This window comes from Streptomyces sp. 4F14 (assembly GCF_048159485.1).
Classification (GTDB): Bacteria; Actinomycetota; Actinomycetes; order Streptomycetales; family Streptomycetaceae; genus Streptomyces.
On sequence record NZ_JBLRVY010000020.1, the window covers coordinates 113966 to 170108 of the forward strand.

At 68.1% G+C, this 56143-nt stretch carries 56 protein-coding genes and 3 pseudogenes (2 of these 59 cut by a window edge); 5 read left to right on the forward strand and 54 right to left on the reverse strand.

The window, feature by feature from the left end; translation table 11 throughout:
• From truA to infA, 7 genes are all read right to left on the reverse strand, one after another.
• On the reverse strand, positions 1–239 hold the start of the coding sequence (gene truA, locus ACLZOT_RS30610; RefSeq protein WP_416972367.1) for a tRNA pseudouridine(38-40) synthase TruA. Its footprint begins 628 nt before the window's first position; the window shows 239 of its 867 coding nt (coding positions 1–239); its start codon is at positions 237–239; the stop codon falls past the left edge of the window.
• A gap of 162 nt (positions 240–401) precedes the next feature.
• Positions 402–905, reverse strand: coding sequence for a 50S ribosomal protein L17 (rplQ, locus tag ACLZOT_RS30615; RefSeq protein ID WP_416972368.1), 504 nt, complete (start codon positions 903–905; stop codon positions 402–404).
• Between the two features lie 175 nt (positions 906–1080).
• Positions 1081–2103: a DNA-directed RNA polymerase subunit alpha gene (locus ACLZOT_RS30620; RefSeq protein WP_003966937.1), complete on the reverse strand. Its 1023-nt coding sequence runs from the start codon at positions 2101–2103 to the stop codon at positions 1081–1083.
• Positions 2104–2279: 176 nt separating this feature from the next.
• Entirely contained in the window at positions 2280–2684 is a 405-nt protein-coding gene (gene rpsK / locus ACLZOT_RS30625; protein WP_055718826.1) for a 30S ribosomal protein S11, read from the reverse strand.
• 70 nt (positions 2685–2754) lie between these two features.
• On the reverse strand, positions 2755–3135 hold the full coding sequence (gene rpsM / locus ACLZOT_RS30630) for a 30S ribosomal protein S13 (RefSeq protein WP_416972369.1): 381 nt from the start codon (positions 3133–3135) through the stop codon (positions 2755–2757).
• A gap of 198 nt (positions 3136–3333) precedes the next feature.
• Entirely contained in the window at positions 3334–3447 is a 114-nt protein-coding gene (gene rpmJ, locus ACLZOT_RS30635) for a 50S ribosomal protein L36 (protein ID WP_004984509.1), read from the reverse strand.
• A 59-nt stretch (positions 3448–3506) separates the two neighbouring features.
• On the reverse strand, positions 3507–3728 hold the full coding sequence (gene infA, locus ACLZOT_RS30640; RefSeq protein ID WP_003948620.1) for a translation initiation factor IF-1: 222 nt from the start codon (positions 3726–3728) through the stop codon (positions 3507–3509).
• A 274-nt stretch (positions 3729–4002) separates the two neighbouring features.
• On the opposite strand from infA, the gene ACLZOT_RS30645 reads away from it, so the two are divergent.
• Positions 4003–7722: a hypothetical protein gene (locus ACLZOT_RS30645; protein ID WP_416972370.1), complete on the forward strand. Its 3720-nt coding sequence runs from the start codon at positions 4003–4005 to the stop codon at positions 7720–7722.
• A 61-nt stretch (positions 7723–7783) separates the two neighbouring features.
• Here ACLZOT_RS30645 and ACLZOT_RS30650 read toward each other — a convergent pair whose 3' ends face one another.
• From ACLZOT_RS30650 to rpsJ, 26 genes are all read right to left on the reverse strand, one after another.
• The gene (locus ACLZOT_RS30650; RefSeq protein ID WP_416972371.1) at positions 7784–8443 is read right to left on the reverse strand and encodes a hypothetical protein; all 660 of its coding nucleotides are present in this window, start codon (positions 8441–8443) and stop codon (positions 7784–7786) included.
• A gap of 162 nt (positions 8444–8605) precedes the next feature.
• A complete protein-coding gene (gene map / locus ACLZOT_RS30655; RefSeq protein ID WP_416972372.1) occupies positions 8606–9442 on the reverse strand; it encodes a type I methionyl aminopeptidase in 837 nt (278 codons plus the stop codon).
• A 126-nt stretch (positions 9443–9568) separates the two neighbouring features.
• On the reverse strand, positions 9569–9943 hold the full coding sequence (locus ACLZOT_RS30660; RefSeq protein ID WP_416972373.1) for a hypothetical protein: 375 nt from the start codon (positions 9941–9943) through the stop codon (positions 9569–9571).
• Positions 9944–10153: 210 nt separating this feature from the next.
• Positions 10154–10804, reverse strand: coding sequence for an adenylate kinase (locus ACLZOT_RS30665; RefSeq protein WP_416972374.1), 651 nt, complete (start codon positions 10802–10804; stop codon positions 10154–10156).
• A complete protein-coding gene (secY, locus tag ACLZOT_RS30670) occupies positions 10804–12117 on the reverse strand; it encodes a preprotein translocase subunit SecY (RefSeq protein WP_416972375.1) in 1314 nt (437 codons plus the stop codon). The genes ACLZOT_RS30665 and secY overlap by 1 nt, the downstream gene beginning before the upstream one ends.
• A 202-nt stretch (positions 12118–12319) precedes the next feature.
• Positions 12320–12775 carry a 50S ribosomal protein L15 gene (rplO, locus tag ACLZOT_RS30675; protein ID WP_416972376.1) on the reverse strand — a complete coding sequence of 152 codons (456 nt, stop codon included), beginning with the start codon at positions 12773–12775 and terminating at the stop codon, positions 12320–12322.
• 2 nt (positions 12776–12777) lie between these two features.
• Complete coding sequence (gene rpmD, locus ACLZOT_RS30680; RefSeq protein WP_005313525.1) at positions 12778–12960, reverse strand: 50S ribosomal protein L30; 183 nt, start codon at positions 12958–12960, stop codon at positions 12778–12780.
• The gene (gene rpsE, locus ACLZOT_RS30685; protein ID WP_010354225.1) at positions 12960–13568 is read right to left on the reverse strand and encodes a 30S ribosomal protein S5; all 609 of its coding nucleotides are present in this window, start codon (positions 13566–13568) and stop codon (positions 12960–12962) included. The genes rpmD and rpsE overlap by 1 nt, the downstream gene beginning before the upstream one ends.
• 36 nt (positions 13569–13604) lie before the next feature.
• Positions 13605–13988 (reverse strand): 50S ribosomal protein L18, encoded by a 384-nt coding sequence (gene rplR / locus ACLZOT_RS30690; protein ID WP_010354226.1) that lies wholly within the window; start codon positions 13986–13988, stop codon positions 13605–13607.
• 3 nt (positions 13989–13991) lie between these two features.
• Positions 13992–14531: a 50S ribosomal protein L6 gene (gene rplF, locus ACLZOT_RS30695; RefSeq protein ID WP_055718834.1), complete on the reverse strand. Its 540-nt coding sequence runs from the start codon at positions 14529–14531 to the stop codon at positions 13992–13994.
• A gap of 24 nt (positions 14532–14555) precedes the next feature.
• Positions 14556–14954: a 30S ribosomal protein S8 gene (gene rpsH / locus ACLZOT_RS30700; RefSeq protein WP_030788259.1), complete on the reverse strand. Its 399-nt coding sequence runs from the start codon at positions 14952–14954 to the stop codon at positions 14556–14558.
• Positions 14955–15168: 214 nt separating this feature from the next.
• Entirely contained in the window at positions 15169–15354 is a 186-nt protein-coding gene (locus ACLZOT_RS30705; RefSeq protein ID WP_003956452.1) for a type Z 30S ribosomal protein S14, read from the reverse strand.
• Between the two features lie 5 nt (positions 15355–15359).
• Positions 15360–15917, reverse strand: a complete 558-nt coding sequence (gene rplE, locus ACLZOT_RS30710; RefSeq protein WP_416972377.1) for a 50S ribosomal protein L5 — start codon at positions 15915–15917, stop codon at positions 15360–15362.
• Positions 15917–16240, reverse strand: a complete 324-nt coding sequence (rplX, locus tag ACLZOT_RS30715; protein WP_045559456.1) for a 50S ribosomal protein L24 — start codon at positions 16238–16240, stop codon at positions 15917–15919. Before rplX ends, rplE begins: the two co-directional genes overlap by 1 nt.
• A gap of 2 nt (positions 16241–16242) precedes the next feature.
• A complete protein-coding gene (gene rplN, locus ACLZOT_RS30720) occupies positions 16243–16611 on the reverse strand; it encodes a 50S ribosomal protein L14 (protein ID WP_055718836.1) in 369 nt (122 codons plus the stop codon).
• A gap of 97 nt (positions 16612–16708) precedes the next feature.
• Complete coding sequence (gene rpsQ / locus ACLZOT_RS30725) at positions 16709–16996, reverse strand: 30S ribosomal protein S17 (protein ID WP_009327090.1); 288 nt, start codon at positions 16994–16996, stop codon at positions 16709–16711.
• Positions 16996–17220 carry a 50S ribosomal protein L29 gene (rpmC, locus tag ACLZOT_RS30730; RefSeq protein ID WP_003974259.1) on the reverse strand — a complete coding sequence of 75 codons (225 nt, stop codon included), beginning with the start codon at positions 17218–17220 and terminating at the stop codon, positions 16996–16998. The genes rpsQ and rpmC overlap by 1 nt, the downstream gene beginning before the upstream one ends.
• Positions 17220–17639 carry a 50S ribosomal protein L16 gene (gene rplP / locus ACLZOT_RS30735; protein ID WP_055718837.1) on the reverse strand — a complete coding sequence of 140 codons (420 nt, stop codon included), beginning with the start codon at positions 17637–17639 and terminating at the stop codon, positions 17220–17222. Before rplP ends, rpmC begins: the two co-directional genes overlap by 1 nt.
• 5 nt (positions 17640–17644) lie before the next feature.
• Positions 17645–18475, reverse strand: coding sequence for a 30S ribosomal protein S3 (gene rpsC, locus ACLZOT_RS30740; RefSeq protein ID WP_416972378.1), 831 nt, complete (start codon positions 18473–18475; stop codon positions 17645–17647).
• Complete coding sequence (gene rplV, locus ACLZOT_RS30745; protein ID WP_055718839.1) at positions 18475–18822, reverse strand: 50S ribosomal protein L22; 348 nt, start codon at positions 18820–18822, stop codon at positions 18475–18477. Before rplV ends, rpsC begins: the two co-directional genes overlap by 1 nt.
• Positions 18823–18865: 43 nt before the next feature.
• Positions 18866–19147, reverse strand: coding sequence for a 30S ribosomal protein S19 (gene rpsS / locus ACLZOT_RS30750; RefSeq protein ID WP_416972379.1), 282 nt, complete (start codon positions 19145–19147; stop codon positions 18866–18868).
• Positions 19148–19159: 12 nt separating this feature from the next.
• The gene (gene rplB, locus ACLZOT_RS30755; protein ID WP_355869329.1) at positions 19160–19996 is read right to left on the reverse strand and encodes a 50S ribosomal protein L2; all 837 of its coding nucleotides are present in this window, start codon (positions 19994–19996) and stop codon (positions 19160–19162) included.
• A 38-nt stretch (positions 19997–20034) separates the two neighbouring features.
• The gene (gene rplW / locus ACLZOT_RS30760) at positions 20035–20454 is read right to left on the reverse strand and encodes a 50S ribosomal protein L23 (protein WP_416972380.1); all 420 of its coding nucleotides are present in this window, start codon (positions 20452–20454) and stop codon (positions 20035–20037) included.
• Positions 20454–21110, reverse strand: coding sequence for a 50S ribosomal protein L4 (rplD, locus tag ACLZOT_RS30765; protein WP_416972381.1), 657 nt, complete (start codon positions 21108–21110; stop codon positions 20454–20456). Before rplD ends, rplW begins: the two co-directional genes overlap by 1 nt.
• Before the next feature lie 7 nt (positions 21111–21117).
• Positions 21118–21762, reverse strand: coding sequence for a 50S ribosomal protein L3 (gene rplC, locus ACLZOT_RS30770; RefSeq protein ID WP_005481233.1), 645 nt, complete (start codon positions 21760–21762; stop codon positions 21118–21120).
• An 18-nt stretch (positions 21763–21780) separates the two neighbouring features.
• A complete protein-coding gene (rpsJ, locus tag ACLZOT_RS30775; protein WP_003948644.1) occupies positions 21781–22089 on the reverse strand; it encodes a 30S ribosomal protein S10 in 309 nt (102 codons plus the stop codon).
• A 384-nt stretch (positions 22090–22473) separates the two neighbouring features.
• On the opposite strand from rpsJ, the gene ACLZOT_RS30780 reads away from it, so the two are divergent.
• The gene (locus ACLZOT_RS30780) at positions 22474–23091 is read left to right on the forward strand and encodes a hypothetical protein (RefSeq protein ID WP_416972382.1); all 618 of its coding nucleotides are present in this window, start codon (positions 22474–22476) and stop codon (positions 23089–23091) included.
• Here the strand turns inward: ACLZOT_RS30780 and ACLZOT_RS30785 are convergent.
• The 10 genes from ACLZOT_RS30785 to ACLZOT_RS30830 all read right to left on the reverse strand — a co-directional run bounded on the left by ACLZOT_RS30785 (position 23088) and on the right by ACLZOT_RS30830 (position 35865).
• Positions 23088–24425, reverse strand: coding sequence for an extracellular solute-binding protein (locus tag ACLZOT_RS30785; protein ID WP_416972383.1), 1338 nt, complete (start codon positions 24423–24425; stop codon positions 23088–23090). The genes ACLZOT_RS30780 and ACLZOT_RS30785 overlap by 4 nt on opposite strands.
• Before the next feature lie 20 nt (positions 24426–24445).
• Positions 24446–26902, reverse strand: a complete 2457-nt coding sequence (locus tag ACLZOT_RS30790; protein ID WP_416972384.1) for a caspase family protein — start codon at positions 26900–26902, stop codon at positions 24446–24448.
• 3 nt (positions 26903–26905) lie between these two features.
• Complete coding sequence (locus ACLZOT_RS30795) at positions 26906–27379, reverse strand: hypothetical protein (RefSeq protein ID WP_416972385.1); 474 nt, start codon at positions 27377–27379, stop codon at positions 26906–26908.
• 62 nt (positions 27380–27441) lie between these two features.
• On the reverse strand, positions 27442–28038 hold the full coding sequence (locus ACLZOT_RS30800; protein ID WP_416972386.1) for a hypothetical protein: 597 nt from the start codon (positions 28036–28038) through the stop codon (positions 27442–27444).
• A 70-nt stretch (positions 28039–28108) separates the two neighbouring features.
• Positions 28109–28519, reverse strand: a complete 411-nt coding sequence (locus ACLZOT_RS30805; protein ID WP_416972387.1) for a hypothetical protein — start codon at positions 28517–28519, stop codon at positions 28109–28111.
• 14 nt (positions 28520–28533) lie between these two features.
• The gene (locus tag ACLZOT_RS30810) at positions 28534–33012 is read right to left on the reverse strand and encodes an RICIN domain-containing protein (protein WP_416972388.1); all 4479 of its coding nucleotides are present in this window, start codon (positions 33010–33012) and stop codon (positions 28534–28536) included.
• Between the two features lie 185 nt (positions 33013–33197).
• On the reverse strand, positions 33198–33479 hold the full coding sequence (locus ACLZOT_RS30815; RefSeq protein WP_416972389.1) for a hypothetical protein: 282 nt from the start codon (positions 33477–33479) through the stop codon (positions 33198–33200).
• Positions 33443–34681, reverse strand: coding sequence for an AAA family ATPase (locus ACLZOT_RS30820; protein ID WP_416972390.1), 1239 nt, complete (start codon positions 34679–34681; stop codon positions 33443–33445). Before ACLZOT_RS30820 ends, ACLZOT_RS30815 begins: the two co-directional genes overlap by 37 nt.
• 102 nt (positions 34682–34783) lie before the next feature.
• On the reverse strand, positions 34784–34996 hold the full coding sequence (locus ACLZOT_RS30825) for a DUF397 domain-containing protein (RefSeq protein ID WP_416972391.1): 213 nt from the start codon (positions 34994–34996) through the stop codon (positions 34784–34786).
• Positions 34993–35865, reverse strand: a complete 873-nt coding sequence (locus ACLZOT_RS30830) for a helix-turn-helix domain-containing protein (RefSeq protein WP_416972392.1) — start codon at positions 35863–35865, stop codon at positions 34993–34995. The genes ACLZOT_RS30825 and ACLZOT_RS30830 overlap by 4 nt, the downstream gene beginning before the upstream one ends.
• 159 nt (positions 35866–36024) lie before the next feature.
• Here ACLZOT_RS30830 and ACLZOT_RS30835 point away from each other — a divergent pair.
• A pseudogene (locus tag ACLZOT_RS30835) lies at positions 36025–36507 on the forward strand (ATP-binding protein).
• On the opposite strand, the pseudogene ACLZOT_RS30840 reads toward ACLZOT_RS30835, so the two are convergent.
• Positions 36494–37769, reverse strand: a pseudogene (locus ACLZOT_RS30840) (RNA-guided endonuclease InsQ/TnpB family protein). The pseudogenes ACLZOT_RS30835 and ACLZOT_RS30840 sit on opposite strands and share 14 nt — an antisense overlap.
• Before the next feature lie 445 nt (positions 37770–38214).
• On the opposite strand from ACLZOT_RS30840, the pseudogene ACLZOT_RS30845 reads away from it, so the two are divergent.
• Positions 38215–38435, forward strand: a pseudogene (locus ACLZOT_RS30845) (hypothetical protein); the annotation flags it as partial.
• A gap of 63 nt (positions 38436–38498) precedes the next feature.
• Here ACLZOT_RS30845 and ACLZOT_RS30850 read toward each other — a convergent pair.
• The 7 genes from ACLZOT_RS30850 to ACLZOT_RS30880 form a co-directional block, all read right to left on the reverse strand.
• Entirely contained in the window at positions 38499–38888 is a 390-nt protein-coding gene (locus ACLZOT_RS30850) for a hypothetical protein (RefSeq protein WP_416972393.1), read from the reverse strand.
• Positions 38889–38992: 104 nt separating this feature from the next.
• Positions 38993–40114: an acyltransferase family protein gene (locus ACLZOT_RS30855; RefSeq protein WP_416972394.1), complete on the reverse strand. Its 1122-nt coding sequence runs from the start codon at positions 40112–40114 to the stop codon at positions 38993–38995.
• Between the two features lie 103 nt (positions 40115–40217).
• Entirely contained in the window at positions 40218–41411 is a 1194-nt protein-coding gene (tuf, locus tag ACLZOT_RS30860; RefSeq protein ID WP_416972395.1) for an elongation factor Tu, read from the reverse strand.
• Between the two features lie 155 nt (positions 41412–41566).
• Positions 41567–43693, reverse strand: coding sequence for an elongation factor G (gene fusA / locus ACLZOT_RS30865; RefSeq protein ID WP_416972396.1), 2127 nt, complete (start codon positions 43691–43693; stop codon positions 41567–41569).
• 39 nt (positions 43694–43732) lie between these two features.
• Positions 43733–44203, reverse strand: coding sequence for a 30S ribosomal protein S7 (rpsG, locus tag ACLZOT_RS30870; RefSeq protein WP_003992340.1), 471 nt, complete (start codon positions 44201–44203; stop codon positions 43733–43735).
• A gap of 2 nt (positions 44204–44205) precedes the next feature.
• Positions 44206–44577 (reverse strand): 30S ribosomal protein S12, encoded by a 372-nt coding sequence (gene rpsL, locus ACLZOT_RS30875; RefSeq protein WP_003948652.1) that lies wholly within the window; start codon positions 44575–44577, stop codon positions 44206–44208.
• 254 nt (positions 44578–44831) lie between these two features.
• On the reverse strand, positions 44832–45830 hold the full coding sequence (locus ACLZOT_RS30880; protein ID WP_416972397.1) for a glycosyltransferase family 2 protein: 999 nt from the start codon (positions 45828–45830) through the stop codon (positions 44832–44834).
• Positions 45831–46078: 248 nt separating this feature from the next.
• Between ACLZOT_RS30880 and ACLZOT_RS30885 the strand changes: the two genes are divergently transcribed.
• Positions 46079–47329 carry a glycosyltransferase family 39 protein gene (locus ACLZOT_RS30885; RefSeq protein WP_416972398.1) on the forward strand — a complete coding sequence of 417 codons (1251 nt, stop codon included), beginning with the start codon at positions 46079–46081 and terminating at the stop codon, positions 47327–47329.
• A 454-nt stretch (positions 47330–47783) separates the two neighbouring features.
• On the opposite strand, the gene ACLZOT_RS30890 is transcribed toward ACLZOT_RS30885, so the two are convergent.
• The 3 genes from ACLZOT_RS30890 to rpoB form a co-directional block, all read right to left on the reverse strand.
• Complete coding sequence (locus ACLZOT_RS30890; RefSeq protein ID WP_416972399.1) at positions 47784–48257, reverse strand: DUF1707 and DUF4190 domain-containing protein; 474 nt, start codon at positions 48255–48257, stop codon at positions 47784–47786.
• Between the two features lie 570 nt (positions 48258–48827).
• A complete protein-coding gene (locus ACLZOT_RS30895) occupies positions 48828–52727 on the reverse strand; it encodes a DNA-directed RNA polymerase subunit beta' (protein WP_416972400.1) in 3900 nt (1299 codons plus the stop codon).
• Between the two features lie 94 nt (positions 52728–52821).
• Positions 52822–56143, reverse strand: the 3' portion of a protein-coding gene (gene rpoB, locus ACLZOT_RS30900; RefSeq protein ID WP_416972401.1) for a DNA-directed RNA polymerase subunit beta. The gene runs 164 nt beyond the window's last position; only the last 3322 of its 3486 coding nucleotides appear in the window; its start codon lies beyond the right edge, outside the window — the gene reads right to left on this strand; the stop codon is at positions 52822–52824.

Consider the following 56143-nt stretch of genomic DNA (forward strand, 5'->3'; position numbering starts at 1 on the left):
TCCGGCAGATCGACATGAGCAACCTGCCCCCGAGCATGCACCCCGGCATCGGTCCGCCCCGCGACGGTGAGGTCGTAGTTGACCTCCCCGGACCGCGTCACGGTCCGCAGAGCATCCTCGACCTCCCCCTGAACGGTCCGCTTCCCCCCGGCCTGCTTGGCCCACCCATGGAAATCGGTGCCGTCATAGGAAAGGTCGAGCCGAACCCGTACGAACCCGGCCTGCACGTCATCACCCACGGATAGATCCTCTCGGAAACAAAAACGGACCCGCTCCTATAAAAGAAGCGGGTCCACCCTGCTTTTCAGGGGCGCGGGGCTGCATCTGATAGCAGCTCCGCTGCGGGGCGCGAACAACCACGACGAAGCCGCAGCCGCCCGACAACAGTCCCCCGCAGACGCTTACGCGTCCTTGCTCTCCTCGGCCGGCGTCTCCGCAGCCTCGGTCTCCTCGACCTTGGTCTCCTCGACGGCCTTGGCCTCGTCGGCCTCCTTGACCGCGCGCTTCGTCGCGGCCTCGGCCTCACCGGTCGCCTGCTGCGCGACCGTCAGCGCCTCGACCAGCTCGATGACGGCCATGGGCGCGTTGTCGCCACGACGGTTACCGATCTTGGTGATACGGGTGTAACCACCGGGACGGTTCTCGTAGCGCGGGCCGATCTCGGTGAAGAGCGTGTGCACGATGCTCTTGTCCGTGATGACCTGAAGCACCTGGCGACGGTTGTGAAGGTCACCCTTCTTCGCCTTGGTCACCAGCCGCTCGGCGTAGGGCCGCAGCCGACGGGCCTTCGCCTCGGTGGTGGTGATCCGGCCGTGCTCGAAAAGGCTCTTCGCGAGGTTCGCGAGCAGCAGCTTCTCGTGCGCGGCGGAACCACCGAGACGAGCACCCTTGGTGGGCTTGGGCATGTCATTCTCCTGAGGTGTCTGCCCCGGCCGTACGAGGTACCGGGGTCAGTATCTGAGCAGACGGTCGCCTGTCAGAGATCCGGGGTTCTTATGAACTCCGGAGGGATCCGCGCCGCTAGGGGCGCGGGGAACTGCGCGACCAGCCACAGTCGACCCGCACCCGAAAACCGGCAGATCAGTACTGCTCGGTCTCCACGAAGCCCGCGTCCGCGTCATCGTCGGCGCCAAAGGCGTCAGCCGCGGCGGTCGGGTCGAACCCGGGAGGCGAGTCCTTCAGCGCAAGCCCCATACCCGCAAGCTTGGCCTTGACCTCGTCGATGGACTTCGCACCGAAGTTGCGGATGTCCAGCAGGTCGGCCTCGGAGCGCGCAACGAGCTCACCCACGGAGTGGATGCCCTCACGCTTGAGGCAGTTGTACGACCGAACGGTGAGCTCAAGCTCCTCGATCGGCAGCGCCAGATCAGCGGCGAGGGCGGCGTCCGTCGGGGACGGACCCATGTCGATGCCCTCGGCGTCGATGTTCAGCTCACGGGCGAGCCCGAACAGCTCGACCAGCGTCTTACCGGCGGAGGCCATGGCGTCACGCGGACGCATCGCCTGCTTGGTCTCGACGTCGACGATCAGCTTGTCGAAGTCGGTGCGCTGCTCGACACGGGTCGCCTCGACCTTGTACGTGACCTTGAGGACCGGCGAGTAGATCGAGTCGACCGGGATACGCCCGATCTCCTGACCGACCTGCTTGTTCTGCACGGCGGAGACGTAACCACGGCCACGCTCGACCGTCAGCTCCATCTCCAGCTTGCCCTTGCCGTTGAGCGTGGCGAGGACGAGGTCGGGGTTGTGCACCTCGACACCGGCCGGGGGCGCGATGTCGGCGGCGGTGACCAGACCCGGGCCCTGCTTGCGCAGGTACATCACGACCGGCTCGTCGTGCTCCGAGGAGACGACCAGCTGCTTGATGTTGAGGATCAGGTCGGTGACGTCCTCCTTGACACCCGGCACGGTGGTGAACTCGTGCAGGACGCCGTCGATCCGGATGCTGGTGACAGCCGCACCCGGGATCGAGGAGAGGAGCGTACGACGCAGGGAGTTGCCGAGGGTGTAGCCGAAGCCCGGCTCCAGCGGCTCGATGACGAACCGGGAGCGGAACTCGTCGACGACCTCTTCGGTCAACGAGGGACGCTGAGCGATCAGCATGAAGTGAATCCTTCAGTCAGGGGCGCCCGCTATTTGACGCCCGACTCTGTACTACAAGGGTACGGGCGATACGGCCCTTTCACGGAGCCGTACCGCCCGGCTGTTTACATGTGGGGGACAACCCCCACACCCCCGGCCGAAAGCCGAAGCCACAGCAACCTTCTAAAGCACTGGCGTCAGACGCGACGACGCTTGGGCGGACGGCAGCCGTTGTGCGGGGTGGGCGTGACGTCCTGGATGGAGCCGACCTCAAGGCCCGTGGCCTGGAGGGAACGGATCGCGGTCTCACGACCGGCGCCCGGGCCCTTGACGAAGACGTCGACCTTGCGCATGCCGTGCTCCTGCGCGCGACGGGCGGCCGACTCGGCGGCCATCTGCGCGGCGAACGGCGTGGACTTGCGGGAGCCCTTGAAGCCGACGTGGCCGGCGGAGGCCCAGGAGATCACGTTGCCGCTCGGGTCCGTGATGGACACGATCGTGTTGTTGAACGTGCTCTTGATGTGCGCCTGGCCGTGCGCGACATTCTTCTTTTCCTTGCGGCGCACCTTCTTGGCAGCGCCCTGACGACCCTTGGGGGGCATCTACAAACTCCTACGGGGAGGTGGTCGGTCCTACAGCGAAGACCGCTGATGAAGCGTGGTCCGCTGAGGACTACTTCTTGCCCGGCTTCTTCTTGCCGGCGATGGCGCGACGCGGGCCCTTGCGGGTACGGGCGTTCGTGCTGGTGCGCTGACCGCGGACGGGCAGGCCACGGCGGTGGCGCAGACCCTGGTAGCAGCCGATCTCGACCTTGCGGCGGATGTCGGCCTGGATCTCGCGACGGAGGTCACCCTCGGTCTTGATGTTGGCGTCGACGTACTCGCGGATCGCGACGAGCTGCTCTTCGCTCAGGTCGCGGACGCGGACGTCGGGGTCGATGCCGGTCGCAGCCAGCGTCTCTTGCGAGAGGGTCCGGCCGATGCCGAACACGTAGGTGAGGGCGACTTCCACGCGCTTGTCGCGCGGGATGTCAACACCGGAAACGCGTGCCATTAAATGGCTCCTGGTGGTCGTCGGAGGTCTTCCACAGAACCGATTCCCAGCCCGCCGTACTAGGTACGAACCGGGTCCCCGGCCTCCGAGCCGGGGGTGTCAGACAGCCTCGACGGCTGTCCGGGTCCTGCATATGAACAATTCAGCTCGCGTCGCGCGAAGTTTCTGCGGATGCAGAGGGTGTGGATCGGGTTGCGATCAGCCCTGGCGCTGCTTGTGGCGCGGGTTCTCGCAAATGATCATGACCCGGCCGTGACGGCGGATCACCCTGCACTTGTCGCAGATCTTCTTGACGCTCGGCTTGACCTTCATGGGATTGAGGTTCTCCGGGTCAGTGCCACCACCCCGCGGGAGCGGGATGCGGGCAAGATCTACTTGTACCGGTAGACGATCCGGCCACGCGTCAGGTCGTACGGAGACAGCTCCACCACGACCCGGTCGTCAGGGAGGATACGGATGTAGTGCATCCGCATCTTGCCGCTGATGTGTGCCAGGACCTGGTGGCCGTTCTGGAGCTCGACCTTGAACATGGCGTTCGGCAGAGACTCGACGACAGTGCCCTCGATCTCGATGGCACCTTGCTTCTTGGCCACGCTTCGCCCTTCGAATCGACTACCTTGATCGACTCCCTTACTGCATCCAGACACACGAATGCACGAAAGCCGACGCGTCAGTCTACGTCACCCCACCCAGAAAGACGAATCGAGCAAGGATGCCCCACAAGGGAGATCCTTAAGCCCCTCACTCCCCCAAAAGGCCGATGCCGCAAGTCCGACAGGCAACCGTATGCACGTGAAGGGCATCTAGTCAGCTGCGTCACCCCTGATGCCCTTTGGTGCGCATACGTACTTCCTGGGAGGTGGGCCCATGGCACGCCCGGAGAAACCCCTGGACCCCGAGGCCGGTCCGCTCCAGCGGTTCGCGTACGAACTGCGGGCGCTGCGCCGGGCGGCCGGGAACCCGGCGTACCGGGTCATGGCCGAGACGGCGGGCTGCTCGGCGACCACGCTGTCCCAGGCGGCGGGGGGTGAGCGGTTGCCGTCCTTCGCCGTCGTCCAAGGGTACGTGCGGGCCTGCGGCGGCGATCCGGCGCAGTGGGCGGACCGCTGGCAGGCCGTGGAGGCGGCGGTGGCGGACACCGAGGACGCCGCACCGCCGTACCGGGGACTCGACCGGTTCGAGCCGGCCGACCAGGGCCTGTTCTTCGGCCGGGACCGGCTGGTGGAGGACCTGCTGGAGCTGGTGCGCGGGCACCGGTTCGCCGCGGTGTTCGGCGCCTCCGGCAGCGGGAAGTCCTCGCTGCTGCGGGCCGGTCTGATACCCCGCCTCCAGAAGGAGATCAAGGACCGGGGCCGCCCGACCGCCCTGCGGATCCTGACCCCCGGGGACCGGCCGGCCGGCACCTACGGCCGTCTGCTGGCCCCGGCCGCGGACGAACCGGAGAGCTGGGTGGTGGTGGACCAGTTCGAGGAGGTCTTCACCCTCTGCCGGGACCGGGCCGAACGCGCCCGGTTCATCGACCTGCTGCTTTCCGCCCGCGACCCCGGCAGCCGGCTGCGGGTGGTCATCTCCGTACGGGCCGACTTCTACCCGCGCTGCGGCGAGCACCGTGCCCTGGCGGACGCGCTGCGCGCCGCCGGACTGCTGGTCGGGCCCATGACGCGGGACGAGCTGCGGGAGGCGGTCGTCAAGCCCGCGCAGCAGGCCGGGCTCCTGGTGGAGCGGGAGCTGACGGCGCGGATCGTGGCGGACGTCCTCGACGAGCCCGGCGGACTGCCGATGCTCTCGCACGCGCTGCTGGAGACCTGGCGGCGGCACAAGGGGCGGCTGCTGACCCTGGCCGCGTACGAGAGCACGGGCGGCGTGCACGGCGCCATCGCCGCGAGCGCCGAAGAGGCGTACGGACAGCTGACCGCACCCCAGGCGGACGCGGCCCGGCACCTGCTGCTGCGCATGGTCGAGCCCGGCCGGGGCACCCCCGACACCCGGCGCCCGCTGAGCCGGGCCGAGCGGGAGGAGTGGGCCTGCCCCCACGCGTCCGTGGTGGTGGAGCGGCTGGCCCGCGCCCGGCTGCTGACCGCCGACGAGGACACCGTCCAGCTCGCCCACGAAGCGCTGATCACGGCGTGGCCGCGGCTGCACGGCTGGATCGAGGAGGCCCGTGAGCGGCTCCTGCACCACCGCCTGCTCACCGAGGCCGCCCGCGGCTGGCTGGAGCACGACCGCGACGCCGGCAGCCTGTACCGGGGCACCCGGCTGGCCCGTACGCAGGAGCTGTTCCCCGACCACGAGGGCGACGTGGCGCTGGCCGTGCCGGAACGCCGGTTCCTGACCGCCTCGCTGGCCGCCCGTGAGGCCGAGGGCCGGGCCGCGGTCCGTGCGACGCGCCGGGCGAGAGCCGCGGCGGGCGTCCTGGCGGCCGTCCTCACGGTGGCGCTGGTGGCGGGTCTGGCCGTCTGGGAGCAGCGGCGGGACATCGAGCGCCGCCGCACCGAGGACACCGCCCGCCGGATCGCCTCCGTCGCCGACTCCCTGCGCACGACCGACCCGCGCACCGCCCAGCTGCTGGGCGTCGCGGCCTGGCGCGTGTCCGAGCTGCCGGAGACCCGGCGGGCGCTGCTGGGCTCGCTCGCCCAGCAGGAGGAGGACGCCTTCAGCGACCCGGCGCCCGGCGACGCCCCCTTCCGCCGCCTGACGGACTCCGGCCGTACGCTGCTCAGCGCCGAGGGGCGCACCTGGCGGACCTGGGACGTGGTCCGGCACCGGGTGATCGCCTCGGGGCCGCTGCCCCCGGGCGCCACCGTGCTCGGGGTGGGTCCGGACGGACGGCTGCTGGCGCTCTCCGACGGCGACGGAACACGGCTGTGGGACACGGCCACCGGGCGATGGTTCGGTGACCGGCTGCCGGGGCGGTCGGGCGTGGACTTCGCCGCGCGCGCCTACCTCGTGAGCAGCGTGGACGATCCCCGGGTGCGGGTGCGCTCGGCCGTGACCGGCGGCCTGCTGTTCCAGACCGAGGCGGTGAGCCCGGCGGCGGTCGCGCCGAGCGCGGACGGACGGCTGATCGCCCTCTGCCCCGCCGCGGGCGGCCCGGTACAGGTCCACGACCTCGCCGGGCGGCGCACGCTGCACGGCGGCTGGGAGCAGGCGGGCGACGCCTGCGACCGGGAGTGGTCGCAGCTCGTGTTCGGCGGCGGGCGGCTCGCGGCGGTGACCGCGAACGGCGTGCGCGTCTGGGACACCCGCTCGGGCAAGCAGCTGGCCGAGCTCTCCGACCCCGGCGTGCAGTACGCCGCCCTCACCGGGGACGGGAACCTCCTGGCGACCGCCGACGGAAAGGAGGTCAGGGTCTGGCGGTACGGCGCCGGCACCCCGGTCTTCCGGAACCCCCTGCACAACCAGCGCCTGTACGGCGGCCTGGCCTGGGACCCCGGGCGTCCGGTGCTGCGCTACCTGGAGTCCGGCACGGTCCACTCCCTGGACGTCGCGACGGCCGCGACCCCGGCCTGGCAGAGCCGGCCCCTGGACAAGGTCCTGCTCAGCCCGGACGGCCGCACCCTCGCCACCGCACGGCGCACGGGCGACACCTACCGCTTCGAACTGCGCGGCACCGCCGACGGCCGGCTCCTCGGTACCCTCCCGCTTCCGCCCGGCTCTTCCCGGCCGGTGCCTGCGGAGAACACCGCCCCGCTCCTGACGTTCGACCCCGACGGCAGGACACTCGCGTACGGCGTCTCGACGTCCGGTGTCGAGTCGTCCCCGTCGCGCCTCACGCTCTGGGACGTCGCCGGGGGCCGGGTCCGCACCACACTGGATCTGTCGACGGACACACCGGCCAGCACGGTGTTCGCGCTGGCCCTCGGCCCGCACGCCCGCACCCTCCACCTCACCCGCACCTCGGTCGTCGGGGAGCCGAGCGACGAGACCTGGGACATCCTCCTCCGGCGTCGGACGACGGTGGTCGCGGCCCGCGTCAGCAGCCACCTCGCCGTCAGCCCCGGCGGCCGTCTCCTGGCCGGCGACAACTCCACGACCGCCCTGCCCGGCGGCCGGCGCACCCCCCGTGACCTGGTCCAGGGGGACGAGATCGGGGCCCTCGCCTTCGCCCCCGACGGTTCACGGTTCGCGGCCGGGGACCAGACGGGCCGGGTCGCGCTCTGGGACGGCGGGCTCCACCAGCGGAAGGGAACGCTGCCCAGCGTCTTCCTCCCGCTCCCGGACGGCGTGCCCCCCACCCTCGTCGAGGACGCCTCCGAAGCCGTCAGCGCCCTCGCCATCAGCCCCGACGGCCGCACCCTGGCGGTCGGCGGCGAGGCCGGAAGCCTCCAGCTGTGGGACCTCGCCACCCAGCAGCAGCTCGGCGCCCCCCTCTCGACACCGGGCGACGCCATCGACACGGTGGCCTTCGCCGCGGACAGCGCCACCCTGTACGCGGGCAGCGCGCACATCCCCCTCCAGACCTACCCCCTCGACGAGGCGAAGGCGGCCGACACGGTCTGCGCCCGCACCCGGCAGCGCGAGCTGACGCGGGCGCAGTGGCGGACCTATCTGCCCGGCATTCCGTACCGCGAGATCTGCGGCGAGTGACAGGGAGCACGCCCGAGAGGCACCCCGCCGGACGGCGAGGTGCCTCAGGGGACCGGTCAGGTCAGCTGTAGACGTTGTACGACGCGAAGTTGTCCACTTCGAGGTTGGTCGTCCAGCTGCCCCACACCTTGTTGGGGTCCCAGCGGTACAGGTAGGCGTTGCCGTCCGGTCGGCCCGGGCTCGGCAGGCACGACTTTCCGGTGGAGTGGTAGATGCCCTTGAAGGCGCCCTTCGTCCAGCGGCGCTGCACGACCTGGATCGGCTGGGCCTTCTGTCCCTTCTTCAGATGAATCTCGAAGGTGTACGACGAGGTGGTGGAGCCGTGACGCCCGTACTGGGGGGTGATGCTGGCGAGGTCCCCGACGAACGGGATCGGGACCTTGATGTCGAGGCCGGCCGAGAACTCCCAGCCCGACGTGTGCGACTTCCCCCAGCTCTGCGAGCACTCGTCGATCTTCGTGGGGCACATGAACGTCTCGCCCCGCCAGACCCAGTCGTCCCAGGTGTTCTTCGCCTGCTGGGTGATCACCGACTTGGTCTTGTCGGGGGTCGACCCGTTGCCCGCGATGTCGGCCTGGGAACCATCGAAGTTCTGCAGGCAGACCGTGGTGGCCGCCGAGGCGGAACCAGGAGCCGCGATCACCACCAGCGGGGCCAGCGCCACCGTCAGCAGGCCCACCCACTTGCCCCGCATCCTCGGGCGTTCTTTGCCGATCTTCACTCTGTTCTCCTCTGCCGATGCGCCGGAAGCGTGTGACCGGCGCCTGGCAACAACGTCGGCCGCGGCAGAGTTATTTGCAGGTACGTCCCCTACGCCGATCAATTGCTTGACGTGCGCATAGAGGGCCGTTTACCTGCCCGTTGCCTCCCCGGCGAGGAGAAGTCAGGACAGCGGATCGGGCGCGGCGGTCACCCCGTACTCCGCCAGTTTCGCCTTGCCCCCGTCGGGAGCCGTGAGGACCAACGGCCCCGCCTCGGTCAGCGCGACGCTGTGCTCCCAGTGCGAGGACCACGTCCCGTCGGTCGTGATGACCGTCCAGTCGTCGGCGAGCACCTCGGTCTTCGCCGTCCCGAGCGACACCATCGGCTCGATCGCGAGGCAGAACCCGGGCACCAGCTTGGGCCCCTTCCCCCGCTTGCGGTCGACGTAGTTCAGGAGATGCGGATCCATGTGCATCTCCGTACCGATCCCGTGCCCGCCGTAGTCCTCGATGATCCCGTACCGCCCGCCACCGGGCTTGGGCTGCCGGCGGATGTACGTCTCGATGGCCCGCGACACATCGACGAGCCGGCTGCCGATCTTCATCGCGGCGATCCCGGCCCACATGGACTCCTCGGTCACCCGGGACAGCTCGACGAGTTCGGGAGAGTGCCCGGACCCGACGAAGGCGGTGTACGCGGCATCCCCGTGCCACCCGTCCACGATCGCCCCGCAGTCGATGGAGATGACGTCCCCGGACTTGAGGACGACCTCGTCGGACGGGATCCCGTGCACGACGACCTCGTTCACGGACGTGCAGATGGTCGCCGGGAACCCGCCGTACCCGAGGAAGTTGGACTTGGCCCCGTGCTCCGCGAGCACCTTGCGGGCCACCTCGTCGAGATCCCGTGTAGAGGCCCCCGGCACCGCCGCTTCCCGCGTGGCCGCATGGATCGCCGCGACGACCAGCCCCGCAGCCCGCATCTTGGCAATCTGCTCGGGACTCTTGATCTGCACCATGCTGGGTTGCGCCTCCTGGGCCACGGTCGTTTTCGGCACCTCAGAATACGCCCACGCACGGACGTACGCCGAAGCCCCGGTCGCCGAGGGCGGCCGGGGCCTGGATGCTCAGGGCGGAGCCGAGGCTCAGCTCTCGCGGATCACCGGCGAGACGACACAGGCGCCGCCGCCGTTCCAGCACAGCACCATGTCGTGGGGCGTCCGCCCGATGAGGTCGGTCTCCTTGGTGTCACAGCCGTTGTCGCCGCCGTCGTCGACGGTGAGGATCGTGACGATCCGCCCGTCGGCACGCAGCTGCCGGACGTACCCGGTGACTCCGTGGTCGTCGACCCGGGTGTCGCAGACGCGGAACTTGTCACCGTCGTCGATGAAGGTCATGTTGCCGCGGTTGTTCGGCAGGCTGATGCCGACGTTGCCGGCGAAGGCGGGCGCGGAGGCCACGCCGAGGAAGATGGCGGCGGACGCGGCGACGATGCCACCGCTCTTGAGCAGAGTCTTCATGTGTTTCTCCCCGTTGAGGGCCTGGAAAAGGCCCAACTGCACGGGGGCATACGGAAGTTGTGACCACCGTTTCCCCCGTTGATCGGCACGACCCTACAGACGGGGATCTTGCGTGTCCATGATTATTCGATGGTCCGGCAAAGCACGCGCCAAGAAGCCCCCGGCGTCCCTGAGGGACACCGGGGGCTTCCGGGATGCGGGTGGTCGAGCCTAGTCGCGCCGCAGTGCTTCCATGGCCCGCGCCGTGACCTCGTCGACCTTGCCCAGCGCGGAGATGGTGACGACCAGCCCCTGGGTCTTGTAGTAGTCGATGATCGGCTCGGTCTGCGTGTGGTAGACCTCCAGCCGCTTGCGCACGGTGTCCTCGGAGTCGTCGTCACGCTGGTACAGCTCGCCCCCGCAGACGTCGCAGACCCCGTCACGCTTCGGCGGGCTGTACGTCACGTGGAAGACGTGGCTGGAGTCCTCGCGGCAGATCCGCCGCCCGGCGATCCGCTTGACGACCTCCTCCTCGGGGACCTCCAGGTCCAGCACCGCGTCCAGCTTCATGGACTCGGTACGGAGCATCTCGTCGAGCGACTCGGCCTGCGAGACGTTGCGCGGGAAGCCGTCGAGGAGGAACCCGCCCTCGGCGTCCGGCTGTTCCATGCGGTCCTTGGCCATCCCGATGGTGACCTCGTCCGGTACCAGGTTGCCCGCGTCCATGTAGGACTTCGCGAGTTTCCCGAGGTCGGTCTGCCGGCTGATGTTGGCGCGGAAGAGGTCGCCCGTGGAGATGTGCGGGATCGACAGGTTCTTGGCCAGGAACGCGGCCTGCGTTCCCTTCCCGGCGCCCGGCGGCCCGACGAGGACGATTCGCATCAGCGGAGGAACCCTTCGTAATTGCGCTGCTGGAGCTGGCTCTCGATCTGCTTCACGGTCTCCAGACCGACACCCACGATGATCAGGATGCTGGTACCGCCGAACGGGAAGTTCTGGTCTGCCCCGAAACCAGCCAACGCCATCGTCGGGACGAGAGCAATCAGACCCAAGTACAGCGAGCCCGGCCAGGTGATCCGGTTGAGTACGTAGGAAAGGTACTCAGCGGTCGGTCGGCCAGCCCGGATGCCCGGGATGAAGCCACCATACTTCTTCATGTTGTCCGCGACTTCTTCGGGGTTGAAGGAGATGGCCACGTAGAAGAAGGCGAAGAACACGATGAGCAGGAAGTAGAGCGCGATGTGCACCCCGGCCCGGGTGTTGGCGAGGTTCGTCGTCACCCAGGTCGCCCACCCGGCCTGCGAGTTGGAGAACTGGACGATGAGCGCCGGGATGTAGAGCAGCGACGAGGCGAAGATGACGGGGATGACGCCCGCCTGGTTCACCTTGAGGGGGATGTAGGTCGACGTACCGCCGTAGGACCGGCGGCCGATCATGCGCTTCGCGTACTGGACGGGGATGCGGCGCTGGGCCTGCTCGACCAGGACGACGAGGCCGACCATGACGAGGCCGACGGCGATGACGGTGCCGAACTCGATCCAGCCGCCGGCCAGGGTGCCCTGCTTCTTGATGGCCCACAGCGCGGACGGGAAGGTCGCGGCGATCGAGATGAACATGAGGATCGACATGCCGTTGCCGATGCCGCGGTCGGTGATGAGCTCACCGAGCCACATGACGAGGGCGGTGCCGGCGGTCATGCAGACCACCATGACGATGGTGGTGAAGATGTCGCGGTTCGGGACGATGCTGTTCGCGACCGAGCAGCCGGAGAAGAGCGAGCCGCTGCGGGCGGTGGCGACGAGGCCGGTGCCCTGGAGGATGGCGAGCGCCACGGTCAGGTAGCGGGTGTACTGCGTGATCTTCGCGGTACCGGCCTGACCCTCCTTCTTGAGGGCTTCCAGGCGCGGGATCACGACGGTCAGCAGCTGGAGGATGATGCTCGCCGTGATGTACGGCATGATCCCCAGCGCGAAGATCGTGATCTGGAGCAGCGCGCCGCCGCTGAACATGTTGATCAGCCCGAAGAGGCTCTGGTTGCCGGACGCCTCGTCCACGCACTGCTGGACGGACTTGTAGTCGACGCCGGGGATCGGGACGTGGGTACCGACCCGGTAGGCCACGACGATACCGAGCGTGAAGAGCAGCTTCTTGCGCAGGTCGGGCGTCTTGAACGCCCGGGCGAACGCGGTGAGCACGGTGCCTCCTGCGACCCCCGCGCATCTGCGTCAAGGGTGACGGTCTGAGGTTCGACGGTTGGGTAACGACGGTGCTGAATAACAGACAGCGCAGGCCACCTTACCGGCGACACTGCCCCCTCTGGAACGACCGACCGGGGATACCCCTTTTGTGGGGTATCCCCGGTCGGGATCGCTCATGTCATCGAGACGCCTGAGGTGATCAGACGAGCTCGGTGACCGTGCCGCCGGCAGCGGTGATCTTCTCCTTGGCGGAGCCGGAGACGGCGTCGACCGTCACCTGCAGCGCCACGGAGAGCTCACCCTGACCGAGGACCTTGACGAGGCTGTTCTTGCGAACCGCGCCCTTGGCGACCAGGTCCTCGACGGTGACCTCGCCACCTTCGGGGTAGAGGGCCGCCAGCTTGTCGAGGTTCACGACCTGGAACTCGGTCTTGAACGGGTTCTTGAAGCCCTTCAGCTTCGGGAGACGCATGTGGAGGGGCATCTGGCCACCCTCGAAGCGCTCCGGAACCTGGTAACGGGCCTTCGTGCCCTTGGTACCACGACCGGCCGTCTTACCCTTCGACGCCTCACCACGACCGACACGGGTCTTGGCGGTCTTGGCGCCGGGGGCCGGACGGAGGTTGTGGATCTTGAGCGGGCTGTTCTCCGCCATGATCAGTCGACCTCCTCGACCGTCACGAGGTGGCGGACGGTGTGCACCATGCCGCGGAACTCGGGGCGGTCCTCCTTGACGACCACGTCGTTCAGGCGCTTGAGCCCGAGCGAACGCAGCGTGTCACGGTGGTTCTGCTTGCTGCCGATGTAGGACTTCGTCTGCGTGATCTTGAGGCGGGCCATTACGCAGCACCAGCCCCGGCACGCGCCCGCAGCAGAGCCGCGGGGGCGACGTCCTCCAGGGGGAGGCCACGGCGAGCCGCGATCTCCTCCGGACGCTGGAGACCCTTGAGGGCCTCCACCGTCGCGTGGACGATGTTGATCGCGTTGGACGAGCCGAGCGACTTCGACAGGATGTCGTGCACGCCCGCGCACTCCAGCACGGCACGCACCGGACCACCGGCGATGACGCCGGTACCGGGGGAGGCAGGCTTGAGCAGGACGACGCCCGCGGCCTTCTCGCCCGTGATCGGGTGCGGGATGGTGCCCTGGATACGGGGGACCTTGAAGAAGTGCTTCTTGGCCTCCTCAACACCCTTGGCGATGGCGGCCGGCACCTCCTTGGCCTTGCCGTAACCGACACCCACGGTGCCGTCACCGTCGCCCACTACGACGAGCGCAGTGAAGCTGAAGCGACGACCACCCTTGACAACCTTGGCGACACGGTTGATCGCGACGACACGCTCGACGTACGCGGTCTTCTCGGCGGCGGCAGCGCCACCGTCACGACCCTTACGGTCCCGCCGCTCGCCGCCACCGGCACCGCTTCCACGGCGCTGGGGTCCAGCCATTGGATTACCTCTCTCTTTCCGCTAGCTACGAGCGGCTCAGAACTTGAGCCCGGCTTCGCGGGCGGCGTCCGCCAGGGCGGCGATGCGCCCGGCGTACTGGTTGCCACCACGGTCGAACACCACGGCCTCGACACCGGCGGCCTTGGCGCGCTCGGCGACCAGGGCACCGACCTGCTTGGCCTGGGCCGACTTGTCGCCCTCGCCACCGCGGATCGAGGTGTCCAGGGTGGACGCCGACGCCAGGGTGTGCCCCTTGAGGTCGTCGATCACCTGGGCCACGATGTGGCGGTTGGAGCGGGTAACGACCAGACGGGGACGCTCTTCCGTACCGTTGATCCGCTTGCGGATGCGCAGGTGACGGCGCTTGATCGCGGCGCGCTTGTAGGCGTCGCCCTTCAGGATCTTCTGTCCGTATGCCATGGCTTACTTACCCGCCTTTCCGACCTTGCGGCGGATGACTTCGCCCTCGTACTTGACGCCCTTGGCCTTGTACGGGTCGGGCTTGCGCAGCTTGCGGATGTTGGCCGCAACCTCGCCGACCTTCTGCTTGTCGATGCCCTCGACCTGGAAGCGGGTCGGGTTCTCCACCTTGAAGGTGATGCCCTCGGGCGCCTCGACGACGATCGGGTGGCTGTAGCCGAGCGCGAACTCGAGGCTCGTGCCCTTCGCGGCCACGCGGTAACCGACACCGCTGATTTCGAGCTTCTTCACGTAACCCTGGGTCACGCCGGTGATCATGTTCGCCACCAGCGTGCGGGACAGGCCGTGCAGGGCCTTGCTCTGACGCTCGTCGTTGGGGCGGGTGACGCTCAGCACGCCGTCCTCACCCTTGGCGATGTCGATCGGAGCTGCGACGGTGTGGGTCAGCTCGCCCTTGGGGCCCTTGACCTTCACCGTGCGGCCGTCGATGGTGACGTCCACGCCGGCGGGAACCGCGATGGGGAGCTTGCCGATACGCGACATAGCTGTTTCCTCCGTTCCCTTCTGCTACCAGACGTAGGCGAGGACTTCCCCACCCACGCCCTTCTTGCCGGCCTGCTTGTCGGTGAGGAGCCCGTGCGACGTGGAGATGATCGCCACGCCGAGGCCGCCCAGCACCTTCGGCAGGGAGGTGGACTTCGCGTACACCCGGAGACCGGGCTTGGAGATCCGCTTGATGCCCGCGATGGAGCGCTCACGGTTCGGGCCGAACTTCAGCTCAAGGGTGAGGTTCTTGCCGACCTCGGCGTCCTCGACCTTCCAGCCCGTGATGAAGCCCTCCTGCTGGAGGATCTCCGCGATGTGCGACTTGATCTTGGACGCCGGCATCGTCACGGAATCGTGGTACGCCGAGTTCGCGTTCCGCAGACGCGTCAGCATGTCTGCGATCGGATCAGTCATGGTCATGAATTGGCCTTCGGCCTCTCTCGCCGGGGTTTCCTGTATGCGCCATCCCTCTCCCCACTCGGTGGCGGGACGGGTGCGGTGCGGGGACCTACGGCGTAGTAAGTCGTATCGGGCGACTGTCAGGCGCCCAACCCTCCCAGCCTAAGCCATGGAGAGGTGGGCACCTGACACGCCCAGTGCTTACCGAGAGCCTCTGGAATCCCGAAGTACGGGACTACCAGGAGCTCTTGGTCACGCCCGGCAGCTCGCCGCGGTGAGCCATCTCACGAAGGCACACACGGCACAGGCCGAACTTGCGGTACACGGAGTGCGGACGACCGCAGCGCTGGCAGCGGGTGTACGCGCGCACACCGAACTTCGGCTTGCGAGCAGCCTTAGCGATCAGAGCCTTCTTCGCCATCTCGCTCACGCCTCCTTGAAGGGGAAGCCGAGGTGACGAAGGAGCGCGCGGCCCTCAGCGTCGTTGGTCGCCGTGGTGACCACGGTGATGTCCATACCCCGGACGCGGTCGATCTTGTCCTGGTCGATCTCGTGGAACATGACCTGCTCCGTGAGACCGAAGGTGTAGTTGCCACGGCCGTCGAACTGCTTGGGGGACAGACCGCGGAAGTCGCGGATGCGCGGGAGCGCGAGCGACAGGGTGCGGTCCAGGAACTCCCACATGCGGTCGCCACGGAGCGTGACGTGGGCACCGATCGGCTGGCCCTCACGCAGCTTGAACTGCGCGATGGACTTGCGGGCCTTGGTGACCTGCGGCTTCTGGCCGGTGATCGTGGAGAGGTCGCGGATCGCGCCCTCGATCAGCTTCGAGTCACGGGCGGCGTCGCCGACACCCATGTTGACCACGATCTTCACGAGGCCGGGGATCTGCATGACGTTCTCGTACTTGAACTCGTCGTGCAGCTTGCCCGCGATCTCCTCGCGGTACTTCGTCTTGAGACGCGGAGTGGTGGTGGTAGCCATCAGATGTCCTCACCCGTCCGCTTGGCAACGCGAACCTTGTTGCCCTCGTCGTCGAAGCGGTAACCGACACGCGTGACGACCTTCTTGCCGTCCTTCTCCACGACCAGCTGGACGTTGGAGACGTGGATCGGAGCCTCGGTCGTGACGATGCCGCCGGCCTGCGAGCCGCTGGCGGTCGGGCCGGCCTTGGTGTGCTTCTTGACCCGGTTGACACCCTCGACCAGGACGCGGTCCTCGCGGGGGAAGGCCGCGATGACCTTGCCCTGCTTGCCCTTGTCCTTACCGGTGATGACCTGGACCAGGTCGCCCTTCTTGATCTTCATGCTTACAGCACCTCCGGAGCCAGCGAGATGATCTTCATGAACTTCTTCTCGCGCAGCTCACGCCCGACGGGGCCGAAGATGCGGGTACCACGAGGGTCACCGTCGTTCTTCAGAATGACGGCGGCGTTCTCGTCGAAGCGGATGTACGAGCCGTCCGGACGACGGCGCTCCTTGACGGTGCGCACGACGACCGCCTTGACGACGTCGCCCTTCTTCACGTTGCCGCCCGGGATCGCGTCCTTGACGGTGGCAACGATGACGTCACCGATGCCCGCGTAGCGGCGACCGGAGCCACCGAGCACACGGATGCAAAGGATTTCCTTCGCACCAGTGTTGTCGGCGACGCGCAGTCGCGACTCCTGCTGGATCACGTCTATCTCCTGTGTGTCTGCCGGTTCCCCGGGAGCCGCTCAGCGAGCGGCTCCCGGAGCCTGGCGGAACCGTCCTGCGGGGATGCCCGCAGGAGATTTACTTGGCCTTTTCGAGGATCTCGACGACGCGCCACCGCTTCGTGGCGGACAGCGGCCGGGTCTCCATCAGGAGGACACGGTCGCCGACGCCGGCGGCGTTCTGCTCGTCGTGGGCCTTGAGCTTGTTCGTACGGCGGATGACCTTGCCGTACAGAGCGTGCTTGACGCGGTCCTCGACGGCGACGACGACGGTCTTGTCCATCTTGTCGCTGACGACGAGACCCTCACGGGTCTTGCGGAAGCCGCGGGCCTCTGCGGTCTGCTCAGTCACGTTGTTCTCGCTCATCAGGCGCTCTCCACCGTCTCGATGCCCAGCTCGCGCTCACGCATCAGGGTGTAGATCCGCGCGATGTCCTTACGGACGGCCTTCAGCCGGCCGTGGTTCTCGAGCTGACCCGTCGCCGCCTGGAAGCGGAGGTTGAACAGCTCTTCCTTGGCCTCGCGGAGCTTCGCGAGAAGCTCCTCGTTGCCCAGCTCGCGCAGCTCGGACGCCTTGGTACCGGCCGACATCACGCTTCACCTGCCTCGCGCTTGACGATCCGGCACTTCATCGGCAGCTTGTGGGCCGCGCGGGTCAGCGCCTCACGGGCGATCTTCTCGTTGGGGTACGACAGCTCGAACATCACGCGTCCGGGCTTGACGTTGGCGATCCACCACTCCGGGGAACCCTTACCGGAACCCATGCGGGTCTCGGCGGGCTTCTTGGTGAGGGGACGGTCCGGGTAGATGTTGATCCAGACCTTGCCGCCACGCTTGATGTGACGCGTCATGGCGATACGAGCGGCCTCGATCTGACGGTTCGTCACGTAGGCCGGGGTGATGGCCTGAATGCCGTACTCGCCGAACGACACCTGCGTGCCGCCCTTGGCAGCGCCGTCCCGCTTGGGGTGGTGCTGCTTACGGTGCTTGACCCTACGGGGGATCAGCATGTCGGTCAGCTCTCCGTTCCGGTGCTCTCGGCCGGAGCGGCGGCGGGGGCCTCGGCCACGGGGGCCTCGGCGCCGGCAGCCTGCTGCGGCTTACGGCCGCGACCGCCACGCTCGCCACCGCGACCACCGCGGGCCGGGCGGTCGTTGCCACCGCCACGGGCCGGACGGTTGCCGGCGCGGGCGGCGGCGTTCTCGGCGCGGACCTCGGCGATGTTCTTGACGTCGCCCTTGTAGATCCAGACCTTCACACCGATCCGGCCGAAGGTCGTCTTGGCCTCGAAGAAGCCGTAGTCGACGTTCGCGCGGAGCGTGTGCAGGGGCACACGGCCCTCGCGGTAGAACTCCGAGCGGGACATCTCGGCGCCGCCGAGACGGCCACCGCACTGGATCTTGATGCCCTTGGCGCCGGCCTTCATGGCGGACTGCATGCTCTTGCGCATGGCCCGACGGAAGGAGACGCGGGAGGAGAGCTGCTCGGCGACGGCCTGGGCCACCAGCTGAGCGTCCGTCTCCGGGTTCTTGACCTCAAGGATGTTGAGCTGGACCTGCTTCTTGGTCAGCTTCTCCAGGTCACCGCGGATGCGGTCGGCCTCGGCGCCGCGGCGGCCGATGACGATGCCGGGACGCGCGGTGTGGATGTCCACCCGGACGCGGTCACGGGTGCGCTCGATCTCCACCTTCGAGATACCGGCGCGCTCCATGCCGGACGTCATCATCCGACGGATGGCGACGTCCTCGCCGACGTACTCCTTGTACGACTTGTCGGCGTACCACCGGGACTTGAAGTCCGTGGTGATGCCGAGCCGGAACCCATGCGGGTTAACCTTCTGGCCCATTACCGGGTTCCTTCCTTGCTGCTGACGACCACGGTGATGTGGCTGGTCCGCTTGCGGATCCGGTAGGCACGGCCCTGGGCGCGCGGACGGAACCGCTTCAGGGTCGGGCCCTCGTCGACGTACGCCTCGCTGATGAACAGCGACGTGGCGTCGGTGTGGTCGTAGTTGTGAGCGGCGTTGGCGATGGCGCTGTCCAGCACCTTGCCGACGGGCTCGGAAGCGGCCTGCGGGGCGAATCGCAGGACCGCCTGAGCCTCCGTGGCGTCCATGCCACGGATAAGGTCCACCACGCGGCGGGCCTTCATGGGCGTAACGCGGATGTACCGCGCCTGGGCCCTGGCTTCCATGGTTGTCCCTCTCAGTTACTTACGTGTCTGATGCGATCCGCTGCTAGCGGCGCTTCGACTTCCGGTCGTCCTTGACGTGACCCCGGAAGGTGCGCGTCGGCGAGAACTCGCCGAGCTTGTGGCCGACCATCGACTCGGTGACGAACACCGGGATGTGGGTCTTGCCGTTGTGCACCGCGATCGTGTGACCCAGCATGCTGGGGATGATCATCGAGCGACGGGACCAGGTCTTGATGACGTTCTTGGAACCGGCTTCGTTCTGGGCGTCCACCTTTTTGATCAGGTGGCCGTCGACGAAGGGTCCCTTCTTGAGACTGCGCGGCATCTAAACCCGCTCCTAGCGCTTCTTGTTCGTCTTGCGGCGGCGGACGATGTACTTGTTCGACGCCTTCTTGGGCGAACGAGTACGACCTTCCTTCTGACCCCACGGGGAGACCGGGTGGCGACCACCGGAGGTCTTGCCCTCACCACCACCGTGCGGGTGGTCGACCGGGTTCATCGCCACACCACGCACGGTCGGGCGGACGCCCAACCAGCGCTTACGGCCGGCCTTGCCCCAGTTGATGTTGCTCTGCTCGGCGTTGCCGACCTCGCCGACCGTGGCGCGGCAGCGCTGGTCGACCAGGCGGATCTCACCGGACGGCATGCGAAGGTGGGCCATCGAGCCCTCCTTCGCGAGCAGCTGCACCGAGGTACCGGCGGAGCGGGCGAACTTGGCGCCGCCACCGGGGCGGAGCTCGATCGCGTGGATCGTGGTACCGACCGGGATGTTGCGCAGCGCCAGGTTGTTGCCGGGCTTGATGTCGGCCCCGGCACCGTTCTCGACGCGGTCGCCCTGCTGGAGGTTGCGCGGGGCGAGGATGTAGCGCTTCTCGCCGTCGGCGTAGTGCAGCAGCGCGATGCGCGCGGTGCGGTTGGGGTCGTACTCGATGTGCGCGACCTTCGCCGGCACGCCGTCCTTGTCGTGACGACGGAAGTCGATCACGCGGTAGGCGCGCTTGTGTCCGCCACCCTGGTGGCGAACGGTCACACGACCGGAGTTGTTACGACCGCCCTTGCTGTGCAGCGGGCGGACCAGCGACTTCTCCGGCGTGGACCGCGTGACCTCGACGAAGTCGGCGACGCTGGAGCCACGACGGCCCGGCGTAGTCGGCTTGTACTTGCGGATTCCCATTTCTCAGTCCTCGTCCGATATCGGACGATCCGACCCGCTTACGCGGTCGGACCGCCGAAGATGTCGATACGGTCGCCCTCGGCCAGGGTCACGATCGCGCGCTTGCTGTCGGCACGCTTACCGAAACCGGTCTTGGTGCGCTTGCGCTTGCCCTGGCGGTTGATCGTGTTGACGCCGGTGACCTTGACCGAGAAGACCGCCTGGACGGCCTGCTTGATCTGGGTCTTGTTGGAGCCGGGCGCGACGATGAAGGTGTACTTGCCCTCGTCGAGGAGCGCGTAGCTCTTCTCCGACACGACCGGCTTCAGCAGCACGTCACGGGGGTCCGTGAAGGACTTGCTGACCGGAGTGACGACGGTGTTCTTGCCCTCGGCCTCGTGGCGCTTCGCCTTGGCGACGCGCGCGGCCTTCGCGGCCTTGGCGGCCTTGGCGGCGATGGAGGGGTGACGGATGGCCATCAGACCTCAGTCCCTTCGATGTCATTGGCCTTCGGGCCGGACACGAAGGACTCAAGCGCGGCCTGGGTGAAGACCACGTCGTCCGAAACGATCACGTCGTACGTGTTCAGCTGGCCCGGCTCCAGGATGTGCACCTGGGGCAGGTTGCGGGCGGACAGCCACGCGGCCTCGTCGGCGCGGTCGACGACCAGGAGCAGGTTCTTGCGCTCCGAGATCTTGCCGAACAGCGTCTTGGCGGCCTTCGTGGAGGGGGTCTCGCCCGCGATCACGCCGGTGACGACGTGGATGCGGTTGTGGCGGGCCCGGTCGGTGAGGGCGTGGCGCAGGGCCGCGGCCTTCATCTTCTTGGGCGTCCGCTGCGAGTAGTCGCGCGGCTGGGGGCCGTGCACGACGCCACCGCCGGCGAACTGCGGCGCGCGGGTCGAGCCCTGACGGGCGCGGCCGGTGCCCTTCTGGCGGTAAGGCTTCTTGCCACCACCACGGACTTCGCCACGGGTCTTGGTCTTGTGCGTGCCCTGGCGGGCAGCCGCGTTCTGCGCGACGACGACCTGGTGGATCAGCGGGATGCTGACCTTCTCCACGCCGAAGATCTCCGCGGGGAGTTCGACGCTTCCGGTCTTCTCGCCGGCAGGCGAAAGGATGTCAACAGTGCTCATCGGTACCTCAGGCCCCCTTGGCCGCGGTGCGGACCAGGACGAGGCCGCCGTTCGGACCGGGGACAGCGCCCTTGATGAGCAGCAGACCCTTCTCCGCGTCAACGGCGTGGACGGTCAGGTTCTGGGTGGTGACGCGCTCGTTGCCCATGCGACCCGCCATGCGGAGGCCCTTGAACACGCGGCCCGGGGTGGCGCAGCCACCGATGGAGCCGGGCGAGCGGTGCTTGCGCTGGGTGCCGTGACCGGCGCCGAGGCCCTTGAAGTTGTGACGCTTCATGACACCGGCGAAGCCCTTGCCCTTGCTCTTGCCGGTGACGTCGACCTTCACGCCGGCCTCGAAGACCTCGGCGGAGATCTCCTGGCCCAGCGTGTACTCGGAGGCGTCCGCGGTGCGGATCTCGACGAGGTGGCGACGGGGCGTGACGTCGGCCTTGGCGAAGTGGCCCTTGAGGGGCTTGTTCACCTTGCGCGGGTCGATCTCGCCGAAGGCGATCTGGACCGACTCGTAGCCGTCGACGTCGTTCGTGCGGACCTGGGTGACGACGTTGGGGCCGGCCTTGACGACGGTGACCGGAACAACACGGTTGTTCTCGTCCCACACCTGCGTCATGCCGAGCTTCTCGCCCAGGATGCCCTTGATCTGCTTAGCCATTACTCAGATCACCGGCCTTCAGAGCTTGATCTCGATGTCGACACCGGCCGGGAGGTCGAGTCGCATCAGAGAGTCAACGGTCTTGGGCGTCGGGTCGAGAATGTCGATCAGGCGCTTGTGCGTGCGCATCTCGAAGTGCTCGCGCGAGTCCTTGTACTTGTGCGGCGACTTGATGACGCAGTACACGTTCTTCTCAGTGGGCAGCGGCACCGGGCCCGCGACCGACGCACCAGTGCGGGTCACCGTCTCGACGATCTTCTTCGCCGAGGAGTCGATGACCTCGTGGTCGTAGGCCTTGAGCCGGATGCGGATCTTCTGTCCCGCCATGGCTACTCAGTAGTCCTGTCTCTTCGCTCCGGAACCCGGTGTTCCGTGCTCCCCGCTCCGACCCACGCGGTCGGGCGTGTCGCGCCCTCGCTGACAAAAAGTCCCCATCGGGACCATCCACTCACGAGGATTTCCACCGAGCTCCTGGCCGGTGCCGCACCGCACTTCCCGAAAGATTCCCGTACGTCCGCCCCAGCGCTGCCCTTCTGGGCAGTTAAGGCGACGAGTACTGTGGGACTCGCTTCCGGTCCTCCCGGCGGGAGGCGCGCAGCATCAACACTCGACCGAGCAACCCCGCTAGTCTGCCATACGGGGCACCGGCTCCGCCAATCGAGTCGGGGAGCATACCCCGAGAGTGACGCAGCTCAAACGCGGGGGACACGCATGCCGAGACGGTCGTCGCACAGATTCTCGGTCACCCGGGACCACCTGCCCTACGTGATCCTCACCCGCGTCCCCGACGCCACCCCCCTCGCCCTGGCCTCCGCTTCCCTCACCGGCGACCCCCTCCACACCCTCTATGACGCCGGTTCCGGCACCCCCCTCTGCACGATCACCGCCGTCCCGGACTCCCACCGGCACGTGTACGACATCCTGGCCCCCGACACCACGCCCCTGGCCCGCGTCATGCGCCACCCCCGCCGCTTCCTGCCCTGGCCGCGCCGGGTCCGCTGGACGGTGACCGTCATCACCTTCCCCACCCTCACGGCCCGCCAGGGCACGTCCTACGCCTGGTACCTCTACATCCTCACGTTCCCCTTGGTCCTCCTCTACGTCCTCGTCATGCTGGCCCTCGCCCTCCTCTTCGACGACCTCCCCGACCCCGACCTCGACCTCGACGACCTGAAGGCCCCCGAACGAACCCGCTGGCGATCCCCCGGCACCCGCCCCGCCCTCGACTACCGAGGCATCCGCTCCCGCTACCACCACCGCCCCGACCTGCTGGAACCACGGATCGCGTACGCCCTCGCGGTGATCCACGACCGGCATCGGGGCCGCTAGGGCAGTTCACGTTCCAGGGCCTCGTGAAGGGCTGCGGCGACTCCGGACGCGTCGGTGCGGCTGTCGAAGAGGGGGCCCAGTTCGTCGATGAGGGTCTGGGTGACGGCGCCGTACAGGGGGGTGCGGGGGCGTTGGACGGCGTTGCCGAGGGCGGGGAGGAGGATGTCGCGGGTGAAGTGGATCTGGTCGGGGGTGCGGGCGTTCTGGGCGGCTCCCTCGCCGGTGGAGCGGTCCACGTGGGTGCAGCGGGTCGCCTCGTCGTAGGAAGAGCGGCGGGTCGCGGCGAAACCGGCTTCGAGGAGGCAGCGTTCGCTGTCGTCGTCGGTGAGGAACCTGATCAACTCCGTTGCCCTGAGGGCTTTCTCACCGGATACGGACCGGGTCATCGCGAGGTTCTGGCCGCCGAGGACGGCCTTGCCGGGCAGCGGCGCGACCCCGAGCCGGTCCTTGAAGGCCGCGCGCAACGCCGGGTACGCGTAAGGCCAGTTGCGCAGGAAGGAGGTCTGCCCCTGGGTGAAGTCGCTGAGGGAGGCGTCCTCGTTGGAGGTGTACGCGTGCGGCAGGACGTACGCGGACAGCGCACGCCTCTTCAACTCCGCGACCCCCTTCCCGAGTTGCTCCTCGGTGGCCCGGTACCGCCCGCGCCCGTCGGTGATCTCCAGCCCCTCGACGGCACTGGAGAACGCCTCGACCGCGTTGACGGTCCGCCCTTCGTAGGGGGCGAGCTGCGTGGTCCAGCCGGCCTTCCAGCCCGGGGGCCGCGCCCGGTTCAGCGCGTCGATCTCGTCGAGTACGTCGTCCCAGCCGGCACCCGCGCGCAGATCGCCCACATGGTCGCGCCGGTAGTACAGCAGCCCCACATCGCTGTTGAACGGCACCGCGTACCGCTTCCCGTCCCACATGGACGTCTCGTCCACCGCCTCGACGATGTCCCCGGCATCGCTCACCGCGCTCTGCGGCAGCGGCTGGACGAGGTCCGCGTCGGCGAACTCCGGCACCCAGGTGACATCGAGGTTGACGACGTCGTACGAGGCGCTCCCCGACTGCAACGCGCCCAGCAGCTGCCCGCGTTGCTGATCCGCCGACCCGGGCAGCTCGACGAGCTGCGCCTGATAGCCGTCGGCACCCTGCCGGGCGTTCCAGGCGTCGATGAGGCGCTGCCGGGTGCCGTCGGTGACGTCCCGCCCACTGGCCACGACGATGAGCCGCGAGGACTGGTCGGCGGGGCGGGTGTCGGGGGTGGGGGTGGAGGTGGGGGTGCAGGCGGAGAGGGTGGCCAGGGCGAGGAGAACGGCGGTGAGGTGTACGGGAGTTGTGGGCCGCGGCCTTCTCATGATCGGCGCTCTCCTCTCCATCACCCCTCCCCCGTCCCCGTCCGCGCGACCTCGTCCCGCAGCGCCGCCCCCAGATCGTCTCCCGGGTCCAGGCAACGCCCTTGCGCGGCGAGGGAGATGACCGCGTCGACCCGTCCCGCCTCGCACCCGCCGGTCACCAGCGACACCATGGTCACCGGTACTTTCGCGCCCCGGGCGAGCCCGAGGAGGTCGTCGAGGTTGCGCCCGGACAGCCGGTTGTTGTCCTCGTCGTCGGTCAAGTAGACGACGAGCGTGGGTCGTTGGCTGTCGGCGCCCTGCCGTCGCATGAACTCCAGCGCGTCCCTGAGCGCCCGGTGCGGATCGGCTTCGGCGTCCTGAACTCCCGCGGCCCGCGCGGCGGTCAACGCCCGCTCGGCATCGGCTCGCTTGTGCTGGCCGAACGGCAGCAGCTCGGTGTGCGTACGGCCGCCGGTCCCGGCGACCGCCCACACCCCGTACCGGTCGCCCTTCTCCCCGAGCCCGCCCAGCGACTGCTGCACCAGGCCCGGCCCGCCGCTGGGCCCTTTCCAGAGGTTGTCCATGGACCCGGAGCTGTCGAGCAGGAACAGCACCCGGCCGGGCCCGCGCGCGTTGCGGTACCGGTCGAGGACGGCGCCCATCGCGGACGCCTCGGCGAGTCTGCCCAGGTCACCGGGGTTGGGCAGGACGCCGGGCGCGGTCGTGCCGAGCAGCGGGTGGGGGGCGTCCGGCGAGCGGAACCCGTGTTCGCCGAGCACCGCGCGCCCCTCCGGCCCGGTGAGCCAGCGCCGGAACCCCTCCACGGCGTCGGCGCGCGCGTCGGCGTCCCGGTCGCCGTCGTCCCAGGTCACCCGGACGAACAGGGGCGCGAGGCCGGGGACGTCGTCGGGGTAGAGGGCGGTGCGGCGGGTCCAGCCGCCGCCGGGGCAGTCGGCGTACAGGGCGAACTCCGGTACGAGGGCGGCGCTTCGGTCGTCCGCGCACAGCAGGTCGACGCCGCCGCGCGCGAGCGCTCCGGGGTGCGCGATCCGGCGTTCGGCGGCGCGGGTGTCGGTGGATTCCGCGTACAGGCCCATGGTCGCGAGCAGTGCGGCATCGGTGAACTCCGGGTCGGGGCGCCGGACTTCGGTGCCGTCGGCCTCCGCGTCGGCGACCATCCGGGCGAGCGGGCGGGAGGTGAGCTGGTCGAAGTCGGCGCCGGGGGCGGCCAGGACGAGCGGCGAGTACGCCAAGGGGCCGCCCACGGGCGCGAGTTGGGCGAAGGTGCGGTCCTCGGGCTCGGGTTTCGCCCGGTCGAAGTCGGCGCGGGTCGCGGGGATCCAGATGTCGGGCTGCGGGCCGACGTCACGCTGCGGGTCGGCGTTGTCCCGGGGCCGCTGCCAGAAGTCCGTACGGCCCCGCAGGGTGTTGACGACGTCGGCGGAGCGGGCGCTGTACACGCCGATGCCGCTGGTCCGGCAGCCGTCACGGGAGTTGGCGTCCGACGCGGTGTAGGTGTTCGCGGCGTCGGTCAGGGCGGGTTCGAGGTCGGGGTCGGTGAGGAGGCGTAAGTGCAGGGGCGGGGCGCAGGGGGCATCGTCGTCGGCGAGGACGGCGATGGCACCGGCGCCGGTGGCGGTCGCGGCGAGGGCCAGCAGGAGGGTGAGGGCGAGGCGGTTGACGCGCCGGAGCAAACTCCGTACGGGTGGGGGCTGTTGGGGTACGGGTGCGGGCGCCGGCCGGCCTGTCGCCCCGAGGAGCACGTCCTCGCCCTGTTCCCACTCCGCCTGGGGTGCCTGGACGTCCTTGGAGAGCGTACGGACCTGGGCGTCCCGCATCCGCCCCTTCAGTCCCTCGTACACCCCCGACAGCCACAACTCCCCTTCTCCGCCCAGGACTTGGATCAGCTCATGGGTGAACGGCGTGGGCCTGCTGTGGTCGCCCGGGTCGATGAGCCGGTTGGACTGCACGCTCATCAGGAGCAGGATCTCGCGGCGGCGCCGGTGGTCGTCGAGGCGGTGCCAGAGGCCGGCCGCGTTGCCCGCGTAGCAGCAGTCCAGGATCACCATCACGCGTTCGGCCCTGCTCGCGGCGAGTTCGGCGAGGACGTCGCTGAAGCGGACGGCGCCGGAGAACGCGTCGCCCTTCCCCCGGACCAGCCGGGCGTTGCGCATCTGGAGGAACAGCTGCTCCCCCGACGTGGACACGATCCCGTGCCCCGCGAAGTAGAACAGCAGCAGCCCGTCCGCCTCCCGCGTGGCCCGCCGCAACGCCTCCGAGAAGTCATCCTGCGAAGGCGAGGCGTACGCCGCGACCGCGTCCGGCGCGAACACCCCGCCCCGCCGCAGCACATCCCCGAACCCCTTGCGGTTGTGCCGCACAGCCGGCAGATGCCCGGCCACACCGTCCTCGTCCCCGTCCGCCCGGGTGTGGTCGTACTCGGAGACACCCACGATCAGCGCCCGATTGACCTTGCCACGCGGGTCGTAGCCGCTCACGGGCTATTCCCGATCGGGGTCCAACGGATCGGAGGGCGGTTCGATGCGGGGGTCGGGGAGAGGTTCGGCACGCGGACCGGAAGGCGGCTCGGACAGCGGCTCGGCGCGCGGACCGGAGAACGGCTCGGCACGCGGACCGGAGAACGGCTCGACCCGCGGCTCGGGAAGCGTGGTCCCCCGCTCCACCTGCCGCCGGTTCTCCTTCCACGAGTCCACGGACCGCTTGGTCCACCCCAGCAACGTCCCCGTGGCGACGACCCCTTCGACGAGCTGAAGCACCAACTCCAGCTCCACCCCCATGTGTTCACGCCCCTCACCACCCCGGGCGCGCTCCTCGATCCTCAGCTTCCCCTCACGCACCAGCCTCCCGAGCGGCTCCTCCCGCTCCAGCCACGCCTTCAGCGCCCCGACGTCGCCCCGACTACCGTCCAGCCGAACCCGCACACCCGATCCGGCCACTGCTTCCCCCTCAGCCATACACCTCATCATGGCACCGCCCCGCCCCCGAGGGGACCCTTTGGACACAACCACCAAATCCGTCAGGCTGGGCCCCGCGGAACGTCCAACGCTGCCCTCAGCCAAGAGACGAGGCCGGTGTCCGAGACCTCCACCCAGGCCGCGCCAGGAAGCCGCGCGACCTCGTAGCACCCTTCACGCAGCTCACGCACCAGCACCTGGCGGCTCGCCGCATTCATCGGGTCTACTCTCAGACGCACGGCACCATGCGTGACCGTCGGGAAGGCGGTCCGGAGCACATCGTCCCGGTGCAGGCGGCGCAGGAGCCCTCCGGGGCCGAAGCCGGAGGACAGAAGGCCGGTCCACTGGGCAGCGGTGGGTTCGCCGCGGGCCAGCGCCTCGGCGAGTTCCCCCAGCTCCAGGAAGGGGAACCGTGCCGACAGCACATCCAGCGGCACACCGTCCCGCCACGCGGCGATCACGTCGACGAGAAGCGCGAGGTCGTCCGTCCCCCCGATCTCCCAGGAGAAATCGGGGATATGGACGCGCACCCGAAAGAGCCGCACCTCGTCGGACGGATCGACCGACACGTACCCCCTCACCGTCTCGACGGTGACGTCATCAGCGGCCCAAACGGGAACCCCGGCATCGAGTCCACGCCGCCGCGCGGTCTCCCGCACAGCCGCCCCGAGGCTTCCCGAAGCAACCACGTCCGGGTACAGATCTCGCCGACAGGTATCCATGTCTTCCTCAGACGGATTCCCTTCCCAGCACTTGAACATGGTCCGGGTTCAGGTCGTCGTCGGCCACCGCCGTAAACCCGGCTGACGTCAGAATCCCGATCAGCGCACCACGCATATGCATGGCGACCACTCCGGGATATCTACTGATCGACGCTGCTGAATCACCTCTTTGAAGACTGTCGGCGGCGGCTTGGATCATGTCCGGGTCGCAACTCCACCCCACCGACACGCCGCACACCACATCTGCGCCACGATCCACATAGACCACCGCACCGGCACGTTCCTCGACTCGGGAGTCGTACAGAAACACGGGCAGGCCCGCCCGCCGCAGCTCGGTACACGCCTGATCGGCAAGTTCAACCCTGATGGCAACGACCTCGTCCGACGCATCGTGGTAGTCGAAACCGTACTCGGACACCACTTCTCCTTCTCTCAACCTCCGAACGCCCGGATGTACTTCTGCAAGAGAGCGGCAGACCCTTCCCCGTGAGGAACGGACCAACTGATCGGGGTTCCAGGTTTGAGGACGGACTCCAGTACAGGCGCACAGGCTCCGCAAGGGCTTCGTTCACTGTACAACTCGGCGATCTGGGTCGGTTTGAAACCCTTCGCCTTGAGTTGATCCAAGATGTGATCCTCCGAGTGATATTTTTCCCCGTTGACCTTGCCCTTGCTGAATCCGTACACAAAGTCCCCGGTCTTGGCGTCGTTCCAGCCTGGCACTCGCGCGACCGCGACATTCCTTCCCGGGCCGAACCCGACCGCAACCCTGGCTCGATAAGCCAAACGACTCAGCTCAGTGGAGCCATACGCAATGATGCCTTCACAAGCATTCCCACTGGAGCGAACCACCAGCAGGCGCGGGCTTTTCGTGCACGTCCTGACCAGATCGTCCAGGATTTTCGCACCGATGCCCTCGACTACGTCGTCGGACAGCTTGAGGGCACGCAGCCCCTTCCACGCATCCTCGAATCCGATGCCGGTCCGTACCGCGGCATCCAATGCCTTGACGGCATCCGAGAGGGATGCGAGCGGTCTGCCGAGCGGAATGAAGATGGCCGCGGTCCATGCGCAGGCGCTCTTGCTTCCGTGGAAGCACTTGATCGCGTCCCCGAGGATGATGTTGTACAGAACCGTGCCGAGCGTTTCACCGAAAAGGTTCTGCCAACCGATTCTGATGATCTCACCGCCGGAAAAATGGTGAGCCCACTCGGTCGCCTGGTCTTTCAGGGTCGTTTCGTAGAGCCAGCGCCAAGCCCCCTTGGGGCAGCCCTGAGCCGTCGCGAGCGCATCCCTGTCTCCGCACAGATAGAAGTCGGCAACGACATCCACACGCAGCTCGTAACGGGCGTCACAACCGACAAGAGGAGCTGTGGACGGGCACTCACCGATCTGCTTCGCCGAGACGAACTGTGTCTTCTCTTCATCGAGAACGTAGAAGACACCTCCGATACCGGTACCCGCACCAGCAGCAACCTGCTCGTTGGCTCCCTTACGTTCGGCGGACTCCGCTGCCTGCTGCGCCTCCTTCGCGTACTTGTCCGCATCCTTCGCGGCCTGCTCAGCCTCGGTCGCGGCCACATCTGCGCGGTCGGCGGCGGCGCGGGCGTCTTTGGCCGCCTGCTCCGCCTGAGCAGCGGCGTCCCGGGCCGCGGAGGCGTCGAGCGCGGCCTGGTCGGCGGAGGACCGGGCCGAAGCGGCATACCCCTCGGCCCGCCCGGCAGCGGCGTCGGCGGCAGACGCATCCGCCGCGGCCTGCCGGTCGTACTCGACCGTCCGGGTCAGCGACGCGGACGCCGCCGCAGCCGCCTTGGCCGCATCCGCCGAGTACCCGAGCGCCTCCTTGGCATAGCCCCGGGCCGTCGAGGCGTGCCCGGCGGCGTTCGCGGCGTGGATGTACGCCTGCTTCGCGTCCCCCTTCGCCTGGTCCGCGAGGTTCTTCGCGGCCGAAGCCTCGGCGGCGGCGTTGCGCGCGTGCGCCTCGGCGACGGCCCGCTGCTGCTCGGCGATCGTCTTGGACGCCTGCCCGGTCAGGACCACCAGAGACGCCGCCGGGTCGGTGTCGGCGTACACGGAACCGATCTGGATCGCGTCGTTGGCGGGGTCGGCGACCTGTACCGCAGCCGCGCCGGCGTCGGCGGCGGCCTGGGCGGTGACGTACGCGAACCCGGCGGCCTTGGCCGAGGCGGCGACCGCCCGGGCGGCCTCCTCGCGAGCCCCGTTCGCCTCGGTCTTGGCCGTACGGGCCAGCGCCCCGGCCCGGTCGGCGGCCTCGACGGCCGCAGCGGCTTCGGCAGCCGCGTGCCGGGCCGCCTCGATGGCGTCCGCGACGGCGGAGGTCGCCGTCTTCACCGCGGCCTCGGCGCGCAGCTTCGCCGCCTGGGCGCCGTCCGCGTTCGCACGGGCCCGACCGGCGGCAGCCTCGGCACGGGTCGCGGCGGCGTCGGCATCGGCGGCGGCCTCCGTCGCCGCGTCGGCGGCCGTACGGGCACGGCCCGCCGCAGCGGAAGCGTCCCCGGCATGCCGGTCGGCCTCGTCAGCGGCACCCCGCGCCGCGTCAGCGGCGTCCCCGGCGTCCAGAGACTGCGCGTACGCCTCCTTCGCGTCCGCCTTCGCGCGCAACGCGTCGGCCTTCTGCTCCGCCTCCCACGCGTCGTCCCGCTTCGCCTTCGCGTTGTCGCGGGCCTTCACCGCGTCGTCGCGGCGGGCAGACGCGGTCGCCTCGGCGGCCTGAGCCTGCTCCCGGGACGTCTGCGCGTTCGCGGCCTCGGTCCGGGCCGTCTCCTTGTGCTGGTTGGCCTCGGCCTGCTTCGCGGCAGCGTTCTTCTGCTCCGCGAGGGCCGTCTTCTCCTCCGCCTCGGCCGCGAGCCGCTTGGCCCGCGCGTCGGCAGCGGCGGCCTTCGCGTCACCCTCCGCCTTCAGCGCGACGGCGAGCTTCGCCTCCGCGGTCTCCTTGTCCTTCTTCGCGTTGTCCCGGTGCATGAGGGCCGCGTCCGAGGCGGCCTTGGCCTGCTCCTCGGCCGTCCGCGCGGCCTCCCGCCGGAACTCCGCCTTGGACTGCGCGCTCTGCGCCACCGCCCGCTGCGCGACGGTCTCACTGTCGGCGGCAGCCGCCCGGGTCGCCGCCTCGGCGGTCTCCCCCGCCTTCACCAACGCGGTCAACGCCGCCACCGAACCCTTGACGACCTGCGCCTTCTGCAGACCCGCCAGCAGCCCACGCCCACGCGGCGCACCGGCGGCATCAGCGATGCCGTACGCGGCCTGAAGTGCCGTGTCGGACGCGGTGGCCGCCTTACGGGCGGTCTCCAACTGCGGCTTCAGAGCGGCGAGTTGCTTCTTCGCCTCCGCCCGCGCATCGGCGACGACCTTCTTCGCCTTGTCGAACTCCGCCTTCTTCGGATACGACGGGCTACCGGCGCCCTGATGGCCGGACGGCTTGATCAGGAAGTTCTGGGCGGCCGGGACGGGCGTCTTGCAGTCCCACAGCCGCGCGTCCGTGCCCTTGGTGAAGTTGGCCAGGTCCAGGCACTTGCCCGTGCTCACGCTCTTCAGCGGCGCGGTGGCCCGCGGATTGCCTTGCCAGGACTGCCCGTTGGTCTTGTAGCACTCCATCACCTGGATCTTCGTGCCGTTCCCGGAGGCGTTCCCCGCGACGTCCAGGCACCGCTGCGAGACGACGCTGCGCAGATGCAGCGCGCCCGCGCCGCCTTCGAGGGTCCACTGCTGGGCCGAACTGCCGTTGCACGGATAGATCTGTACGGGCGTGCCATTGACGGTGCCGCTGCCCGCGACGTCCAGGCAGTTGCCCTTCGCACCGGGCACCTCGACCGTCACCGTGCTCTCGCCGATCCACCCCACCCCGCCGGCCGCCCAGTAGTCCTGCCAGCGGGTCGCGTAGTCCGCGAGCCACGACTGCCCGAGCAACTGCCCCAGCGTGTACGTGCCGTCCTGCAACGCCTTCGTCGCGCTCGCGGACGCCGCGAGGATCTGCTGGCGCGGCGCGGCCTGCGAGGCGATCTCCCGCTGCCACTCGGCGGACGCCTGCGCGACCTCCTTGCCCAGCACCCGGTTCGGGTCGATCGGCGAGTGCCAACTGCACGACGCGAAACGGGACTTCAGGTCCTCGACCGCAATACGGAACTCCGGGCTGTCCGGGGCCGTACCGGTACGCGGGAAGCCGCCCGACGCCAGGAAGATCCGCGCGTCATCCGCGAACACCCTCGGCACGAACAGCACGTTGGGGACGATCTCCCCCGAGTTCTTCTGCCACAGCTTCCACGCCTCCCGCTCCGCCGACGTGCCCGCGGAGGTGTACAACGGGTCGCCGATCGCGAGCGCGGCCGTCTTCGTCGCCCTGTCCGCCGTGGGCGACGGCTCGTAGAACGGCGAGAACAGGTCGATCGACTTCGAGTAGGACTGCCACAGCCACGGCACCAGCCCGGTCCGCTCGAAGATCCCCCACGCACCGTCCCGCTTCGAGTAGAAACTCAGCGAGGAGACCGCACCGTTCCAGGCGAGTTCCTGGTCGTTGGTCCTCTTCACCCACTGGTCGCTGCTCGCGGCGTCCGCGCGGTACGCCTGGTGCAGCGGCGTGCTGTCGTCGGTGATGTCCCGCACGACCTTCTGATGCAGCTGATCGTCCGGCAGCGTCAGAGCGTTCTGCGCGAGCGCGAAGAGATTCGCTCCTCCTTTGCGCAGGGCGTCGGAGGCCACGCACTGGTCCGCGCGCACCTGCTCCGCGGCCTTGCTGTCGAAACCTTCGTACGAGTCACCGGCGGCGGTGACGCGCTGCTCGGCCGCTTGACTCGTCGGTACGGCGAGGCCGCCCAGGACGGCCAGGGCGGCAATGGATGTGATGGCAGACGTGAACGATCTGCGTCGCAAAAATATCCCCCCATAGGGCATGTGCATGTCAGACGAAGGGATGGTCGACTCCTTCGAACAGATGCGCGGAACTCACCGTAGCCAGGGGGAACCGGGGCACAGCAAGGGATTAATCGACCGCACCCCAAGGAGCACGGGAAACGTGAAGAAACCGAAAAGATTCCGCCGAAACTTGGCCGAAAGCGCCTCGCTCGAAACGGGCACCCGCCTCCTCAGTGAGGCACCCCCGCCCACGTCCCCATCGTCGCCTCCAACGTCCAGATCCGAACCTCCGCCCGCAACCGCGAGGCGTACAGGTCGCGTTCGGCGACGATGCTGAGGTCGCCGGTGCCGAGTTGCTGGCGTACGGCGTGCTCGGCGAGGTCCATGCCGGTGCAGCCGCCATCGCAGAGGCTGACCAGGAAGTCGGCGTTCCAGGTCCGTTCGTGGAGGACCCACGGCGCTGTACCGGCTGCGGTCAGGCGGCGGACGCCCGCCTGACGTCGTTTCTCCATGCATCGGGCAACCGCCCCTCGGCGACGGCGTCTCCGAGGTCCCCGGCGGCCAACAGGTCGACGTACCCGGGCAGTTCGGGCAGCGGCGTCAGCAGGCTTTCGCCGGTCCCCGGGTCGCGGCTGCACACGATGACGCCTGAATGGTCGTCGGCGGTGAGGGAGTTGAGCAGTGCCGGGCTGTGCGTGGTGAAGAGGACGTCGATACGGCGGCGCCGGGTCTCCTCCTTCATCAGGTCCAGGACCCGCGCGGCCTGCGTCGGATAGAGCCCGTTCTCGATCTCCTCGATGACCAGGTGCCGTCGGCTGCTGAGGAAGGCGGTGCCGAAGGCGAGGAAGCGGAGCATGCCGTCGCTGAGGAGGCGGGCGGGGACTTCGTGGTCGGCGCCGTGGTACCCGGACTCGCTCAGCAGGAGCTGTACGTCGCCGAGTGGCGTATCGACGAACCCGACCCCCTTGACCAGGTACTCCGGCATACCGGCGACCAGATCCGTGAGCCTGTGGAAGGCGTCCGGTTCGCTCTGCGCAAGCCGTGCGACGACCGCGCTCAAGTTGTCGGCGCTGCGCCGCAGTTCGGAGTCCCGCTCGTTGACGTAGCTCCGCATGAGGTGGGGGACGGGGTCGAGGAGGAAGACTTCACGGAGGGCGGTGAGGACAGTGTGAGCAGCCCCGTTCACCAGCTGTTCCGCCTTGGTGGCACTGTCCGTCTGGGCAGGAGGAAGCTGGCTGATCAGCAGCCGATCGGCTGCCGAAACGATCTGAACACGACCTACCCCATACCGTCCATGCCCATAACCACCAAGCAGCAACGGCCGCCCTGCCAACCGCCGATTCCCGTACGACACCCCCTCGACGGCGACAAGATCCTCCCGCACGATCCTCACCTCGGGCCGCACCTCGACCTCGACGTCCAGATCGAACACGGCCTCCCCCTGCCGAACCCGGCACCCGATCTGGAACGAGTCCTCCCCCAGCGGAGCACACCCTTCCACCCCACCCCGGACGGAGTCCTCACGCCCGTCCAGCGCATCCCGCACCGACTCCCCCGAAGCCAGCCGAGCCAACACCATCAACGCGTCCAGCGCGTTCGACTTCCCGCTCCCGTTCCGCCCGATCAGCACGGTGAGGTCCTGCAAGGGCAACCGCTGCCCGGTGAAGCTCTTGAACGAGGTCAGCCGCACCTCCTCCAGACGGGGCCCTTCCACCGCTCACCTCTTTCCACACGCCGACCAGGTCACCCCAGTCTGTCAGCTCGGGGCCGCCGGCTCCCGGTCGGAACACGGCGGCGCGACGCTTCCGACGCGGGGTCAGTGGGAGGTGGTGTGGGAGATGAAGGTGGACCAGGTGGCAGGGGTGACCTGGAAGGTGGGGCTGGCGGCGGTGAGTTTGGAGTCGCGGATGTGTACGCGGGTGGGGGTGGTCGCGATCTCGACGCAGGAGTCGCCTTCAGGGCCGTCGCTGTAGCTGCTCTTGAACCACGCCAGCTCGGAGAGGTCACTGGCGGGGGCCTTGCCGATCATGTTTCTCCCAGCAGTTGTTCGATGAAGGCCAGTGACTCCCGTGGAGTGAGAGCCTGCGCCCTGATTGTGCTGTATCGCAGCTCAAGGATGCGTAGTTGCTTCGGTTCTGTGACGGGACGGCCGTTGAAGGCCCCTTCGGAACGGCCCACCGCCGCACCGTCCGCGAACTTCAGCACCTCGATCTTGCCGCTCAACCTCGGGTGGGCTCCAGAGTTCGTCGGCATGATCTGCAAGGTCACGTTACGCAACTTCGCCAGCTCCAGCAGGTGTTCGAGCTGACGCCGCCAGACCATTGTCCCCCCGACCTGTCGGCGCAGAGTCACCTCTTCCTGGACGAAGCTCAGGGCCGGTGCCGGGTCCCGCTCGAAGATGCTCTTCCGGGCCATCCTTGCCGCCACCAGCCTCTGAAGGTCCGACTCCGTGTAGGCGGACTGGGACACCTCGAACAGCGCCCGCGCATGTTCCGGCGTCTGCAACAGCCCGTGCAGACTCAGCCCGACGTACACCCCCATCTCGACGGCCTTGCCCTCGCGCTCCTTCAGGTCCCGCACCTTCTTCGGGTACCGAACCTTCTGCACGTTCTCCTTCAGCTCCGAGATCATCCCCCCGGCATCCAGAGCCGCATCCGCCCGGTCATAGAAGTCCAGCTTCGCCGGAATCCGCTCCCCCCTCTCGATCTTGTAGATCATGTCCTCGCTGTAGTTCACCAGCTTCCCGAACTGCACCGCCCGCATCTTCCGCAGCTCACGCCACTTCTTGATCTGTCGGCCGGCGGTCTCCAGCACCGCCAAGCCCCACTCGTCATCGGGGTCAGGAGCCCAACCCGGCTCCTCCTCGGCCTCGTTGACCTGCTGAACGTTCTCCGTCATGGCCCGCCCTTCCACTCCGCGCAGCGCCCTCCTCGCGACGCCAGGTACCCAAGCAACGCCCTAGACCCCCTAGACGCCACTAGACAGCGCCAAGACAGTCACCGTACGCAGTCGAGAAGTAGCCGATAACGGTAGCCACCCACCGCCACCCTGGGTGACATGAACGATGGATCTCCCCAAACCTCCATCCCCGCCCGCACCTTCAGCGTCCAACTCTCCCCCACCCGCAGGGGCGCCCGCCTGGCCCGACTCCTCGTCACGGAACAACTCCGTTCCTGAGGCCTCCCGTTGTACCCGGCACAACAGGTCATCGCCGAGCTCGCCAACAACGCCTCGACCCACGGCCGCGTCCCCGGCAGGGACTTCCGCGTCGCCATGTACGTCACCGGCGACACCCTCCGCCTGGAGGTCACCGACACCCGCGACGACCGCATCCCCCGCCACCAACCCCCCATCGACGACGGCGAGTCGGGCCGGGGCCTCGCGCTGGTGGAGGCGCTGACGGAGAGGTGGGGCGTCGCGTTCGGCCCCACGCCCCGCAAGACCGTGTGGGCAGAGATCGGTCTACGGCTCGACCGCCTCGCGGGGAACGGCGTTCCGGCGGGCGGAAGTTCGGACCGACGCGAGGTCAACCACCATTGACGTGCTCCTTGGCCTGATGTCCAGGGATTCCGGTCTGGACCGCCTGTCGGCCCTTCCGGTGGCTTCCTGCTTCACCGCGCTGCGCGGGCACGTGTGCCCGTCTTACCGGCGCTCCACGAGGCGTTTTGCGTCTCCGCCCGCCCGGCGGCGACGATACGGCGTCCCTCGAAGAGGACATTGCGGCCCGCATTGTGGTCACGGTCGTGCACGGTGCCGCACGCGCCGCACGTCCACTCCCGGACGTGCAACGGTTTGGGTCCGTCCCGGAACCCGCAGGCCGAGCAGATCTGCGAGGACGGGAAGGCCCTGCCCACCTTGGCGAACGTACGGCCGTGCTTGACGGCCTTGTACTCCAGCATCCGTACGAACGCGGACCATCCCGCGTCGTGCACGGACTTGGCAAGCCGGGTACGGGCCAGGCCGGACACCGCGAGGTCTTCCACGTACACCGCTTGGTTGTCGCGGACGATCCGTGTGGACACCTTGTGGTGGAAGTCCCGGCGCCGGTCCGCCACCCTGGCATGCTGGCGTGCGACCTTGACGCGGGCCTTGGCCCGGTTCTTGGATCCCTTGGCCTTGCGGGAAAGCTCCCGCTGGAGGCGCCTGAGTTTCTTCTCCGCCCGGCGCAGGAAGCGTGGGCTGGCGATCTTCGTCCCATCGGACAGGACGGCGAAAGCCGACAGCCCGAGGTCGATACCGCACTCCGTCTCCACTCCGGGAAGGATGTCCGGTCCGGTGTCGACGACGAAGCTGAGGAAGTACCGGCCGCAACTGTCCCTGGTGACCGTCAGGGACGTGGGTGCGGCCGGAAGCCGACGCGACCACTTGACCTTGAGGTTGCCGACCTTGGCCACGTACACCGTGCCGTTCCCCTGAAGGGAGAAGGCGTTGGTGTTGAAACGGACCGACTGCCGGGTGTCCTTCTTCGACTTGAAACGGGGCGGACCGACCTTGCAGCCTTTCCGCTGGCCCGTCAGGCTGTCGAAGAAGTTCTTGTAGGCGGAATCCAGATCCCGCAGGGACTGCTGGAGCACGACCGCCGACACATCGGCCAGCCAGGCACGCTCCTCGGTGCGCTTGGCCTGAGTGATCCGCAGCCGAGACAACTCCGCCGACGTCACATACGGCAGCCCCGCCGCGTGCGCCTCCCTCCGGTCACGCAGGCAGTCGTTCCACACCACACGCGCACACCCGAACGCCCTCGCCAGCGCACGGCGCTGGGAGCCGTCGGGGTAGGCCCGGTAGTTGTAGCGGAGCTGCATGCCAACCACGCTACGCACACAGATCACGCACCGTGTACCAAAGATCGAAATTGATCGATAGTTTGTTCTATTTTCCATATCTGGCTGACATGGGATCAGACTTCCGTGCACAGCCCGCGATGACTCCGCGGCGCACCTGAAGGAGTTCAACAGCGAACGCGATCACGTTCATTTTCTGGCGCACCACCCGCCCAAAGTCGCCGTCTCAAAGCCAGTCAACAGCCTCAAGGGCGTTCCCGCCCGCCGGATACGGCTGGAGGCACCTGTGGCCGCCCTCGCATTGCTCCCCATCGTGCGACGGAGCACCATCGGCAATCGTCCGCCAGCACATCGAGCAGCAAAACGTCCGCTCCAAAGCGCACGTCTCTTCTCTCTCCCTCTACAGCGAGGACGTCACGATCGCCGACTGGACGATCTCGACGGGCGGCCTCCCGAGGTACGACGAATGATCCCGTGTCCCGAGCAGACGCCGGAGGCCCTGCGTGCGACGCTCGCCGTCGTCGCTCCCAGCCGCCTGAAAGAAATGCAGGCCACCAAGGACGACGCGTTCGCGCAGGCCGTCGAGTGGCGGTTCCTCAGCCCGTACAGAGCCGGGTCCTCATCTGGGCCCGGGAGATCGAGATCGCCCGCCGCCCTGAGCTGTCCGCACGCCGAGCCAGGGCCGACCACCAGCCCGAACGGCCCGGCGGAACCCCCGTCCCCACCGGGCCGCCCGCCCAGCTCCCCCCGTCAGCCCCCGTCAGTGATCGTCACGCAGGGCAGCCCCACGCTCCGCCCGTCATGCCACCCCTCGACACAGATCCGCGTCCCGGGCGGGAAGTTCTGGTTGATGTTCTTGTAGTCGCGGTACCTGGTCCACGCGGGGACGTTCTCGACCTTGGTCCAGAGGTTGATCTGACCGTTCGTGCTCCAGATGTGCGTCTTGATGTCCCGGTTGCTGATGTTGCTGGACCAGACGTTGACGTCGATCTTCCCGACGTACCGCCCGTCCGTGTTGATGGAGAAGCAGGTCTGGTTGTTGCACCACTCCCCGCTCGCGGAGGCGGGCGTGGTGGTCGCGAAGAGCAGTCCGGTGACGGCTGCGGCCGTACCCAGAAGGGCGGCGGCGTTCTTGAGCATGGTGGTCCTTCCCCCGATGCGGTTGGTCGAACACGACCACCCTGCTGCGCCCACCGCCCCACGTCACGCTTTTCGAAGTCCTTCGAAACGTCCCGCCGGAAAGCTCACCCCTTCAGGCGAGCGAACGACGAGTCGAGCCCGCGTTTGACGACCCCGGCGAGCGGCCGCTCGACGACCCGGTGGACTCCCCAGCTGAGCGCCATGAACCCGGCGAGCACGACGCAGATGAGGAGCCGCGCGTCGAGATCGTCACGGAGCCGGCTGATCAGCGTCGTACCGGCGGCGTAGTGGAGGAGGTACAGCGGATAGGTGATCGCCCCGGCCGTCACCAGCCACCTGCCCCGCACCCAGTCCAGCTTGCCCAGCGCGATGGCGACCATGACCAGCAGGAACACGGTGAAGATGAGGACCGCGCCCCGCCACCCGGACACCCCTTCGACGTTGTCGATACGGTGCCCGATCTCCTTCTGCCCCATGAGCCAGGACATCCCGAGGATGCCCCACAGCAGCAGGTCCTGCCCGAAGCGGTACATGAGATACAGCGCGAGCCCGGCGATGAAGTACCAGGCCCCGTCGGGGTTGGCGATCAGGGAGAACAGGGGCCACCCGGCGGAGGGCGCGAGCATCGCGGCGGCCCCCCAGAGGCAGCAGAACAGCACGACCCGCCGATAGCTGAGCCCGACCGCGACGACCACCAGGAACAGGAGATAGAACCGGAGTTCGGCCCACAGCGTCCAGTACACCCCGTCGACGTTGGCGACCCGCGACCCGGACTGGAGCATCGTGAGATTGACGAGCACGTCCCGCGCCTGGAGCTTCTCCCAGACGCCGGGGAACGCGGCGAGCACCCCGGTCGTGAAGAGGACCGCGAACCAGTACGCGGGGTACAGCCGGATCACCCGGGAGACGAAGAACTGCCGGGGTGTACGCCCCCAGCAGGACATGCAGATCACGAACCCGCTGATGACGAAGAAGATCTCGACGCCGATCCAGCCGTAGGAGGCGACCCGGAACACGTCCGGCATGATCTCGGAGACGGGCCGCCCCCAGATCGGGTTGCCGGGCCGGTCCGCGCGCGCGGTCCCCGCGAAGTGGTGCAGGGCGACGAAGAGCGCGGCGAACAGCCGCAGCCCGTCGAGGACGTACAACCGGGGACGGCGCCGGTCCGGATCGAGCGGCGCGGTCAGCGGCGGCTGCGAACGCTGAGTGAAGGTCAGGCCAGTCATCGGCGCTCAGCGTACGGAGCACGCATAACCCCGGGTGAACAAAGAAAGAAGACCCGTACGACCGGAGTCGTACGGGTCTTCTCGGAGACTCAGAGCCTCAAGATCACTTGTTGATCTTGGTGACCTGGCCGGCGCCCACGGTGCGACCACCCTCACGGATGGCGAACTTCAGGCCCTCTTCCATGGCGATGGGCTGGATGAGCTGAACCGACATGTCGGTGTTGTCACCCGGCATGACCATCTCGGTGCCCTCGGGGAGGGTCACGACGCCGGTCACGTCCGTCGTACGGAAGTAGAACTGCGGGCGGTAGTTGTTGAAGAACGGCGTGTGACGGCCACCCTCGTCCTTGGACAGGATGTACGCCGTGGCCTCGAACTCCGTGTGCGGGGTGACCGAGCCGGGCTTGATGATGACCTGGCCGCGCTCGACGTCCTCGCGCTTGATGCCGCGGAGCAGCAGACCGACGTTCTCACCGGCCTGGCCCTCGTCGAGCAGCTTGCGGAACATCTCGATACCGGTGACCGTGGTGGTGGTCTTCTCGGTCTTGATGCCGATGATGTCGACGGTCTCGTTGACCTTGAGGACACCACGCTCGATACGACCGGTGACGACGGTGCCACGACCGGTGATCGTGAAGACGTCCTCGATCGGCATCAGGAACGGCTTGTCGACGTCACGCTCGGGCTGCGGGATGGACTCGTCGACGGCGGTCATCAGGTCGAGGACCGTCTTCGACCACTCCGGGTCGCCCTCAAGGGCCTTGAGCGCGGAGACCTTGACGACCGGCAGGTCGTCGCCCGGGAACTCGTACTCGGAGAGGAGCTCACGGACCTCGAGCTCGACGAGCTCCAGGATCTCCTCGTCGTCCACCATGTCGGCCTTGTTCAGGGCGACGACGATGTAGGGGACGCCGACCTGGCGGGCGAGGAGGACGTGCTCCTTCGTCTGCGGCATCGGGCCGTCGGTGGCGGCCACGACCAGGATCGCGCCGTCCATCTGCGCGGCACCCGTGATCATGTTCTTGATGTAGTCCGCGTGACCCGGGCAGTCGACGTGGGCGTAGTGACGCGCCTCGGTCTGGTACTCGACGTGCGCGATGGAGATGGTGATACCGCGCTGACGCTCTTCCGGCGCCTTGTCGATGTTGTCGAACGCGGTGGCCTCGTTCAGGTCCGGGTACGCGTCGTGCAGCACCTTGGTAATGGCGGCCGTGAGGGTCGTCTTACCGTGGTCGATGTGACCGATGGTGCCGATGTTGACGTGCGGCTTAGTCCGCTCGAACTTCGCCTTCGCCACTGGGGTCCTCCTGAAGTGGTTCTGTACGCCTTGGGTTCATCGGCGCCAGGTGATCTTTGCTGTTGGGTCCCGGGCCCCGGGCCGTTCCGCCACGAATGCGGAGGAATGGCCCGTGAGACACCGGGGTCAAGCCTACGGCGTGGAAACGCGGTGCGTTACTCGCCCTTGGCCTTCGCGATGATCTCCTCGGCGACGTTCCGCGGAACCTCGGCGTAGGAGTCGAACTGCATGGAGTAGCTGGCCCGGCCGGACGTCTTGCTGCGCAGGTCGCCGACGTAACCGAACATCTCCGAGAGGGGCACGAGGCCCTTCACGACGCGGGCACCGGCCCGCTCCTCCATGGCCTGGATCTGGCCACGGCGGGAGTTGATGTCGCCGATGACCTCACCCATGTAGTCCTCGGGAGTGGTCACCTCCACGGACATCATCGGCTCCAGGAGGACGGGGCCGGCCTTGCGGGCGGCTTCCTTGAACGCCTGGGAACCGGCGATCTTGAACGCCAGCTCGGAGGAGTCGACCTCGTGGTAGCCACCGTCGAGCAGCGTGACGCGGACACCCGTCATCTCGTAGCCCGCGAGGATGCCGAACTGCATGGCCTCCTGAGCACCGGCGTCCACCGAAGGGATGTACTCCTTCGGGATACGGCCACCGGTGACCTTGTTCACGAACTCGTACGACGTGTCGCCGCCCTCGATCGGCTCGATCGAGATCTGCACCTTGGCGAACTGACCGGTACCACCGGTCTGCTTCTTGTGCGTGTAGTCGACCCGGTCGACGACCTTGCGGATCGTCTCACGGTAGGCGACCTGCGGCTTGCCGACGTTGGCCTCGACCTTGAACTCACGGCGCATCCGGTCGACCAGCACCTCAAGGTGCAGCTCGCCCATACCGCCGATGATGGTCTGGCCGGTCTCCTCGTCCGAGTGGACCTGGAAGGAGGGGTCCTCCTCCGCGAGACGCTGGATCGCGATGCCCAGCTTCTCCTGGTCGCCCTTGGACTTGGGCTCGATGGCGACCTGGATGACCGGCGCCGGGAAGTCCATGGACTCCAGGATCACCGGCTGCTTGTCGTCGCACAGCGTCTCACCGGTGGTGGTCTGCTTCAGGCCCATCACGGCGACGATGTCACCGGCGCCCACCGCCTCGATCTCCTCACGCTTGTTCGCGTGCATGCGGTAGATCTTGCCGATGCGCTCCTTCTTGCCCTTGACGGAGTTCAGCACGGCGGTGCCGGACTCCAGGCGGCCCGAGTAGACCCGGACGAAGGTGAGCTTGCCGAGGTGCGGGTCGCTCATGATCTTGAACGCGAGCGCGGAGAGCGGCTCCTCGTCCGACGGCTTGCGCTTGACGACCTCGTCCGGGTTGTTGACGGCGTGGCCCTCGATGGCCTCGACGTCCAGCGGAGTCGGCAGGTAGCGCACGACCGCGTCGAGCAGGGGCTGAACGCCCTTGTTCTTGAACGCGGTGCCGCAGAACACGGGGGTGACCGTCACGCCGTCGGACTTGCCGGAGGCGATGGTGATCTTGCGGATCGCGGCGTAGAGCTGCTCCTCGGAGGGCTCCTCGCCCTCCAGGAAGAGCTCCATGATCTCGTCGTCGTAGTCGGCGACGGCCTCGATCAGCTTGTTGCGGTACTCGTCCGCGGCCTCGGTGTGCGTGGCGGGGATGTCGACGACGTCGTACATCTCGCCCTTCGCCGCCTCCGCCGACCACACGAGCGCCTTCATGCGGACGAGGTCCACGACGCCCTGGAAGTCGGCCTCGGCGCCGATCGGGAGCTGCATGACGAGCGGGACGGCGCCCAGGCGGTCCGAGATCATGTCCACGCAGCGGTGGAACTCGGCGCCGGTACGGTCCAGCTTGTTCACGAAGCAGATGCGCGGCACGCCGTAACGGTCGGCCTGACGCCACACCGTCTCGGACTGCGGCTCCACACCGGCGACACCGTCGAACACCGTGACAGCGCCGTCGAGCACGCGGAGCGAACGCTCCACCTCGACCGTGAAGTCGACGTGCCCGGGGGTGTCGATGATGTTGATCGTGTAGTCGTTGTCCTCGAGCGGCCAGTGACAGGTGGTGGCAGCAGAGGTGATCGTGATGCCACGCTCCTGCTCCTGCTCCATCCAGTCCATGGTGGCGGCGCCGTCGTGGACCTCACCGATCTTGTAGCTGACGCCGGTGTAGAAGAGGATCCGCTCGGTGGTGGTCGTCTTGCCCGCGTCGATGTGGGCCATGATCCCGATGTTGCGGACCTTGGCCAGGTCAAGTGAAGTGGTAGCCATGAGGCTTCGGTCTTCTCTCGGTCTCGATGGGGTCTGCGACTACCAGCGGTAGTGCGCGAAGGCCTTGTTGGACTCGGCCATCTTGTGCGTGTCCTCGCGCTTCTTGACGGCCGCACCGAGGCCGTTCGAAGCGTCGAGAAGCTCGTTGAGCAGGCGCTCGGTCATGGTCTTCTCGCGACGGGCGCGGGAGTAACCGACGAGCCAGCGCAGCGCGAGCGTGTTGGCGCGACCGGGCTTGACCTCGATCGGGACCTGGTACGTCGCACCACCGACACGGCGGGACTTGACTTCGAGCGTCGGCTTGATGTTCTCCAGCGCGCGCTTCAGCGTGATGATCGGGTCGTTGCCCGTCTTCTCACGCAGACCCTCCATGGCGCCGTAGACGATGCGCTCGGCGGTGGAGCGCTTGCCGTTCAGCAGCACCTTGTTGATGAGGGAGGTCACCAGGGGGGAGCCGTAAACCGGGTCGATGATGACCGGGCGCTTCGGGGCGGGGCCCTTACGAGGCATTCTTACTTCTCCTTCTTGGCGCCGTAGCGGCTGCGGGCCTGCTTGCGGTTCTTGACACCCTGGGTGTCGAGGGAACCGCGGATGATCTTGTAGCGAACACCGGGCAGGTCCTTCACACGGCCACCACGCACGAGCACGATGGAGTGCTCCTGCAGGTTGTGTCCCTCACCCGGAATGTAAGCGGTGACCTCGATCCCGCTGGTCAGACGCACACGCGCGACCTTACGCAGGGCCGAGTTCGGCTTCTTCGGGGTGGTCGTGAACACACGCGTGCAGACGCCGCGACGCTGGGGCGAACCCTCAAGTGCGGGCGTCTTGTTCTTCTCGACCTTGTCCTGCCGGCCCTTCCGGACCAGCTGCTGGATCGTAGGCACTACTTCTCCGGTTTCTGTGTGCCGATGGTGAAGCTAACCTGGAACATCGCCGACCCACGCGGTCGGGTGTGTCGGATCCGCCGGACCCCCGCCGCGAGGCGGGAAGAGGCGCGGATCGCGGTGGCCGTACACGGCTCGTATGCGGTTGAAGGCACGCACAGGAGCCAGGGCACACCCCAGGCACAAGGTCTGAGCGTACCCAGCACACCGACTCCGGTCAAAACGAATACGCAGGGCACGACACGCCGGTGATGTCAGGACTTCGTCCGGAGACCGGCATCGGCAGGGGAATCGGCGTGCGTGTCACCGGCCACGAAGTACGTCGGCCTGTTCTGCACCGCCGTGTAGATCCGGCCCACGTACTCCCCCAGCAGCCCCACGCACACCAGCTGTACGGCCCCGATGAACAGCACCCCGATGAACAGGGACGTCCACCCCGGCACCGTCTCCTCGTAGGCGTGCGCCCACAGCGTGTAGCCGATCAGGCCCAGGCACACCAGGAACGCGAAGCCGCCCAGCCAGGTCGCGATCCGCAGCGGCGCCGCCGAGAAGCCGGTCACACTGTCCACCGCCAGCCGGATCATCCGGCCCAGCGGGTACTTGCTGTGCCCCGCCGTCCGCGCCTCCCGCTCGTACGTCACCTCACCGCTCGGGAAACCCAGCCACGGCACCAGGAGCCGGTACACCCGCTGCTGGTCCGGCAGCGCCTTCAGGGCGTCCACGGCGGCCCGGCTGAGGAGACGGAAGTCACCCGCCTGCGCGGGCACGGAGGGGCCCGCCAGGCGCCGTACGAGGCGGTAGTAGAGGGATGCCGTCCAGCGCTTGAAGCCGGTGTCGGTGGCCCGGTCGGCACGGATGCCGTAGACGATGTCGAGGCCGCTGCCGCGGGCCAGGTCCAGCATCTCCGGGATCTTCTCCGGGGGGTCCTGGAGGTCGGCGTCGATACTGACGACGTACGCGCCGCGCGCCCGGTCGAGACCGGCGGTGAGCGCGGCCTGATGGCCGGAGTTCCGCCGGAGCGTGATGATCCGCAGCTCCGCCCAGCCCAGCCGGAACGCGTCCAGAAGTACGCCGGTCCGGTCCGCGCTCCCGTCGTCCACGGCGACGACCTCGTACGGCACGTCCCGCAGCCCATCGAGAACCGGCCGCAGTCTGCTCACGAGGGCGGGCAGCGCCTCTTCCTCGTTGAACATGGGAATGACGACCGAGAGCGCAACCGGCTCCCCCGGTATGCCATCGTCCTGGTTGTCCACGCGCCCCTCCCGAACCTGTGGAGCGGATGTGCGACTCTGATGCGATCTTATGCCTAGGCTCTGTCGTCACCTTCCCGTCGTACGCCCGAAGGGCGTGCCGGGCGGGGTCTGGTGCGTGCAGCTGCAAGGCGGAGGAGGGCGGCGATGCGGAGCATCGACAACCGACGACAACGCCGCAGATGCGCGTGCCAGACCCCGCCCGGCAGGCGGGAAGGTGACGACAGAGCCTATAAGGGGGAACCCGTCGAATGAGTACCACCGCGACCGATCCCATGGTGACGGCGCCGAAGCCACCGCGCCGCTTCGCGGTGCCCGACGGGGTACGACCGTACCTCCCCGCGCTCGCCCTCTACGGCGTCTGCAAACTCGTCGGCCTGACGGTGTTCGCGTATCTCCTGGAGTGGACCGGCGACTACAAGACCAAGGATCCGCGCTTCGGGGGCGGGGCGCACTGGTGGGACGTCCTCGCGACCTGGGACGGCTGGTGGTACCTCCAGGTCGCCGAGAAGGGGTACGACCCGAAGCCCCTCCAACACCTCGCGCCCGGCGGCATGTTCACGGTCCAGCAGGACTCGGTGGCCTTCTTCCCCCTCTTCCCGGCCCTCATCCGGGGCACCTCCGAGATCACCGGCCTCGGCCTCTACGGCTCCGCGATCCTCGTCTCCGTCATCAGCTCCTTCGTCGCCGCGGCCGGTATCTACGCGGTGGTGTCCCTGTTGGCGGGCCCCCGCGCCGGCACCATCGCCGCGGGCCTGTGGGCGATCCTCCCCGGCGCCGGCGTCGAATGGGCCGTCTACTCCGAGTCCCTCTTCGTCGCCATCGCCGCGTGGACCTGCTGGTGCGTGATGAAACGCCGCTGGGTGGCGGCGGGCCTGCTCGCCTTCCTGGCGGGCCTCAACCGGCCTACGTCCGCCGCGCTCATCGGCGCGGTCGGGCTCGCGGCGCTGGTGACACTGGCACGCAGGGAGTCCCGCCGCGAACACGGCATCGCCGGGCCCGTGTACGCCATGATCGCGGCGCCGATGGGGCTGCTGACCTACATCACCTGGGTCGGGCTCAGCATGGGCGACCTCACCGCCTATTTCACCCTCCAGCGTGAGGGGTGGGCGCACTACTTCGACTTCGGGGCGTACACGTTCGACGTCCTGCGCAACACCGCCGTCGGCAAGACCGACTACCTCTTCGCGTTCCCCACGCCGGACCTGATCGCCGTCCTCCTGGTCCTGACCCTCCCCTTCCTCATCGCCCTGATGCTCCGCGCGAAACCCCCCCTGGTCCTCGTCGCCTACACCCTCGCCTCGATCATCACGGTCCTGGGCACCCAGCAGATGTTCGCGAACACCCCGCGGTACCTGCTCCCGGCGTTCCCCCTCCTCCTCGCACCCGCGATGGCTCTGGGCCGGTTGAGGTGGACGACATTGGCAGCACTGTTCGGGACGTTCGCGGTGGCTTCCGGGTGGTATGCGCATTACTTGATGTTCGAGCTGGGGATTCCGTAAGCGGGGGGATGCGGCGGCGGGGGTGCGGCGGCCGGGGGGCGTCGACCTTGGCCAGCGCCGGCGCCGGGGCTTGCGCGGCGACTCTGGGGGCGAGCGTCGGCCTTGGCGGGCGCGGGCCCTGGCGAGCTCAACCAGCAGCCCTGGGGCAGCGTCAGCCTCGGGGGCATGCGGTTCCCCCAGGGGGCGAGCGTCGGCCTCGGCAGGCTCACCCAGCGGCCCAGGGCACAAGCGCCAGCCTCGGAGTCACACGACAGCCCCAGGGGGCCAGCGTCAGCCTTGGCAGGTGGCCGACCCTGGCTGGCTCAAGCAGCGCCCTCCGGGGCAAGACCTCGGGGTCACGCGGCAGCCCCGGGGGCAGGCGTCAGTGCTGGCCGGCTCAAGCGGTGGCCCTGGGTGCAGGCTTCGGCCTCGGAGTCACCCGGCGGCCCCGGAGGTCAGGCAGCGTCTCTGAGGCTCACGCGTTCGTCCCGGCGATCAGCACCATCAGCAGGATGAACGCCGCCCACCCCGCGACGGACAGCCACCCCAGGATGATCCCGGCCAGGGCGAAGCCCTCGCCGCCCTCGCCGGTCCGTTTGATCTCCGTGCGGGCGGTGTGGCCCAGGATCACGGCCGGGATCCCCGTCAGCCCCATCGTCATGGTCGTGAGGACCCCGCACACCAGCGCCCCCACGGCCTTGCCGTTGGTCGGCGGCGCGGGCAACGGCCGGAACGTCCGCGGCACATACCCCTGCGGCGGCCCGAACTGCTGCACCGGCGCGGGCCCCTGCGGCAGATCCGCGACGATCAGCGACAACTCCCCCACGGTCCGGGCCTGATACGCCCGAGCCACCCGCTTCTCCAGTTCGTCGGCCTGCAACCGCCCCTCACTGAACCCGGCCCGCAGCACATCGACGGCCCGCTCCCGGTCAGCAGTCGACGCCAACATCCCAGAAGGCCCTTGCGACCCACCCTGCCCTTGAGCCGGCTGCCACGGCTGCCACGGCGTCGGATACGACACGGGACCTCCCCCGGACGGCACTTCTCTTACCCCTATCATCCCCCAACGCCCGACACACGCCCACGGTTCCGCCCACCACCGCCCTCCGCGAAGAAGCACGAAAAAGAACGCGCTCCCCGCCCAGCCTCCCTCTTCACGGCCGCCCACTCCACACCGACAGACCCTCCGCTCCCGGCGCGACGCCGACGGCGACAACTTCACCGGGCTCCGCTTCACCCGCACCCTCGGGCATACGGATCCGACAGCCGAAAAAGATTCTCCGACAAGCGGTACTCGAAGAACGTGCTGCCCTGGGCCATGAGACCCGCCCACCCTTGAAGATCGAATCGAGGTGATGACGTCCAGCGGAAGGGCTCCGGCAGGGAAGCGGCCACCAACCCCGCCGCTCTGATCCTCAAATCACTTCGCCCCGCCACCGCGCTGAGCGCCGCACAGCCAACGGCGTATACGCCGAAGGGCGGCCACCCCAAGAGGTGACCGCCCTTCCAGCACCAGGTCCTACTGGTTGTACGGACCGTAGTCGTAGTCCTCCAGCGGAACCGCCTGACCGGAGCCCGTGCCGAACGGCGAGTAGTCGATGTCGTCGTAACCGACGGCCGAGTACATCGCGGCCTTGGCCTCCTCGGTCGGCTCCACCCGGATGTTGCGGTAGCGGGACAGACCCGTACCGGCCGGGATGAGCTTACCGATGATGACGTTCTCCTTGAGGCCGATGAGGCTGTCGGACTTGGCGTTGATCGCCGCGTCCGTCAGGACTCGGGTCGTCTCCTGGAAGGAGGCGGCCGACAGCCAGGACTCCGTCGCGAGCGACGCCTTGGTGATACCCATGAGCTGGGGACGACCGGAGGCGGGGTGACCGCCTTCCTGGACGACCCGGCGGTTCTCGGTCTCGAACTTGGACCGCTCGACCAGCTCACCGGGCAGCAGCTCGGCGTCACCGGACTCGATGATCGTGACCCGGCGCAGCATCTGCCGGATGATGATCTCGATGTGCTTGTCGTGGATCGACACGCCCTGCGAGTTGTACACCTTCTGGACCTCGCCGACCAGGTGGACCTGGACCGCGCGCTGACCGAGGATGCGCAGCACGTCGTGGGGGTTGGTCGCGCCGACCGTGAGCTTCTGGCCCACCTCGACGTGCTCACCCTCACTGACCAGCAGACGGGCACGCTTGGAGATCGGGAACGCCGTCTCGTCGCTGCCGTCGTCCGGCGTGATGACGATCTTCTTGGTCTTCTCGGTCTCCTCGATCCGCACGCGGCCCTGGGCCTCGGAGATCGGGGCGACACCCTTGGGCGTACGGGCTTCGAAGAGCTCGACGACACGGGGCAGACCCTGGGTGATGTCGTCACCGGCCACACCACCGGTGTGGAAGGTACGCATCGTCAGCTGGGTACCGGGCTCACCGATGGACTGGGCGGCGATGATGCCGACCGCCTCACCGATGTCGACCAGCTTGCCGGTCGCGAGCGAACGGCCGTAGCACATGGCGCAGGTGCCGACGTGCGACTCGCAGGTCAGGATCGAGCGGGTCTTGACCTCCTCGATGCCGTGCAGGACCAGCTCGTCGATGAGGACGTCGCCGAGGTCGGTGTTGGCCGGGGCCAGCACACGGCCGTCGACGGTGATGTCCTCGGCCAGCATGCGGGCGTACACGGACGTCTCGACGTTGTCCGTCTTGCGCAGCACGCCGTCCTCGCCGCGCTCGGCGATGGCCAGCTTGAGGCCGCGGTCGGTGCCGCAGTCCTCCTCGCGGATGATGACGTCCTGCGAGACGTCCACCAGACGACGGGTGAGGTAACCCGAGTCGGCGGTACGCAGGGCGGTGTCGGCGAGACCCTTACGGGCACCGTGGGTGGAGATGAAGTACTCCAGCACGGACAGGCCCTCGCGGAAGGACGCCTTGATCGGACGCGGGATGGTCTCGTTCTTCGCGTTCGACACCAGACCACGCATACCGGCGATCTGCCGCATCTGCATCATGTTTCCTCGGGCACCCGAGTCAACCATCATGAAGATGGGGTTCGTCTTGGGGAAGTTCGCGTTCATCGCCTCGGCGACCTCGTTGGTCGCCTGCGTCCAGATCTGGATGAGCTCCTGGGTGCGCTCTTCCTTGGTGATCAGACCGCGCTCGTACTGCTTCTGGACCTTCTCGTCCTTGGCCTCGTACCCGGCGACGATCTCCTTCTTCGCCTCGGGGACGACCACGTCGGAGATGGCGACGGTGACACCGGAGCGGGTCGCCCAGTGGAAGCCGGCCGCCTTCAGGTTGTCCAGCGTCGCGGCGACGATCACCTTGGGGTAGCGCTCGGCGAGGTCGTTGACGATCTCGGAGAGCTGCTTCTTGCCCACCGAGTAGTCGACGAACGGGTAGTCCTCGGGCAGCAGCTCGTTGAAGAGCGCGCGGCCCAGCGTGGTGCGCAGCCGGAAGCTGTCACCCTGCTGCCACTCGGGCTCGTCCTCCTCGCGCGCCGGCGGGGTCCAGCCACGGGGCGGGATGGTGCCGACGGGGAAGCGGATGTCGACCGGCGACTGGAGAGCGAGCTCCCCGGCGTCGAACGCCATGATCGCCTCGGGCACCGAGGAGAAGGAGCGGTCCTCGCCCTTGGTGTCGCGCAGCTCGCCGTCGGTGGTGAGGAAGAACAGACCGAGGACCATGTCCTGGGTCGGCATCGTCACCGGGCGCCCGTCGGCGGGCTTGAGGATGTTGTTCGAGGACAGCATCAGGATGCGGGCCTCGGCCTGCGCCTCCGCGGACAGCGGCAGGTGGACGGCCATCTGGTCACCGTCGAAGTCCGCGTTGAACGCGGTGCACACGAGCGGGTGGATCTGGATGGCCTTGCCCTCGACGAGCTGCGGCTCGAACGCCTGGATGCCGAGGCGGTGCAGGGTGGGCGCACGGTTCAGCAGCACCGGGTGCTCGGCGATGACCTCTTCGAGGACGTCGTACACGACGGTGCGGCCACGCTCGACCATCCGCTTGGCGGACTTGATGTTCTGCGCGTGGTTCAGGTCGACCAGGCGCTTCATCACGAACGGCTTGAAGAGCTCCAGCGCCATGGCCTTCGGCAGACCGCACTGGTGCAGCTTCAGCTGCGGGCCGACGACGATCACGGAACGCGCGGAGTAGTCCACGCGCTTGCCGAGGAGGTTCTGACGGAAGCGGCCCTGCTTGCCCTTCAGCATGTCGCTGAGGGACTTGAGCGGGCGGTTGCCGGGGCCCGTGACCGGGCGGCCGCGACGGCCGTTGTCGAAGAGGGCGTCCACGGCCTCCTGGAGCATGCGCTTCTCGTTGTTCACGATGATCTCGGGCGCACCGAGGTCGAGAAGCCGCTTCAGGCGGTTGTTGCGGTTGATGACGCGGCGGTACAGGTCGTTCAGGTCGGAGGTCGCGAAGCGGCCACCGTCCAGCTGCACCATCGGACGCAGGTCCGGCGGGATGACCGGGACGCAGTCCAGGACCATGCCCTTGGGGCTGTTGCTGGTCTGCAGGAACGCGGAGACGACCTTGAGGCGCTTGAGCGCGCGGGTCTTCTTCTGGCCCTTGCCGGTGCGGATGATCTCGCGGAGGCGCTCGGCCTCTTCTTCGAGGTCGAAGGACTCCAGGCGCTTCTGGAGCGCGGCGGCGCCCATCGAGCCGTCGAAGTAGGTGCCGAAGCGGTCGCGCAGCTCGCGGTAGAGGAGCTCGTCGCCCTCCAGGTCCTGGACCTTGAGGTTCTTGAACCGGGTCCAGACCTCGTCGAGGCGGTCGATCTCGCGCTGCGAGCGGTCGCGCAGCTGCTTCATCTCGCGCTCGGCGCCTTCGCGCACCTTGCGGCGCACGTCGGACTTCGCGCCCTCGGCCTCCAGCTCGGCCAGGTCGCCTTCCAGCTTCTTGGCGCGGGCCTCCAGGTCGGAGTCGCGGCGGTTCTCGATCTGCTGGCGCTCGACCGAGACGTGCGCCTCCAGGGAGGGCAGGTCACGGGTACGGCGCTCGTCGTCGACGTACGTGATCATGTACGCCGCGAAGTAGATGACCTTCTCCAGGTCCTTCGGGGCGAGGTCCAGCAGGTAGCCCAGGCGCGACGGGACGCCCTTGAAGTACCAGATGTGGGTGACGGGCGCGGCCAGCTCGATGTGGCCCATCCGCTCACGGCGCACCTTGGCGCGGGTGACCTCGACGCCACAGCGCTCACAGATGATGCCCTTGAAGCGGACGCGCTTGTACTTGCCGCAGTAGCACTCCCAGTCCCGGGTGGGGCCGAAGATCTTCTCGCAGAAGAGCCCGTCCTTTTCCGGCTTCAGGGTGCGGTAGTTGATCGTCTCGGGCTTCTTGACCTCGCCGTGGCTCCACTGACGGATGTCGTCCGCGGTGGCCAGGCCGATCCGAAGCTCGTCGAAGAAGTTGACGTCGAGCACTATGCGTCAATCCCTCTCAGGGTTGTAAGTCATGGGGTCTGAAACGGGGGTCCTGGGGCCGGCCGGAGTCAGGCTGACTCCGGCCGGACTCCCGTCAGACCTCTTCGACGCTGCTCGGCTCGCGCCGGGACAGGTCGATGCCGAGCTCCTCCGCCGCGCGGAAGACGTCCTCGTCGGTGTCGCGCATCTCGATGGACATGCCGTCCGAGGACAGCACCTCCACGTTGAGGCACAGGGACTGCATCTCCTTGATGAGCACCTTGAAGGACTCGGGGATGCCGGGCTCGGGGATGTTCTCGCCCTTGACGATGGCCTCGTAGACCTTCACGCGGCCGGTGACGTCGTCGGACTTGATGGTCAGCAGCTCCTGGAGGGCGTAGGCGGCGCCGTAAGCCTCCAGCGCCCACACCTCCATCTCGCCGAATCGCTGGCCACCGAACTGGGCCTTACCACCCAGCGGCTGCTGGGTGATCATCGAGTACGGACCGGTCGAGCGGGCGTGCAGCTTGTCGTCGACCAGGTGGTGGAGCTTGAGGATGTACATGTACCCGATGGAGATCGGGTCCGGGAACGGCTCACCGCTGCGGCCGTCGAACAGCCGCGCCTTGCCGGTCGGCTGCACCATGCGGTCGCCGTCGCGGTTGGGGATGGTGTGGTTCAGCAGGCCCGCGAGCTCGTCCTCGCGCGCGCCGTCGAAGACCGGGGTGGCGACGTTGGTGCCCGGCGCGACCTGGTCGGCGCCGATGACCTGGAGCCGCTGCGCCCAGTCCTCACCGAGCCCGGAGACGTCCCAGCCGCGGCTGGCGAGCCAGCCGAGGTGGATCTCCAGCACCTGTCCCGGGTTCATCCGGGACGGCACACCCAGCGGGTTCAGGATGATGTCGACCGGCGTGCCGTCCTCCAGGAACGGCATGTCCTCGATCGGCAGGATCTTGGAGATGACACCCTTGTTGCCGTGCCGGCCGGCGAGCTTGTCACCGTCGGTGATCTTCCGCTTCTGCGCGACGTACACCCGCACGAGCTGGTTGACACCGGGGGGAAGCTCGTCCCCCTCCTCACGGTCGAAGACGCGTACGCCGATGATCTTGCCGATCTCGCCGTGCGGGACCTTCAGCGAGGTGTCACGGACCTCGCGCGCCTTCTCACCGAAGATCGCGCGCAGCAGCCGCTCCTCCGGCGTCAGCTCGGTCTCGCCCTTGGGCGTGACCTTGCCGACCAGGATGTCACCGGCGACGACCTCGGCACCGATGCGGATGATGCCGCGCTCGTCGAGGTCGGCGAGGACCTCCTCGGAGACGTTCGGGATGTCCCGGGTGATCTCCTCGGGGCCGAGCTTGGTGTCACGGGCGTCGACCTCGTGCTCCTCGATGTGGATCGAGGAGAGGACGTCGTCCTGGACGAGGCGCTGCGACAGGATGATCGCGTCCTCGTAGTTGTGGCCCTCCCACGGCATGAACGCGACGAGCAGGTTCTTGCCGAGCGCCATCTCGCCGTTCTCGGTGGCCGGGCCGTCGGCCAGGACCTGGCCGGCGATGATCCGGTCGCCCTCGTTGACGATGACCTTCTGGTTGACCGAGGTGCCCTGGTTGGAGCGGGCGAACTTGGCCAGGCGGTACGTGATGTACGTGCCGTCGTCGTTGGCGGTGGTGATGTAGTCGGCGGAGACCTCCTGGACCACACCGGCCTTCTCGGCCTTGACGACGTCACCGGCGTCGACGGCGGAGCGGTACTCCATGCCGGTGCCGACGAGCGGGGCCTCGCTCTTGATGAGCGGAACGGCCTGACGCATCATGTTCGCGCCCATGAGGGCACGGTTGGCGTCGTCGTGCTCCAGGAAGGGGATCATGGCGGTCGCGACCGACACCATCTGGCGCGGCGAGACGTCCATGTAGTCGACCTCGTCACCGGGGACGTAGTCGACCTCGCCGCCACGGCGGCGGACCAGGACGCGGTTCTCGGTGAAGCGCAGTTCGTCGTCGAGCGTGGCGTTGGCCTGCGCGATGACGAAGCGGTCCTCCTCGTCGGCGGTCAGGTAGTCGACCTCGTCGGTGACGACGCCGTCGACGACCTTGCGGTACGGGGTCTCGACGAACCCGAACGCGTTGACGCGGCCGTAGGAGGCGAGCGAGCCGATCAGACCGATGTTCGGGCCTTCGGGGGTCTCGATCGGGCACATGCGGCCGTAGTGCGAGGGGTGCACGTCACGGACCTCGAAGCCGGCCCGCTCACGGGAGAGACCACCCGGGCCAAGAGCCGACAGGCGGCGCTTGTGGGTGAGACCCGACAGCGGGTTGTTCTGGTCCATGAACTGCGACAGCTGGCTGGTGCCGAAGAACTCCTTGATGGAGGCGACGACCGGCCGGATGTTGATCAGGGTCTGCGGCGTGATCGCCTCGACGTCCTGGGTGGTCATGCGCTCGCGCACGACGCGCTCCATACGGGCGAGACCCGTACGGACCTGGTTCTGGATCAGCTCGCCGACGCTGCGCAGACGGCGGTTGCCGAAGTGGTCGATGTCGTCGGTCTCGACGACGATCGTCTGGCCGCTGTCGCCGACCGTCTCGGTCTCGCCCGCGTGCAGCTTGACGAGGTACTTGATCGTCGCGATGACGTCCTCGACGGTCAGCACACCGGCGTCGAGCGGCGCGTCCGCGGCGAGCTTCTTGTTCACCTTGTAGCGGCCGACCTTCGCGAGGTCGTAGCGCTTCGGGTTGAAGTAGAGGTTCTCCAGCAGCGTCTGCGCGGCCTCACGGGTCGGCGGCTCGCCCGGACGCAGCTTGCGGTAGATGTCGAGCAGCGCGTCGTCCTGGCCCTGGGTGTGGTCCTTCTCCAGGGTGGCGCGCATCGACTCGTACTCGCCGAACTCCTCCAGGATCTGCTCGGTCGTGTAGCCGAGGGCCTTGAGGAGGACGGTGACGGACTGCTTGCGCTTGCGGTCGATGCGGACACCGACCATGTCGCGCTTGTCGATCTCCATCTCCAGCCAGGCACCCCGGGACGGGATGATCTTGGCGGAGAAGATGTCCTTGTCGGAGGTCTTGTCGATGGAGGAGTCGAAGTAGACACCGGGCGAGCGCACGAGCTGCGACACGACGACACGCTCGGTGCCGTTGATGACGAAGGTGCCCTTGTTGGTCATGAGCGGGAAGTCGCCCATGAAGACCGTCTGGGACTTGATCTCGCCGGTCTCGTTGTTGGTGAACTCGGCGGTGACGAAGAGCGGCGCGGCGTACGTGAAGTCGCGCTCCTTGCACTCGTCGATGGAGTTCTTCGGCGGCTCGAAGCGGTGGTCGCGGAAGGTCAGCGACATCGACCCGGAGAAGTCCTCGATCGGGGAGATCTCCTCGAAGATCTCCTCCAGACCGGACTTGGTGGGGACGTCCTGACCCGACTCCAGAGCCGCCTCGACGCGGCTC

Excerpts from the sequence above, each read along its gene's own strand:
- rpsH (WP_030788259.1), bottom strand. The coding sequence starts at position 14,954 with ATGACCATGACTGATCCGATCGCAGACATGCTGACGCGTCTGCGGAAC.
- ACLZOT_RS30890 (WP_416972399.1), bottom strand. The coding sequence starts at position 48,257 with ATGTTGGCGTCGACTGCTGACCGGGAGCGGGCCGTCGATGTGCTGCGG.
- rpsQ (WP_009327090.1), bottom strand. The coding sequence starts at position 16,996 with ATGAGCGAGAACAACGTGACTGAGCAGACCGCAGAGGCCCGCGGCTTC.
- rplW (WP_416972380.1), bottom strand. The coding sequence starts at position 20,454 with ATGGCCATCCGTCACCCCTCCATCGCCGCCAAGGCCGCCAAGGCCGCG.
- ACLZOT_RS30815 (WP_416972389.1), bottom strand. The coding sequence starts at position 33,479 with ATGGAGAAACGACGTCAGGCGGGCGTCCGCCGCCTGACCGCAGCCGGT.
- rpsJ (WP_003948644.1), bottom strand. The coding sequence starts at position 22,089 with ATGGCGGGACAGAAGATCCGCATCCGGCTCAAGGCCTACGACCACGAG.
- ACLZOT_RS30785 (WP_416972383.1), bottom strand. The coding sequence starts at position 24,425 with ATGAGAAGGCCGCGGCCCACAACTCCCGTACACCTCACCGCCGTTCTC.
- ACLZOT_RS30660 (WP_416972373.1), bottom strand. The coding sequence starts at position 9,943 with ATGAAGACTCTGCTCAAGAGCGGTGGCATCGTCGCCGCGTCCGCCGCC.
- rplQ (WP_416972368.1), bottom strand. The coding sequence starts at position 905 with ATGCCCAAGCCCACCAAGGGTGCTCGTCTCGGTGGTTCCGCCGCGCAC.
- rplX (WP_045559456.1), bottom strand. The coding sequence starts at position 16,240 with ATGAAGATCAAGAAGGGCGACCTGGTCCAGGTCATCACCGGTAAGGAC.
- ACLZOT_RS30620 (WP_003966937.1), bottom strand. The coding sequence starts at position 2,103 with ATGCTGATCGCTCAGCGTCCCTCGTTGACCGAAGAGGTCGTCGACGAG.
- rpsG (WP_003992340.1), bottom strand. The coding sequence starts at position 44,203 with ATGCCTCGTAAGGGCCCCGCCCCGAAGCGCCCGGTCATCATCGACCCG.
- ACLZOT_RS30810 (WP_416972388.1), bottom strand. The coding sequence starts at position 33,012 with ATGCACATGCCCTATGGGGGGATATTTTTGCGACGCAGATCGTTCACG.
- rplO (WP_416972376.1), bottom strand. The coding sequence starts at position 12,775 with ATGGCGGAGAACAGCCCGCTCAAGATCCACAACCTCCGTCCGGCCCCC.
- rplB (WP_355869329.1), bottom strand. The coding sequence starts at position 19,996 with ATGGGAATCCGCAAGTACAAGCCGACTACGCCGGGCCGTCGTGGCTCC.
- ACLZOT_RS30855 (WP_416972394.1), bottom strand. The coding sequence starts at position 40,114 with ATGACTGGCCTGACCTTCACTCAGCGTTCGCAGCCGCCGCTGACCGCG.
- ACLZOT_RS30780 (WP_416972382.1), top strand. The coding sequence starts at position 22,474 with ATGCCGAGACGGTCGTCGCACAGATTCTCGGTCACCCGGGACCACCTG.
- ACLZOT_RS30850 (WP_416972393.1), bottom strand. The coding sequence starts at position 38,888 with ATGCTCAAGAACGCCGCCGCCCTTCTGGGTACGGCCGCAGCCGTCACC.
- ACLZOT_RS30645 (WP_416972370.1), top strand. The coding sequence starts at position 4,003 with ATGGCACGCCCGGAGAAACCCCTGGACCCCGAGGCCGGTCCGCTCCAG.
- rplE (WP_416972377.1), bottom strand. The coding sequence starts at position 15,917 with ATGGCTACCACCACCACTCCGCGTCTCAAGACGAAGTACCGCGAGGAG.
- rpsE (WP_010354225.1), bottom strand. The coding sequence starts at position 13,568 with ATGGCTGGACCCCAGCGCCGTGGAAGCGGTGCCGGTGGCGGCGAGCGG.
- ACLZOT_RS30665 (WP_416972374.1), bottom strand. The coding sequence starts at position 10,804 with ATGCGAATCGTCCTCGTCGGGCCGCCGGGCGCCGGGAAGGGAACGCAG.
- rpsC (WP_416972378.1), bottom strand. The coding sequence starts at position 18,475 with ATGGGCCAGAAGGTTAACCCGCATGGGTTCCGGCTCGGCATCACCACG.
- rplP (WP_055718837.1), bottom strand. The coding sequence starts at position 17,639 with ATGCTGATCCCCCGTAGGGTCAAGCACCGTAAGCAGCACCACCCCAAG.
- rplF (WP_055718834.1), bottom strand. The coding sequence starts at position 14,531 with ATGTCGCGTATCGGCAAGCTCCCCATCGCGGTTCCCGCCGGCGTGGAC.
- fusA (WP_416972396.1), bottom strand. The coding sequence starts at position 43,693 with ATGGCTACCACTTCACTTGACCTGGCCAAGGTCCGCAACATCGGGATC.
- rplR (WP_010354226.1), bottom strand. The coding sequence starts at position 13,988 with ATGGCATACGGACAGAAGATCCTGAAGGGCGACGCCTACAAGCGCGCC.
- rpsS (WP_416972379.1), bottom strand. The coding sequence starts at position 19,147 with ATGCCGCGCAGTCTCAAGAAGGGACCCTTCGTCGACGGCCACCTGATC.
- ACLZOT_RS30795 (WP_416972385.1), bottom strand. The coding sequence starts at position 27,379 with ATGGCTGAGGGGGAAGCAGTGGCCGGATCGGGTGTGCGGGTTCGGCTG.
- rpmD (WP_005313525.1), bottom strand. The coding sequence starts at position 12,960 with ATGGCCCGCCTCAAGATCACGCAGACGAAGTCCTACATCGGCAGCAAG.
- rpmJ (WP_004984509.1), bottom strand. The coding sequence starts at position 3,447 with ATGAAGGTCAAGCCGAGCGTCAAGAAGATCTGCGACAAGTGCAGGGTG.
- ACLZOT_RS30825 (WP_416972391.1), bottom strand. The coding sequence starts at position 34,996 with ATGATCGGCAAGGCCCCCGCCAGTGACCTCTCCGAGCTGGCGTGGTTC.
- rpsK (WP_055718826.1), bottom strand. The coding sequence starts at position 2,684 with ATGCCCCCCAAGGGTCGTCAGGGCGCTGCCAAGAAGGTGCGCCGCAAG.
- rplC (WP_005481233.1), bottom strand. The coding sequence starts at position 21,762 with ATGGCTAAGCAGATCAAGGGCATCCTGGGCGAGAAGCTCGGCATGACG.
- rpmC (WP_003974259.1), bottom strand. The coding sequence starts at position 17,220 with ATGTCGGCCGGTACCAAGGCGTCCGAGCTGCGCGAGCTGGGCAACGAG.
- rplD (WP_416972381.1), bottom strand. The coding sequence starts at position 21,110 with ATGAGCACTGTTGACATCCTTTCGCCTGCCGGCGAGAAGACCGGAAGC.
- ACLZOT_RS30830 (WP_416972392.1), bottom strand. The coding sequence starts at position 35,865 with ATGACGGAGAACGTTCAGCAGGTCAACGAGGCCGAGGAGGAGCCGGGT.
- rpsM (WP_416972369.1), bottom strand. The coding sequence starts at position 3,135 with ATGGCACGCGTTTCCGGTGTTGACATCCCGCGCGACAAGCGCGTGGAA.
- ACLZOT_RS30885 (WP_416972398.1), top strand. The coding sequence starts at position 46,079 with ATGAGTACCACCGCGACCGATCCCATGGTGACGGCGCCGAAGCCACCG.
- rplV (WP_055718839.1), bottom strand. The coding sequence starts at position 18,822 with ATGGAAGCCAGGGCCCAGGCGCGGTACATCCGCGTTACGCCCATGAAG.
- ACLZOT_RS30705 (WP_003956452.1), bottom strand. The coding sequence starts at position 15,354 with ATGGCGAAGAAGGCTCTGATCGCTAAGGCTGCTCGCAAGCCGAAGTTC.
- map (WP_416972372.1), bottom strand. The coding sequence starts at position 9,442 with ATGGTGCAGATCAAGAGTCCCGAGCAGATTGCCAAGATGCGGGCTGCG.